Origin of the sequence: Azospirillum sp. (genome assembly GCF_035628975.1) — a bacterium.
GTDB lineage: Bacteria > Pseudomonadota > Alphaproteobacteria > Azospirillales > Azospirillaceae > Azospirillum.
On record NZ_DASPIS010000015.1, the window covers coordinates 1 to 56,309 of the forward strand.

The following is a 56,309-nucleotide window of genomic DNA, read 5'->3' on the forward strand; positions in this document are numbered from 1 at the left end:
ACGGTGAGCCGGTTGATGGAGATGCAGAGCGAGGACTACCTCCAGCGCCAGCATCTCACCTGACCGCCCAAGGCCCCGCTCACACCATCTCCGCAGCCTTCTCCCGCGCCCGCCGCCGCAACTCCTCAAAGTCCCGCCCGGCGTGGTGGGAGGAGCGGGTCAGCGGGGTCGCCGATACCATCAGGAAGCCCTTTGCCCTCGCCATCGTGCCGTAGCGCTCGAATTCCTCCGGCGTGACATGGCGGGCGACCGGGTGGTGGTTGGGGGTGGGGCGGAGATACTGGCCGACGGTGAGGAAATCGACGCCCGCCGCCCGCAGGTCGTCCATCACCTGCAACACCTCCGCCGGCTCCTCCCCAAGCCCGACCATGATGCCGGACTTGGTGAAAATGGACGGGTCGCGCTCCTTCACCCGCTCCAGCAGCCGCAGCGAGCCGTAATAGCGCGCCCCCGGCCGCACATCGGCATAGAGCCGCGGTACGGTTTCCAGATTGTGGTTGTAGACGTCGGGCCGGGCATCGGCCACCGTCTCCACCGCCCCCGGTTTGTTGCGGAAATCGGGGGTCAGAACCTCCACCGTCGTGCTGGGGGAGGTGTCGCGCAGGCGGCGGATGCAGCGGGCGAAATGCGCGGCGCCGCCGTCCGGCAGATCGTCGCGGTCGACCGAGGTGATGACGACATGGGCAAGGCCCAACTCGCCCACCGCCTCGGCCAGCCGGTCGGGCTCGTGGGGATCGAGCGCGTCCGGCCGGCCGGTGGCGACGTTGCAGAAGGCGCAGGCCCGCGTGCACACGCTGCCCAGGATCATAACCGTCGCATGCCGCTTGCTCCAGCACTCGCCGATGTTGGGGCAGGCGGCCTCCTCGCAGACCGTGTTCAGGCCGTGGCGGCGAACCAGGGACTGCGTGTCCTCGAACGCCGCACCGCCAGGCGCGCGGGCGCGGAGCCAAGCCGGCTTCTCGGCCCGGTGCTCCGGGCGGGCGGGTTTCATGTGCATCGCGGGCAGGGCCATCAGTGGACGAGCTCCGGCTGTTCGGCCGCAGCAAGCGACGCCTGGGGCTGCACAATGATCTTCACGTTGCGGTCCTTGTGGGCGACCAGTTCCTCGAAGCCGCCGCTGACGATGTCGTTCAGGGTGATGCGGCCGGTGATCAGCGGCTGCACGTCGATGCGGCCATCGGCGATGAAGCGGATGACGTCGGCGAACTCGCCATTGTAGGCCAGCGAGCCGATGATCTGCTTTTCGGTGGCGACGATCTCGAAGAAATTGAAGGAGCTGGGTTCCTCGAAGATGCCGACCAGCACCGCCTTGCCGGCCTTGCGGATCACGTCGATGGCGAGCTTCGCCGTGTCGCGGTGGCCGATGCATTCGAACGACACGTCGGCGCCATAACCGCCGGTCAGCGCCTTGACCTCCGCCACCGCATCGCACTCCTTGGGATCGAGCACGACGGTCGCGCCGACCTCCAGCGCCTTGGCCTTGCGGGCGGCGGACATCTCAAGGACGATGATCCGCCCGGCCCCCGCCGCCTTCGCGCACATGATGGTGCAGAGCCCGATGGTGCCGGCGCCGACCACCACCACGGTCTCGCCGACGATGCTGCCGGCCTTCTTCACCGCATGCATGCCGACCGCCAGCGGCTCGATCAGGGCGCCGGCCTCGGTCGGGAAGCCGTCGGGCAGCTTGTAGAGCAGTTCGGCCGGGACATTGACCAGGCTGGCGAAGGCGCCGTTGTTCATCAGGCCGGTGAAGGCCAGCTTCTCGCAGATGTTGTACATGCCGTGCTTGCAGTAATAGCACTCACCGCAATGCTGGCAGGCGTCGGCCGCCACCCGGTCGCCGACAGCGAAGCCGGTGACGCCCTCGCCCAGCGTCGCGATCTCCCCGCTGAACTCGTGGCCCAGGATGCACTGTCCCTTCAGGCCGGTCAGCGGGTGCGGGGTGTCGACGGGGATGAAGACCGGACCGGCGACATATTCATGCAGGTCGGACCCGCAGATGCCGCACCAATGCACCTTGATCTGCACCCATCCCGCGGGCGGGGCACCCGGCAGCGGCACGTCTTCGACGCGGATGTCCTTGCGGCCATGCCAGACGGCGGCCTTCATGGTGGCCGCCAAATCTTCTGTTATCGCATTCATGGGATGTGTCCTCCGGTTTTTATATTTGTGGACGAGCGGTCGGGACGGTCAGGCGAACACCATCCCGCCATCGACCAGCAGGGACTGGCCGGTCATGAAGTCGCTGTCGGACGAGGCGAGGAAACGGGCGACGCCGACCAGATCCTCCGCCCGCGACGGCCGGCCCAGCACGGCGCCGGCGGCGAACATGTCGAAGGCCTCGTTCTCGGATTTCGTGATGCCGGTGTCGCGGAAGCCCTGGTCGATGATCTTCCACATCTCGGTCGCCACCACGCCGGGGCAGATGGCGTTGGCGGTGATGCCGTCCTTGCCGAAGCCGCGGGCGGCGGCCTGGGTCAGGGCCACGACGGCGAACTTGCTGGCGGAGTAATGGGCCAGCGGCTCGTAGCCCTGCTTGCCGGCGATGGAGGCGGTGTTGACGATCTTGCCGCCGCCGCCCTGCTTCTTGAACGTCTTGATCGCTTCCTGCATACCGATCAGCACGCCCAGGGCGTTGACGTCATTCACCGTGTGCCAGTCGTCCTCGGTGATGTCGAGGAAGGGCTTGGTCTGGGCGATGCCGGCATTGTTGAAGATCACGTCGAGCCGGCCATGGGCCTTCACCGTCTCGTCGATCATGCGGCGGACGGCGCTGCGGTCGCGGACATCGACGGTGACGGCGATGGCGCTGCCGCCGGCGGCGCGGATGGCCTCGGCCACCTGCTGGGCGTCGGCCTCGGTGCGGTCGGCGATGGTCAGCTTGGCGCCGTCGGCGGCCAGCGCCTTGGCGATCGTGGCGCCGATGCCGCGGCCGGCGCCGGTGACGATGATGCTCTTGTCCTTGAGGTCAGGCATGAGCGGTCTCCTGCCGGCGCGCTGGCGGATAGCCTGCGCGCCGGTTGCGAGGGGTTTGGAAATGAAGAGCGGGGAGGTGCCTCAGCTCGCCTTGGCGATGTGGTCCTTCAGCAGCGCATTCACTTTGCCGGCGGCCTCCATCTGCACCATGTGGCCGGCGCCGGGGATCACGGCGACCTGTGCCGTGTTGGCCAGCGCCTGGGCGTGGTCGGCCGGGATGACGCGGTCCTCTTCGCCCCATACGACGAGGGTGGGCGTCCGGGCATCGGCGATCCCGGCGGCGAGCACGCTGGCCTGCCGGCCGTCGGCGAACAGCGACGCCGACAGGGCGCGCAACGCTTCATCCACGCCGTCCAGCCGCTTGTACTTCAAGAGGTCGTCAACCATCTGGCGGCTGACGAGGCCGCGGTCGGCGAACAGCGTTTCCAGGACCGGTTTCAGGTCGCGGCGGGATGTCGCACCGACGAAACCCTGGATGTAGCCGCCGTCGATCTGCTCGCCCAGGCCCGCCGACGCGATCAGCGACAGCGACGCCACCCGGCTCGGCGCGTCCAGCGCGGTGCGCATCGACACCGCACCGCCCATCGAATGGCCGACGAAATGGGCGCGCTCCACCCCGACCGTGTCGAGGAAGCCCAGCACCGCCTGAGACAGGCCGGACAGGCTGGCGTCGGCGATCTGCTTGGTCGATTGCCCATGGCCGGGCAGGTCGAGCGCGTAGACGGTGGCGGTCTCCGCCAGCGCATCGATGGTGAACAACCAGTTGTCGAGATCGCCGCCGAAGCCGTGTACGAGCAAGACGGTGGGACCGCTCTCGCCACGCCCCTCCCCACGCTTGGCGTAGCGGATGGTGCCGGCCGGCGTTTCGGCGGTGTGGTACTGCGGGCCGGCTTCGGCCTCGCCACCGTCTTCGCTGGCGGGGACGGCATAGGCGCTGATGAAGGCGTCGATGTCGTCGTCGGGCACGTCGGGTTCGGCCAGCACGGCGATCAGCGCCTTGACCGGATAGACGGTGCCGGGTTCGCCCAGCACCCGGCGCAGGACGCCGGTCTCTCCGGCCTCGACCACGTTGGTGATCTTGTCGGTCTCGACCTCCAGCAGCTCATCGCCGATGGAGATGGTGGACCCCGGCCGCTTCAGCCAGCCGGTGACCTTGCCTTCCGACATGGACAGGCCCCATTTCGGCATGACGATGGGCTTGATGCGCTCGTTCAGCATGTTGTTCAGGCTCCTGGGGGAATTTCTTGTTTTGCTAAAGATGCCCCCTCCCTAACCCTCCCCCGCTTACGCGGGAGAGGGAACTCCGCCGCTCCGGCGCTCACTCCCTCTCCCGCGAAGCGGGGGAGGGTCGGGGAGGGGGCAAAATGCCGGCGCCTATCACGCCGCGATGCTGCGCGCTCCCTTGGGCGACAACGTACGCCGCACCGCGCCAGCGATGCTGTCGGCGCTGGGGACGTACAAATCCTCCAGCGACGGCGCGAAGGGCACCGGCGTGTGCGGCGCGGTCACCATCTGCACGCCGGCCTTCAGCGCACCGAAAGCGTTCTGGCCGACGAAAGCCGCGATGTCGGTGGCGAGGTTGCAGCGCGGATGCGCCTCGTCCACCACCACCAGCCGGCCGGTGCGCTCGACGCTCTCGACGATGGTGTCCCAGTCGATCGGCGACAGGGTGCGAAGGTCGATCACCTCCGCCTCGGTGCCGTCCTTGGCGAGCGCCGCCGCCGCCTCCATCGCGCGGTGGACGGTCAGGCCGTAGCTGACGATGGTCACGTCGTCGCCGTCGCGCAGCACGTTGGCCTCGCCGAAGGGGATGGCGTAGCTCTCGGCCGGAACCTCGCATTCCAGGCCGTAGAGGTTCTTGTGCTCGCAGAAGATGACCGGGTCGTTGTCGCGGATCGACTGGATCAGCAGGCCCTTGGCGTCATAGGCGTTGCTGGGGCAGACCACCTTCAGCCCCGGAATGTGGGTGAACAGGGGGGTGAGCATCTGCGAATGCTGGGCCGCGGCGCGGAAGCCGGCGCCGACCATGCCGCGGATCACCACCGGCGTCTCGGCCTTGCCGCCGAACATGTAGCGGAACTTGGCGGCCTGGTTGAAGATCTGGTCGAAGCAGACGCCCATGAAGTCCAGGAACATCAGCTCCGCCACCGGCCGCAGCCCGCAAGCGGCGGCACCGACGGCCGCACCGATATAGGCGGATTCCGACAGCGGCGTGTCCATCAGCCGGTCGCCATGCTTGGCGTACAGACCCTTGGTGACGCCCAGCACGCCGCCCCAGGCGTCGTCCTCGCCCTGGGCGCCGGTGCCGCCGACGATGTCCTCGCCCATGACAATGACGGTGGGGTCGCGGCGCATCTCCAGGTCCAGGGCCTCGTTGATCGCCTGCTTCATGCTGATCTTGCGGGACATGTGTTTCCTCCGCGCGTTTGGCGTTTCTTGAAGGGGGCTTAGTAGGCGACGTAGACGTGGCTCAGTAGGCGACGTAAACGTCGCGCAGCAGGTCTTCCGGCGCGGGCAGCGGGGCGGCCTTGGCGGCGCGCGTGGCGTCCTCGATCAGCGCGTTCACCTCGCGGTCGACCGCTTGCAACTCGTCGCGGCCGATCACCCCGGCCTCGATCACCCGTTCCGACAGTATGGTCAGGCAGTCGCGGGACGCGCGGATCGCCTCCAACTCGCCCTTGGCGCGGTAGGTCTGGGCATCGCCTTCGAAATGGCCGTAGAAGCGGACCATGTTGCATTCCAGCAGGGCCGGGCCGCCGCCGTCGCGGGCGCGGCGGATGATCTCGCCGGCCGCCTCGTACACCGCGAAGAAGTCGGTGCCGTCCACCGTGACGCCCGGCATGCCGAAGCCGGTGGCGCGGTCGACATAGCTGTCGCAGGACACCGCCCATTCCATCGCCGTGGATTCGGCATAGCCGTTGTTCTCCACCACGAAGACCACCGGCAGGTTCCACACCGCGGCGAGGTTCAGGCTTTCCAGGAAGGTGCCCTGGTTCGACGCCCCGTCGCCGACGAAGGTGATGCCGACGCCGCGGTCGCCGCGCACCTTGGCCGCCAGCGCCGCGCCGCAGATCAGCGGCGCCCCGGCGCCGAGGATGCCGTTGGCGCCCATCATGCCCTTGGACAGGTCGGCGATGTGCATCGACCCGCCCTTGCCCCGGCAGGCGCCTGTGCTGCGGCCGTAGATCTCCGCCATCATCGCGTGGACGTCGACGCCCTTGGCGATGCAGTGGCCATGGCCGCGGTGGGTGGAGGCGATGCGGTCGTTGTCGTTCAGGTGCATCATGATGCCGGTGGCGCAGGCCTCCTCGCCGGCATAGAGGTGGACGAAGCCGGGGATGTCGCCCTTGGCGAAATCGACGTGCAGCCGCTCCTCGAACTCGCGGATCGTTCGCATGGTGCGGTAGGCCTTCAGCAGCTCGTCCTTGCCGAGGGGGAAGGGATTCTGGGCCATGAGGTGTTTTCTCCCTGATTGATGTTTGGCGGGTTGATTTGAGGTTTAGAAAGCGGCGGTGACGGGCACCGGGGTGCCGGTCAGCAGCCGGTTCTGGCCGGCGTGCCGCATCACCGCGGCGACGTTGACCGTGCGGAAGGCGTCGTCCCTGAGCGTCAGGGACAGACGGTCGCGTTCGCTGAAGGACAGTTCTCGTTCGCCATCCAGCGCGATGGAGCCGGCGGCGACCTCCGGCACGAAGGCCACGTCGGCCGGCATGCGGCGCCAGTCGGTGATCCCGACCCGGGCCATCATCCCCGGCGCGATGGGGGCGTGGAGCGTGGTCGCCCCCTTGCGGCAGTCGCCATCAGGGGACAGCCGCACCATCAGGCCGCCGCTCTCGTCGCGGCCGACGGGTTCCAGCAGGCCGGCGATGGCCGACATGCCGATCACCTCCGGGTCGGCGAAGGTGACGTAGAGTTCGCGGAAATTCTCGGTCCGCCACAGGGCGCGGGCGCCGATGTAGCGTTCCGTCACCAGCGCCACGTCGACCAGGGCCATGTCGGTGACGGCGCCGCCGTTCGCCCCGCGGTCGAGGGAGACGTCGATGCGCTTGTTGGCGGAGAAGGCGATGTGCGGCGGCACCCGGCCGGTCACCGCCAGCCCGGTGGCGAGCCCGGTGATCGTCGGTTCGCGGTGTTCGGGGAAGGCGTTGTTGGTGCCGGTGGAGATGCCCGCGATGGGCACCGTCCCGCATTCCGCCGCCACCGCCCGATGGGTGCCGTCGCCGCCCAGCACCACCAGGGCCGAGACGCCGGCTCGCTGCATCTCCGCCGTGGCGCGGTGGGTGTCGGCGACGGTGCCGGTGACCGGCATGGCGATGGGGTGGAGGGCAGGGTAGATGTCCTCGCCGCGCGCCTTTGCCCGCATCATGCCGCGTTCGACATGGGCGCGGATGCCGCCATTCTCCGGCATCATCAGAACGTCGCGGACGCCGCAGGCATGCAGCGCCGCCAGCACCCGCAGCAGGATGTTCGCCCGGTCGGCGATCTGCAGGCTGGTGGCGTTGGCGACGACCCGGCGGATATCGCGGGCAGAAACCGGATTGGCGACGATGCCGACGACCGGAGCCAAGATTGCGCCTCCCCCTCGTTGCGGCGCGCCGTTGATCGACGCGCGCTTCAAAGGGGTAAGAGCAACCGCCGTGCCAGATGGTCAGTTCAGCGGATTTTCTTGTTTTTCAACGGTTGACGGTGATGCGACGGGGTGGGGCGTTGCAACAGGTGTTGCACGGACTGTTGCGCGGCCGGTGCAACAGGTGTGGCGTCACTCGGCGGCTGGCGGTACCGCGGCGATGCGGGTGGGGATCATGGCATTGATGGTCTGGCGCTGTTCGTCCAGCCGGGCGCTGACGACCTTCAGTTCGGTGCGCAATTCGATATGCTTCTCGCGCACCTCTTCGCGGAAGGACTGCATCTCGCCCCGAAACTCTGTCATTTCGGTCTGGAAGCTGGACACTTCCGCTTTGAAGCCGTGAAGGTCACGCTCCAAACGGTCCAGCCGTTCGGTGTTGGCATCCAACTTGACGCTGAAGTGCCGGCCCATGTCGGCAATCGCGTTCAACACATCGGCGAGCGTCGGTTCGGCCATCTGCCACTCTCCATTCGATTGAGTGATGATGGATCCCACTCGCGCATGAGTCAATGGCCGCCCACCCTTGTATGTGCCCTTCGCAACCCGGCATTCCACCCCTGCGCATCGCCCGTCTTGCCAAGCGTTCGCCTGCCGCTTTAGCCTCGCTTGGTCATACCAATGAACCATCCCAATGAATCTTGGAGCGGGGAGGACAACACCCATGACCGTCATCGCCACCACCCAGCCGCGCGCGGCCCTGACCGAGGAGGCTCGGGCCGAGCTGACGGCTCTGCTGGGCGACCGGTTCACCACCTCCCTGCCGGTGCGCGAGCATCACGGCAAGGACGAGTCCTATCACACCCCCTTCCCGCCGGACGGCGTCGCCTTCGCCAACTCGACGGAGGAAGTCAGCGCGATCGTCAGGATCTGCGCGAAGCACAAGCTGCCGATCATCCCCTTCGGCACCGGCACCTCGCTGGAGGGCGGCATCGCCGCGCTGGCCGGCGGCATCACCATCGACCTGTCGGGCATGCAGCAGATCCTGCGCGTCAGCCCGGAGGATCTGGACGTCACCGTGCAGGCCGGCGTGACCCGCAAGCAGTTGAACGAGCATCTGCGCGACACCGGCCTGTTCTTCCCCATCGATCCCGGCGCCAACGCCTCTCTCGGCGGCATGTCGGCGACCAGGGCCAGCGGCACCAACGCCGTGCGCTACGGCACGATGCGCGAGAATGTCCTGGGCCTGACCGTGGTGCTGGCCGACGGCCGCGTCATCAAGACCGGCGGGCGGGCGCGCAAGTCGGCCGCCGGCTATGACCTGACCCGGCTGTTCGTCGGCTCCGAAGGCACGCTCGGCATCATCACCGAGGTGACGCTGAAGCTCTACGGCATTCCGGAAGCCATCTCGTCCGCCGTCTGCGCCTTTCCGACCATCAAGGGCGCGGTCGACACGGTGATCCAGACCATCCAGATCGGCGTGCCGGTCGCCCGCATCGAACTGCTGGACGAGGTGCAGATCGACGCCGTCAACAAATACTCCAAGCTCGACTACGCGGTCGCCCCGACCCTGTTCTTCGAGTTCCACGGCACCGAGGCCGGCGTGAAGGAGCAGGCGGAGATGGTGGCCGCCATCGCCGCCGAGCATGGCGGCTTGGAATTCGCCTGGGCCACCCGGCCGGAGGACCGGTCGAAGCTGTGGCAGGCCCGGCACGACGCCTATTACGCCGCGCTCGCCCTGCGTCCGGGGTCGAAGGGCTGGCCGACCGACGTCTGCGTGCCGATCTCGCGCCTTGCCGACTGCATCCTGGAGACCAAGATGGATTTGGCGGAGTCCAACATGCTGGCCCCGATGGTCGGCCATGTCGGCGACGGCAACTTCCACCTCGTCTACGTCCTCGATCCGGAGAACCCGGCGGAGTTGGCGGAGGCCCAGCGCCTTGCCGACAAGATGGTGACCCGCGCGCTGGAGATGGGCGGCACCTGCACCGGCGAGCACGGCATCGGTTATGGCAAGATGGCGTTCCTGGAACAGGAGACCGGCGAAGCGTTCAACGTCATGGGCGACCTGAAGCGGGCTTTCGATCCGGACAATCTGCTGAATCCGGGCAAGGTTGTGCGGGTGTAAGAAAACGAGGGGGCCTCGGAGAGCGAGGCCCCCTCAATGTTACGCAATCTGCTGAGCAATGAACAGGTCGCGAGCGACATTGCCGATCGTGTTTGTGGCAACGCCGTCAACAGTACCGCCTACAATTCCGCCAACAAGCGGTATAGCTTTTCCCAAATTTATTACGCCCGTGGACCCAAACTTGGTAAGAAGGCGAAAGCCAACTGCTTTGTTGATAGAGATGATAACTTCTTTTGATATATTTTGTATCATCTTCTGTGTTACTTTGGTTCCTACTTTAACGCCGATTTCTTTCAAAACCGGAAGGGCGGCATTCCCGCATAGCGCGGTGTAAACGAGAGTTTTGACGCGGTCGTCCTTGATATCGTGTCCGCCCAGATGGGCAATAGCTGCGATCATTCTTACTTGAACATAGAGAACTGACGTAATATTGGCTGGGATTGCTACCGGAAGAGTCATGAGTCCACCAAGGCCGGTCACAAAACCGGATGTCGCGCATTTGGCTATCTGCCAGCGGATCAGTGCATTGGCTTGATCGTGTAGAGTTCCATCTTGCTTAGCGTACTCGGCAGCCAATTCAACAGCGCTATCAAGCCCGGGAACACCATTGACAGCTTTGTCATATGCCCAATCCAGGGCTTGATGGATCGCTGACTCAGTTAACGCTGCCATCCTCTGTTCCTTTGCATGCTGCCTCAGGGTTGCTAGAACAGATTGATCCGATATTATTAACGAGTGGTTTCCCTGGTTGTATCCGGAAAAGGAGAAAATGCCTGATTTATTCAGGTTCGGCAGTGACGGCAGGTCTTCCCCTCACCGGAACTTCGGCCGCCGCCCCGCCTTCAGCGCCTGCACCGCCTGATCCAGTGTTTGCAGGAACTGCGACTTGTCGCGCTGGCTCATCGGGGCATTGCCGCCGCCGACCACGCCCATGTCGCGCAAATCCTGCATCAGTGCGCGGGTCGCCAGTGCCGAGCCGACGCTGTCCGGCGTGAAGGGCCGTCCGGTCGGGCCGATCACCACGGCGTCGCGCTTCACGCAGCGGTCGGCCAACTGGATGTCCGCCGTCACCACGATGTCAGTCGAACCGGCATGCTCGGCGATCCAGTTGTCGGCGGCATCGAAGCCGTCGCTGACCACCACCAGCTCCGTCATGCATTCCGTCGGCAGGCGCAAGGGCGCGTTGGCGACCAGCCACACCTTGCAACCGGTGCGGCCGGCGACCTTGTAGACCTCGGCCTTGACCGGGCAGGCGTCGGCATCGACGTAGATTTCGACTTTGGAACTGACCAATCCTCTTCCTCCTGTTGCCCCCCGATCCTGGCGGGTCGGCTCAACAAGGTTTCATGAAAGCTCCTTATGCGCTAAAACCAGACCCTAGCGACAGGGTGCCGTAGAACCGCAGGGATGGGGCGGCGCCAATTCTCACATCTTTTCGGAAGGTCGGAGCGGCGCATGGCGTCCTACCAGTATGTCTATGTCATGAAGGGCCTGACCAAGGTCTATCCTGGCGGCAAGAAGGTTCTCGACAACGTCTGGCTCTCGTTCCTGCCGGGTGTGAAGATCGGCGTGCTCGGCGTCAACGGCTCCGGCAAGTCGACCCTGATGAAGATCATGGCCGGCCTGGACAAGGACTATTCCGGCGAGGCCTGGTCCGCCGAGGGCGCGCGCGTCGGCTACCTGCCGCAGGAACCGCAGCTCGACCCGACCAAGAATGTCCATGAGAACGTCATGGAGGCGCTGAAGGAAACGAAGGCGCTGCTCGACCGCTTCAATGAAGTGTCGAACCTGATGGCCGACCCGGACGCCGATTTCGACGCGCTGCTGGCCGAACAGGGCGAGTTGCAGGAGAAGATCGACGCGGCCGACGCCTGGGACATCGACCGCACGGTCGAGATCGCCATGGACGCCCTGCGCTGCCCGCCGGGCGACGCCGACGTGACCAAGCTGTCCGGCGGTGAGAAGCGCCGCATCGCGCTGTGCAAGCTGCTGCTCGAGAAGCCCGACCTGCTGCTGCTCGACGAGCCGACCAACCATCTCGACGCCGAATCGGTCGCCTGGTTGCAGAAGCACTTGGAGGACTACAAGGGCACCGTCGTCCTGGTCACCCACGACCGCTACTTCCTCGACAGCGTCACCGGCTGGATCCTCGAACTCGACCGTGGGTCGGGCATTCCGTGGGAAGGCAACTACTCGTCCTGGCTGGAGCAGAAGCAGAAGCGTCTGGAACAGGAAGGCCGCCAGGAAGAGTCGCGCCAGAAGCAGCTGGCCACCGAACTGGAGTGGATCCGGCAGTCGCCGCGCGCCCGTCAGGCTAAGAGCAAGGCGCGCATCACCGCCTACGAGACTTTGCTGGCCGAAAGCGGCAAGGAGCAGTCCGGCGAGACGCGGATCGTCATCCCGGTGCCGCCGCGCCTCGGCAACGTCGTCATCGAGGCGGAGAACATCGCCAAGGGCTTCGGCGACCGCCTGCTGATCGACGGCCTGACCTTCCGCCTGCCGCCGGGCGGCATCGTCGGCGTCATCGGCCCGAACGGCGCCGGCAAGACCACCCTGTTCCGCATGATCACCGGGCAGGATGGGCCGGACGCCGGCACCTTCCGCGTCGGCGACACGGTGAAGCTCGGCTATGTCGACCAGAGCCGCGACAGCTTGGACGCCAAGAAGACGGTGTGGGAAGAAATCTCCGACGGGCTGGATCTGGTGGAGTTGGGCAAGAAGACCATGCCCAGCCGCGCCTATGTCTCCAGCTTCAACTTCCGCGGCCCCGACCAGCAGAAGAAGGTCGGCCAGCTGTCGGGCGGTGAGCGCAACCGCGTCCACCTCGCCAAGATGCTGAAGTCCGGCGCCAACGTCCTGCTGCTCGACGAACCGACCAACGACCTGGACGTTGACACCCTGCGTGCCCTGGAAGACGCGCTGCAGAGCTTCGCCGGCTGCGCCGTGGTCATCAGCCACGATCGTTGGTTCCTCGACCGCATCGCCACCCACATCCTGGCCTTCGAGGGCGAAAGCCACGTCGAATGGTTCGAAGGCAACTTCCAGGATTACGAGGCCGACAAGAAGCGCCGCCTGGGCGCCGACGCCGACCAGCCGCACCGCATCAAGTACAAGCCGCTGGTTCGCAGCTGATCCTGTAGGCTGAACGGGAAAGGCCGCCCCCTCCGGCTGGAAGGGGCGGCCTTTTTCATGACCGCGAACGGTCGAACCGGTCAGCGCGTGACGTCGTCCGAACGGTCGGTGCGGCGGTCGCGGAGGCTTTCGTCCCGAGTGTCCTCGATCTCAACCTCGGTGCGGCGGACGGTGTCGCGGACGCTCTGGGCGCGTTCCTCGACATCCTTGCGGACCACCACCGTTTCGCGGACATGGGCGGTCTTGCTGACCACCGCTTCCTCGTCGGTCTCCGTCACCTCGATGGTGCGCTCGCGGAAGGCGTCGGCCGGCACATCGGTGCTGCCTTCGACCAAGCCGCCGGGGCGGCGTTCGACGGTGACGGTCTCGTCGCGCAGGCGCACCTGTTCCTCGACGGGCGTCTCGACGACATAGCTGCGGATGCGGACGCCGCCGCGTTCGACGGTGCGCTTGCCGATGTTGACCTGCTCCTCGACGATCGGGATCTGCTCTTCCCGTTCAGAAGTGCCGGTGCGGGTGGTGCGGGTGCTGTCGGTGTTGACATCGCGCATGGCGGCGGCGGCACCGGTCAGGCCGGCACCGCTGGTGCTGGTGCCCATCCCCGTGCCCGTGGTGTCGATGGCGGTGCGGCCGGGCGAATAGCGCAGGCGCTCCTCCTCGGCCGAGCTGTCGTCGTAATAGTCGGCGCTCTCGTCGAAGCCGGTCCAGCCGGAGTTGCGATAGGCGGCGCTGCGTTCCTCGACATCCACCACGTTGCCGCGCTCCAGCACCTCCATGGCGCGGTCGACGTCTTCCTCGTCCAGGCGGAGCTTCAGCAGCGAGCCGCCGCGGCGCACGCCCTCGGCATAGACCTGCGCATCATGGTTGGGGATGCCCCAGCCCGACAGGCGGGTCAGGATGCCGCTGCCGGTGGTGCCGGTGCTGCTGCCGGTGGTCGAACCCATTCCGGTGCCGGTTCCCAAACCGGTGCCCATGCCGCTGCCGGGGACGGTGTTGGGCGACGCGACATAGCCGGTGGACAGGTCGGTGCGGGCCATGCCGCCGGCGGCGCCTACCGATGAGTCGCCGGTGGTGGTGCCGAGTCCGGTGGTGTCGCTGCCGCTCCATCCGCCGCTGGCCAGATCGGCATGGGACAGGATCTCGACGGCGCTGGTTTCGAAGCCCGCGGCCTGCAGGTCGCGGGAAGCGGTTTCGGCCTCGGATCGGTGGTCGTAGAGGGCGACGATGGTCTTGGTCATCGGCTTTACTCCTCGGGCGAATTCGGATTGGGGGAATGGACGGGGGAGGACGGTGCTGTCACACGCTCCACCACCGCCTCTTCGGAACGCAGGGTGACGGGCTGCTCGACCTCGACGGTCCGCCGGCTCTTGCGGATGTGCAGCTCTTCGCGAAGCATCAGGCGGCGTTCCACCACCAGCACTTCCTCGACCAGCGGAATCACCGTCACGTCCCCCTCCTGGCGGATGCCGGGATGGGCGTCGATCTCGCGGTCGATCGGGACGCGGGTGACGGTGGCCTCTTCATGCTCCAGCGATTCGCGGACCATTGCCTCGCGTTCGGACACGCGCGTGGTCACGCGGACGCGGCTTCGTTCCACCCGCTGCTTGCCGACGGTCACCGACTCGTCGTGCAGGGGAATGATCGCGTCGCCCTCTTCGCGAGGGAATTCGTTGTCGGCCGTCATGGCGGCGGGTGTCGCGGGTCAGCGGAACAGGAGATAGAGGACGATCGCGACCACGATCAGGCCGATGATGATCCACATCCAGTTCATCCCGGAGCTTCCGGCTCCGGTCACGGAGTCATACACACCAACTTTCCTGGGCTTCTGTTCGTCTGCCATGGGAGCCTCCGTTCGGGGATGGACCGGCGGGTTGTGCCCCCATCCGGCGTGCTCCATTCAAACAGGGCCTCTTGTGGATCGTTCCCCCTGATCGTTCCGAGGAATCAACGATCCTTTCAAATCGAACGATCAAGGGCAGATGCATCGAACCTTCAGCTCAGCCGGCCATCCGCTGATGTTCCAGGAAGGCGGTCTTCAGCAGCGCCTTCAGGTCGTCGCCATACTGGTGGAAGCGGACGGACAGCTGGCCGCGTTCCTCGTCGCGATGCAGCACCACGAGGTTGGCGACGGCCGCCACCTCCTGCCGGTCGGCCAGCACCACGCGGGCCTGGAAGGTCTGGCCGCGCCGATAGGGCTGGTACACCGCCAGCAGGCACAGGCCTCCGACCGACCAGTTTCGGGCGGGGAAGCTGCCATGTTCGGTGTGGACGACCATGCCCGGACGCACGAAGCGCTTCTGGCGCCGCCGCTCTTCCGGCGGCGGCGGCGGGAAGGGGCTGGAGGCGCTGGGCACGTCGATGCCGGACCCGTCCGTCAGCGCATTCTGGAAATTCGCCCCGCGGACCACCGCCGGCCCCATGGTGGACTGGCGCAGGTCGGCGTCGGAGAAGTCGGCGCCCTCGAAATTGGCTGGCCAGTCGCGGCCGCCGGCCAGCGGCACCGGCCGGGCATCCACCCCGTTCATCAGCGTGTGCGCCAGATAGGCGCGGCGCAGGGTGGCCCCGCGCAGCACGGCGTCGCGCAGGTCGGCCTCATCCAGGTCGATGTAGGACAGCTCCGCCATTTCCAGGCTGGCCTTGGTCAGGCGGGCGCCGGGCAGGCGGCAGCGGCGCAGCCGGGCGGCCGCCAGCGTGCGGCCATGCAAATCAGCCCCCGCCACCGACACGAGGTCGACGTCGAGCCGCGCGCCCTCCGCGCCGCCGCTGTCGACCCAGCGTTCGTGCCGCTCCACCAGTTCCAGGAACTCGGCCACCGGCATCGCCGTGTAGCTGGGCTGGACGATGGCGTCGGGCGGCAGGGCGAAGGGGATGAAGGTGCGGGTCAGGGTGGCATGATCCATCACCGTGTTGCCGAACACGGCCCCGTCCAGGTTGGCCCCGCAGAAATCGGTGCCCATCAGCACGGCCGAGGTCAGTTCCGCCCCTGTCAGGTCGGCGTCGTTCAGGTCGGCACCGGTCAGGTCGCAGCCGCTGAAGTTGGCGCCGGCCAGGATCGAGCGTTCCATCTTGGCTTCGGTCAGCCGGGTGGTGCCGGTGCCGCGGGTCGTCTGGCTGCCGTCCGGGCCGCCGCTGTCGACCAGTTCACCGGCCCGGAAATCGGCGCCGCGCAGGTTGGCGTCGGTCAGCAGCGCGCGGTGCAGGTTGGCCCCGCGCAGGTCGGCACCGGTCAGGATGGCGCCCGACAGGTTCACCGCCTCCATGTCGGCGCCGAACAGGTCGGCCTGCGACAGGTCGGCCTTCACCATGCGGGTGCTGCTGAGATTGGCCCCGGCCAGCTTGGCCCCGGCCAGCGACACGCGCTCCAGATTCAGCCGCGAGAGGTCGCGGAAGCTGAGGTCGGCGCGACGGCCGCTGGACGGCCGCTTCAGCCACGCCTGATGCGCCTGGATGATCGTCCGGAGTTCGTCGATCTCTTTGGGATCGCGTTCGGCCATGGCGTGGGTTCCCGGATCCACCGTATGACGAAAGACAGGAGCGTCGGCGCAACGATAGCCCGTTCGGGCAGTCGCGTCACGGATTCTGAGCGGCGGGCCAGCGTCGCCGGGGGCGGAAGCAGCGGCCGGGCATGGAAAAGGCCGCCTCCCCTGGGGAAGGCGGCCTCGACCGGTTGTCTGCTTCGCCGCTGGGCGGATCAGCCCGCGCGGCCGACCTTCTGGCGCAGGGCCTGGATCAGGCCGTCGATGCGGCCGCCGTTCTGCTCGACGACGGAGGCGAATTCCTGCCGCTGGGTCACGCCCATGCTGACATTCTCCACCACCACGTCGATGATCTTGAAGTCGGCACCCGCCTTGCGGACGCGCCAGCTGACATTCACCGGCGGACCGTTGGGGCGGACGATCTGGGTCGTCACCATGGTATCCGCCTCGCCGGCCGGGGAGGTGCCGACGATCTTGAAGGTTTCGCCGGAATATTCGACGAACCGTTCGGCGTAGGTGTTGACGATCAGCTGTTCGAACAGCTTCTGGTACTCGGCCCGCTGAGCCTCGTTGGCGCTGTTCCAGTAGCGGCCCAGCACCCAGCGGCCGATGTACGGCACGTCGAAGCCGGCGTACAGCAGCGTGCGGAAGCGCTGGATCGCCTGATCGCGCGACAGGCTCTTGTCCGAGAAGGTTGCGATGGCGTCGTTCCCCAGCTTCTGGATGAACGCGCTGGCTCCCTGGTCCGCGCCTTGCGCGGCGGCGGGGGAGATGAGGGTGTGCCCGGCCCAACCGCTCACCGCGAGCAGGGCAGCGCACGCGACAAAATTACGGCGTGTCAGCATGGTAGGGCGAAAGGTGGCGGTTGCCGCGGCATTGTCAACGGTCATGTGGCCTTTGGGGGTCCTGTGACCTCGGGGATCCGAAATCCATAGGCGTCCGGCGGTCCCGCCGGCGCGCTTCCCGTTCGGGGAAAGGTGCCGGCAGGCGGAGAAGCCATGCGGTCGGGATCAGGGCTTCGGCGGGGTGGAGTAGTCCGGGAACTCCGGCGCGGCCGACGCCTTGTTGTTGGAGATCGCCGCACGGCGCTGCTGCTGGTACAGGCTGCGCGCGGTGGCGTAGAAGTCCAGCGAGTTGCGGCGCAGGTCGTCGACCTCCTTCAGGATCTCGGACCGGCGGTCGACGGCGCTGACGACGGAACGGGTCACCAGCATGCCCTTGTGGTCGGTGCCGTAGGCCCAGATGCGGACCGGATCGCCGACGGTGTCGACGGCATAGCCGGCGGTGTCGCGCAGGTTCGACGGACCCAGCAGCGGCAGCACGATGTACGGGCCGTCACCCACGCCCCACACCGCCAGAGTCTGGCCGAAATCCTCCGGCGCGTTCGGGATGCCGGCCTGGGTGGCGACGTCGGCGAGGCCGCCCACGCCCAGGATGGTGTTGGTCAGGAAGCGCCCGGTGGCGTGCGACGCCCCGTCCACATTGCCCTGCAGCAGGTTGTTGGCGATGTAGAGCGGCGACATCAGGTTGTCGATGAAGTTGTGGATCGCGTCGCGCACCGGATCGGGCACGACGCCGACGTAAACCTCAGCCGCCGGACGGATCACCAGGATGTCCGCCGCCTCGTTGGCGGCAAAGACGAAGCGGTTGGGGATCTCCAGCGGATCGTTGACCTGATAGGCGGCGTCCGTCGCGCCCGAGTCGCCCGGGTTGGTCGCGCAGGCCGTTGCCGTCAGGGCGAATGCCACGACGGTGGCCGTACGGAGGAGGGAGCGGGAAAGGCTGGCCAGCTTCATGTGCGACGGCTCTTTATCAGTGGGCTCGACTCGGTGCGGGTCGCCGCATGTCCTGTCCACAACCGAAGACTCCGATGGCGGATGTCCTCAACCCTGGCAAGGTGGCTACGCGGTCGGGGGGAAGATTGGGCGAGATATCGCAGAATTTCCACCGTTTCATCACCTAACACAGGCTTTGCGGTTTGACCAGCATGGGCACTCTTAGCCTGCGCGGCAGCGCGGCGATCGTGACGGCTTGGCCGCAGTGGTGCCGGAGAGCTTGCGCGCCACCGCATTCGATCTCGGACCGGGCGGTCGGGCAGGGGCCGGGCCACCGCCGTGACCAATGCGAAGGCGACCGTCCGCGAAAAGCGGTTTACGACGCATAAAGATATCTTTATATCTGTATCCGGGTCGTCGGGGCATGGTGCGCCGGCCGGCCGCACCCCTCCCTGGCCCGAATCGGACGTAAGGCGATGGACGATCTGCTGGCGACGCTGAAGGCGGCGGCCGAGACCACGCGGTTGAGGCTGCTGGCGCTCTGCGCGCACGGCGAGCTGACGGTGACCGAACTGACCCATATCCTGGGACAGAGCCAGCCGCGCGTCTCGCGCCATCTGAAGCTTCTGTGCGACGCCGGGCTGCTCGACCGCTTCCGCGAGGGCACCTTCGCCTTCTACCGCCTTGCCGAGAAGGGGCAATCGGCCGAGTTGGCGCGCGTGCTGGTCGACGCCATCCCCGACGACGATCCGACGCTCACGCTCGATCTGGAGCGGCTGGAGGCGATCAAGCGCTCCCGGTCGGAGATCGCCGCCGCCTATTTCCGTGAGAATGCCGCGCGCTGGCACGAAATCCGCTCCCTTCACGTTGCGGAAGGCGAGGTCGAGGCCGCTCTGCTGCGCCTGTTCCCGAAAGAGGGGGTGGAGGAGCTGCTGGATATCGGCACCGGCACCGGACGGATGCTGGAGGTGCTCGCCCGGCGCGTCCACCGTGCGATCGGGGTAGACCAGTCGCGCGAGATGCTGACCGTCGCCCGCAACCGGCTGGAGGAGGCGGGGCTTCGCCACTGCCATGTCCGGCAGGCGGACATGTACCAGCTGCCCTTTCCCTCCGGTTCCTTCGACGCCGCGGTGATCCATCAGGTGCTGCACTACACCGAATCGCCGGCCGGCGTTCTGGCCGAGGCGGCCCGGGTCCTGCGCCCCGGCGGGCTGCTGCTGGTCGTCGATTTCGCCCCCCATCATCTGGAAGCCCTGCGCGAGGAGCATGCGCACCGCCGCCTGGGCTTCGCGGACGCCGAGGTCGCCGGCTGGTGCCGCCAGTCCGGCCTGGATTGCGGCCCGGTGGTGCATCTGCCCGGCGATCCGCTCACCGTCTCCATCTGGCCGGCCACCCGCCTTGCCGCCGGAACTCAACTTTCTTCCCCGAAGCCCGCCCACTCGCTCAGCGGAGTCCCGTCATGACCGCGCCCACCTCTGCGCTGCCCTCCATCAGCTTCGAGTTCTTTCCGCCCAAGTCGGAGAAGATGGAGCAGAGCCTGTGGCAGTCGATCCGGCGGCTGGCTCCGCTGTCGCCCGGCTTCGTGTCGGTGACCTACGGCGCCGGCGGCTCGACCCGCGAGCGCACCCACGCCACCGTCTGCCGCATCCAGGCGGAGACCGGCATCCCGGCCGCCGCCCACTTCACCTGCGTCGGCGCCACCCGCGACGAGATCGACGCCATCGCCCGAACCTATTGGGATGCCGGCATCCGCCATCTCGTGGCCCTGCGTGGCGACCCGCCGGAGACCGCGGGCGGCGTCGGCGGGCGGTACGAGCCGCATCCCGGCGGCTATGCCTATGCCGCCGATCTGGTAGCGGGCATGAAGCGCATCGCCGACTTCGAGATCTCGGTCGCCGCCTATCCCGAATCTCATCCCGAGGCGCCGAGCGCCCAATTCGACCTCGACAACCTGAAGCGTAAGGTCGATGCCGGCGCCACCCGCGCCATCACGCAGTTCTTCTTCGACAACGACGTCTATTTCCGCTTCCTCGACCGCTGTGCCGCGGCCGGAATCCATGTGCCGATCGTGCCCGGCATCCTGCCGATCACCAACTTCGCCCGCGCGGTGGAGTTCGCCGGCAAATGCGGCGCGTCGATGCCGGCGAAGCTGGCCGAGACCTTCGAGGGGCTGGACGACGACCCGGAGACCCGCCATCTCGTCGCCGCCACCGTGGCGGCCGAGCAGTGCCAGGAACTGCAGGCGCGTGGCGTGCACGACTTCCACTTCTACACCCTGAACCGGTCGGACCTGACCATCGCCATCTGCCGCATGCTGGGCGTGAAGGCGAAAGCCACCGCTGCCGCCGCGCCGGTGGCGGGGTAGGGCGCCGGACGCCGCCCTGTGCTATGCTGGGGCGGCGGAACTGAGCAGCGGAACGGGGCGCGGGAGGGCGATGCCATGGACAGCCGGATCGGATACGACACGGACTTCTACGCCTGGACCCAGGAACAGGCGCGGCTGCTGCGCGAAGCGGCGACCGAGCGCTCGAACTCGCCCATCGACTGGGAGCACATCGCCGAGGAACTCGACATCATGGGCGGGCAGGTCAAGGACGCAATCCGCAGTCATCTCGCCACGGTGATCGAACATCTCCTGAAACTCGAATATTCGCCCGATCCCTATCCGCGGCGGAAATGGCGGATCTCCGTGACCAAGGCCCGCCGTCATCTGGACGACAAGCTGGAGGAGCATCCGAGCCTGCAGCGCTGGCCTGCTGAAATCCTGGCGAAGGCGTGGCTGGACGGCCGCGACGATGCCTGCCAGGACGACAGCATCGCCATCGACGCGCTGCCGAAGGAGTGCCCCTATGCTCTGGAGGACCTGCGCGATCCGGATTGGTGGCCGGTGAACCGCCATGGGCTGGAGGGCTGACGTGATGGACAGCCGGATCGGATACGACACCGACTTCCTCGCCTGGACCGAGGAGCAGGCCCGCTTGCTCCGCGAGGCATCGCGCGAGCGCATCAACACGCCCATTGACTGGGAGAATGTCGCGGAGGAGATCGAGAGCATGGGCCGGTCGGAATTGCGTGCGGTCGAAAGCGCGCTGGTCCGTGTGATCGAACATCTGCTGAAGCTGGAATACTCCCCGGCCGCCGATCCGCGCGACGGATGGAAAGCGTCGGTGATCGAGCATCGCGGCCGGATCAGGCGCGACCTCAAGGCCAGCCCGAGCTTGCGTGGCAAGATCGACCTGCCGGACATCTTCGAAACCGCTCAACCGGTAGCGGCTCACGGATTGGCACGCGATGGCGAGGCCGCGGGGCCGTTGCCGACCGCCTGTCCCTATTCTCTTGACCAGCTTCTCGATTCCGGATGGTGGCCCGCCAGCCGCCACGGACTCACCTGACCCCGCCTTCTCTGCCCCGAACCCGCCAAATAACGGACAAGACGCATTCCCATGCCCCACATCCTCGACACCCTGCGTGACCGCGTTCTGCTTTGCGACGGCGGGTTCGGCAGCCGCATCCAGGCGCTCGACCTCGACGTCGAGAAGGATTACTGGGGGCACGAGAACTGCACCGACATCCTGCCCCTCTCGCGCCCGGACATCGTCCGCGACATCCACCGCGGCTATTTCGAAGCCGGCGCCGACATGGTGGAGACCGACACCTTCGGCGCCTCGCCGGTGACGCTGGGCGAGTTCGGCATCTCCGAGAAGGCCTTCGAGATCAACCAGCGCGCCGTCGAGCTGGCGCGCGAGGCGGCGGAAAGCTTCAAGGACGGGCTGCCGCGCTTCGTCATCGGCTCCATCGGGCCGGGCACCAAGCTGCCCAGCCTGGGCCACATCGCCTATCAGCCGGCGGAAGACAGCTTCTATGTCCAGGCCGCCGGCCTGATTGCCGGCGGGGCGGACGCCATCCTGGTGGAGACCTGCCAGGATCCCCTGCAGATCAAGGCCGCCGTCAACGGCATCAAGCGCGCCCGGCTTGAGGCCAAATCCGACACCCCCGTCTTCGTCCAGGTGACGGTGGAGACCACCGGCACGCTGCTGGTCGGCACCGACATCGCTGCCGCCGCCACCGTCATCCAGGCGCTGGACGTGCCGCTGATGGGCCTGAACTGCGCCACCGGCCCGCTTGAGATGAGCGAGCATGTGCGCTGGCTGTCGCAGAACTGGCCGGGCCTGATCTCGGTCCAGCCCAATGCCGGCCTGCCGGAACTGGTGGACGGCAAGACGCACTACCCGCTCCGTGCCGACGATTTCGCCCATTGGCTGGAGCGTTTCGTGTCGGAGGACGGGGTGAACCTCGTCGGCGGCTGCTGCGGCACCAACGTGCCCCACATTGCGGCGGCGAACCAGATGCTGCGCAAGCTGGCGCCCGCCGGTTCGCACCGTCCGGCGCCGAAGGGCCGCACCGTCCATTGGGTGCCGGCGGTTGCCTCGCTCTACTCCCAGGTCACACTGCGCCAGGAGAATGCCTTCTTCGCCATCGGCGAGCGCTGCAACGCCAACGGCTCCAAGAAGTGGCGCGAGCTGCAGGAGAAGAACGACTGGGACGGCTGCGTCGAGATGGCGCGCGAGCAGGTGAAGGAAGGCTCCCACGCGCTGGACGTCTGCACCGCCTTCGTCGGTCGTGACGAAGTGGCGGAGATGAACGCGGTGATGTCGCGCTTCGTCGGCTCGGTCACGGCGCCGCTGGTGGTCGATTCCACCGAGTACGGCGTGCTGGAGCAGGCGCTGGCGCTGTATGGCGGCAAGGCGATCCTGAACTCGATCAACTTCGAGGACGGCGAGGAGCCGGCGCGCAAGCGTCTGGCGCTGGCCAAGAAGTTCGGCGCCGCCGTAATCGCCCTGACCATCGACGAAGAGGGCATGGCGAAGACGCCCGACCGCAAGCTCGCCATCGCCAAGCGGCTCTACGATCTGGCGGTGAACGAGTACGGCCTCGCCCCGTCCGACCTGCTGTTCGACCCGCTCACCTTCACCATCGCCACCGGCAACGAGGACGACCGCAAGCTCGCCATCTGGACGCTGGAGGGCATCGAGGCGATTGCCCGCGAGATGCCCGGCTGCCAGATCATCCTGGGCCTGTCCAACGTCTCCTTCGGCCTGAACGCCGCGGCGCGCCATGTGCTGAACTCGGTCTTCCTCGACCATGCGGTGAAGAAGGGGATGACGGGCGCCATCGTCCATGTCTCCAAGATCCTGCCGCTGCACCAGATCCCGGAAAACGAGGTCAAGACCGCCGAGGATCTGATCTTCGACCGCCGTGCGGAAGGGTACGATCCGCTGCACGCCTTCATCGCCCTGTTCGAAGGCCGCAAGGCGGCGGACGCCAAGAAGAAGGCGCGGGCGGAGAATGTGGAGGACCGGCTGAAGGAGCGCATCGTCGACGGCGACCGCACCGGGCTGGAGGATGACCTCGCCGACGCGATGAAGACCCACCCGCCGCTGGAAATCATCAACACCTACCTGCTCGACGGCATGAAGGTGGTCGGCGAACTGTTCGGCGCCGGCAAGATGCAGCTTCCCTTCGTCCTGCAGTCGGCGGAGACGATGAAGGCCGCCGTCGCCTGGCTGGAACCGCACATGGAGAAAGTGGAGGGCCAGCAGAAGGGCACGCTGGTTCTCGCCACCGTGAAGGGTGACGTCCACGACATCGGCAAGAACCTCGTCGATATCATCCTGACCAACAACGGCTACAAGGTCGTCAACCTCGGCATCAAGCAGCCGGTCTCCGCCATCATTCAGGCCGCCAAGGAGCACAAGGCGACCGCCATCGGCATGTCCGGCCTGCTGGTGAAGTCCACCGTGGTGATGCGCGAGAACCTGGAGGAGATGACCCGCGAGGGGCTGGAGGTGCCGGTCCTGCTCGGCGGCGCCGCCCTGACCCGCGCCTATGTCGAGGGCGACTGCGTGGCGTCCTACGGCTCCGGCCGCGTGGCTTATGCCGGCGACGCCTTCGACGGCCTGACCCTGATGGACAAGGTGGTGGAGGGCAGCTTCGACCAGCAGCTTGCCATCCAGCAGGCCAAGCGCGCCGGCAAGGCGACCAACCGCCGCCGCGTGCTGGGGCAGGCCACCAGCGCCGCCACCGGCCCGGTGGACAAGGACGCCGTCCGCGCCCGCCGCCATCGTCTGGCCGAAGGCGTGCCGGTGCCGACCCCGCCCTTCTGGGGGCCGAAGCTGATCGACCATGTGCCGCTGAAGACGCTGGTCACATACCTGAACGAGCGCATGCTCTATCAGCTGCAATGGGGCTACCGGAAGGACGGCAAGTCCTTCGAGGAGTTCAAGGAGTGGTCGAAGAAAGAGCTGCGGCCGGTGCTCGACCGCATCCTCCAGATCGCGGCGAAGGAGGAAATCCTGCGCCCGACCGCCGTCTACGGCTATTGGAAGGCGGCGGCCGACGGCAACGACGTCATCCTGTTCGAGGAGGACGGCACCACCGAGGCCGCCCGCTTCACCATGCCCCGCCAGGGTAAGGAGGATGGCGAGTGCATCGCCGACTTCCTGCGCGACGTGACCGATCCCGAGCGTGACGTTCTGGGTCTTCAGGTCGTCACCATGGGCCAGCATTGCGCCGAGGTGGCGCGCGAGTGGTTCGCCGAGAACCGCTATCAAGACTATCTCTACCTGCACGGCCTGTCGGTGGAGATGACCGAGGCGATGGCGGAATATGTCCACGCCCGCATCCGTGCGGAGCTGGGCTACGGCGTCGAGGATAGCCGCGACAAGGAGAAGCTGCTGCAGCAGTCCTATCGCGGCAGCCGGTACAGCTTCGGCTATCCGGCCTGCCCGAACCTGAAGGACCAGGAACAGCTTCTGAAGCTGCTGGACGCCGGCCGCATCGGCATCGAGATGTCGGACGAGGACCAGCTGCATCCGGAGCAGAGCACGTCCGCCATCGTCCTGCACCACCCGCGGGCCAAGTACTTCTCGGTCTGAGGACCTGACTTCGACGTTGATCCTCCGCCGCCCGTTCCGTGTTAGGATGGGCAGCGGAGGATTTCCATGGGCATGGTCGACGCACGGAACGACGAGAAGCTGCAACTCCTGTTGGACCGGATCGTGCCGGCCCTGGAGCCGGAAGCCGTCTACCTGTTCGGCAGCCGGGCGCGCGGCGACTTCCATGAGGACAGCGACTACGACCTGCTGGTGATCGTACCCGACGACGCGCCGAAGGAGCGGCGGTCGGCTGTGTTCGCCCATGCGGCAAAGGCCGGGACCGGCATCCCGGCGGACATCGTGCCATGCCGGCGCTCCTTTTTCGAAGCGAACAAGGATCAGGTCGGTACATTGAGCTACAAGGCCACGCATGAGGGGGTTCAGGTCTATGGACCTTAGGGTCGGACCCGAAGCATGGCTGGCGACAGCATCCCTGGATCTGCGTGCCGGGCGAGCCTGTCTGTCAGTTCCGGCGCCCATCGTCACCGCCGCCGCTTACCATTGCCAGCAAGCCGCTGAAAAGCTGGTCAAAGCGGTGTTGGTCTGGCTGGGACAGGATGTGCCCCGCTCCCACGATATCGATTCCCTCGTTATGCGCGTCCCCCGCGATCTGCCAGTAAGGGACCGCTTGCTGCCCCTTGGCCGCTTCACCGCTTATGCCACCTTGTACCGGTATCCGGGTGAGGCGGGCGATGTCACGGACGAACCGACCGTAGAAGAGGTTTGCGGCTGGCTGGACGAGATCGAGGCCGTGCGGGACAGCATCGCAGCGGCCATCTATCCCGCGAATGGACCTCTTTCATGACCGCCACCCCCCTCGACCTCCACCGCGAGACCGTCCGCCCGGAGTGGATCGACTACAACGGGCACATGAACGTCGCCTATTACCTGCTGGCCTTCGACCATGCCACGGATGCCGTGCTGGACCGGTTCGGGATCGGCAAGGCCTATGTGGCGGCGGAGAACCGATCGGTCTTCGTCGTCGATGCCCACCTGACCTATGCCCGCGAGGTGACGGAAGGGGCGCCGCTCCGCTTCGACTCGCTGGTTCTGGGCGCGGACGCCAAGCGGCTGCATCTGTTCCACGAGATGCGGCATGCGGAAGACGGGTGGCTGGCGGCGACGGCGGAGTTCATGCTGCTGCACGTCGATCTGGGCAACCACAAGACCTGCCCGTTCCCGTCGGCGGTTGCGGCGGCTCTCGCCGAACAGGCGGCAGCCCATGCGGCCGGTCCCTGGCCGCCTCAGGCGGGACGGGCGGTGGCACGGTTGAATCCAGGCCCAATCCGACAGGGGCCGAGCTTGAGTTCACGGGCAATGCCCCCATCTATCGAGGAATGAAGAACGCCCTCGCCAATCGGCTCCGTTCCGCCTCTCTTCTGGCCGCCGCGGTTGTCACCATTCTTTCCGCCGGGCCGGCGCTGGCCGCCTGTACCGAGGCGGCGCAGCCGAAGGTCAACTGGCGGCGCTGTTCCATGGAGGGACAGACACTGACCGGGGTCGACCTCAGCGGCGCGATGCTGCGCGATGCGACCTTTCAGCGGGCCAATCTGGGGCAGGCCAAGCTGACCGACGCCGACGGCTATCGCGCGAGGTTCGTCAGCAGCACGGCGCCGGGGGCGATCTTCGACGGAGCGCGGCTGATCGAGGCCGATTTCACCCGGGCCAACCTCGCCGGCGCCAGTTTCCGCGATGCCGACCTGCGCAATGCCAAGATGGTGGGGGCGTCGCTGGTGCGGTCCGACTTGACCGGGGCCAAGCTGTCCGGCACCGATCTTCGCAACGCCGACCTGTCGGGCGCCCGCTGGACCGACGGCACGCACATCTGTGCGGAAAGCTCGATCGGGCAGTGCAACTAGAGCGGTTGCAACAACTCGCCGCATCGCCAAAAACCTTCTTGCCGTAAGGGCTTGGGCCGCGTACCGTTCGAAACCGAATGATTTTTGACGGACGACGGTCGTGGCGATCACGGAGGATTTCGAGCGTTCCAGCGGCCTTGCCGCGAAGGCCATGGAGCGGATGCTGTCCGACCGGCTGCCGCCCACCCCGGAAAACTTCACGCTCTGGTACGTCTACTTCAGCGGCCGCAACCCGGACCTGACCCGCGCCGTCGACCTGGCGCGCCGCGACGGGCAGAGCGCGTCGCAGACCCTGTGCGACGAGCTGTACAAGCGCTTCTTCACCACGGATGCGGAGGCGCAGGCGATCCGCGAGACCTCCGACAAGGCGCGCTACGCGCTGGGCCGCATCCTGGAGCAGCTGGGCAATGTCGGGTCGGAGACGGAGCGATACGGCAACGCCCTGACCGGCTTCCGGGACGAGCTGGACCAGCCGCTCAGCCTGCCGGAACTGCGGGCCATGGTCGCCGCCATCGCGGCGGAGACCAAGGAGATCGTCGACCGCCAGACCGCCCTGCAAAACCAGCTTCAGGAATCGAGCCAGCAATTGGCGGAGATGCGGGTCAGCCTGGACCATGCCCGGCGCGAGGCGCTGACCGACGGGCTGACCGGCATCGGCAACCGCAAGGCCTTCGACCTGATGCTGCAGGAGGCGATGGACGCATCGGTGCGGGATGAGCAGCCGCTGTCTCTGCTGATGGTCGACATCGACCATTTCAAGGCGTTCAACGACACCCACGGGCATCTGGTCGGCGACCATGTGCTGAAGCTGGTCGCCCGCATGCTGACCGAATGCATCAAGGGCCGCGACACCGCCGTCCGCTATGGCGGGGAGGAGTTCGCGATCATCCTGCCGCGCACCAGCCTTGAGAACGCCACCAAGCTGGCGGAGCAGGTGCGCAGCTTCGTCGGCGCCCGGCAGATCGTGAACAAGGCGCGCAATGCCAATTACGGCACCGTCGCCCTGTCGGTCGGCGTCGCCGAGTTCCGCGTCGGCGAGCAGGCGATGGCGCTGGTCCGACGCGCCGACCAGGCGCTCTATGCAGCCAAGCGTGGCGGCCGCAACCGGGTGATGGCCGAGACCGCCTGAACCGACCGCCTGAGTCCAGCGTCCCCCTTGATCAGCCGCCCAGCCGACGCCGCACCTCCTCGGTCCCGTGCAGAAGCTCCGTGACCAGTTCCCCCGCCGGCCGGCGTTGCGCAAGCCGCAGCCCCTGGCCGGCCCACAGCGACAGGAACTCCGCCCGGCCGGCCTTGCCGGCGGCGGTGCGCAGCGGCCGGGTCAGCGCGTTCTGTAGGGGGAAGGGCAGCACCGCGTCGGGCGCTGCCGGGTCCTCCACTGCCTCCATGAAGCGGTTGACGATGCCGCGGGCCGGCCGGCCGGAAAAGGCGCGGGTCAGCCGGGTCTGATCCTCGCGTGCCGTGAGGATGGCGGCCTTGTGCGCCTCCGGGATGCCGGCCTCGTCGCTGGTCAGGAAAACTGTCCCCATCTGCACCGCGGTGGCGCCCAACGCCAACGCCGCGGCGATGCCGCGCCCGTCCATGATGCCGCCCGACGCGATCACCGGAACACCGACGGCATCGGCCACCTGCGGAACCAGCGCCATGGTGCCGACCAGATTGGCAGCCGGATCGCCGATGAAGCTGCCGCGATGCCCCCCGGCCTCGCTGCCCTGGGCGATCACCGCATCGACGCCGGCCTGTTCCAGCGCCACCGCCTCCGCCACCGTGGTCGCGGTGCCCAGCACCCGCATGCCGTGCGCCTTGGCCGCGGCCACGCTGTCGGCCGGCGGCAGTCCGAAGGTGACGCTGTAATAGACCGCCCCGCTATCCAGCAGCGCCGCGAACTGCCGGTCGAACCCGTCGCCGGCAGCGGAGGGCGCCTCCGGTGCCGGCAGTCCCAGTTCGGCGTAGAAAGGTGCAACCCTGGCCAGGGCGTTGGCCATCATCGGCGCGGGACCGGGTGCCGGCGTCGGTGCGAACAGGTTGATGCCGAAGGGCAGGGCGGTGCGGCTGCGGATATCGAGCGCTCGCTCGGCGATCTGCGCGTCGGTCAGGTAGGCCGCCCCGACGAAGCCCAGGCCGCCGGCCTCGTTGACCGCCGCGACCAGCGCCGCCGTATCGCCACCGCCCGCCATCGGCGCCTGGATCACCGGCGAGCGCAGCCCGAGCCGGTCAAGGGAGTCCATGAAAGAGGGCATGTCCGTCTCCGTCGCTTCGACAACGCAAGCGATGCTACGCCCCGCCGGCTTTCACGGCCAATGACTTGTTCTGAAGGCGGCGTTCACTTCGGGTGAAGGGAGGATGCGGTCGCCGCGGCCGTTATCGGTCCATCTCCCGTGCCAGCGCCAGGAAGCCTGCGATGTACTCGACCGCCTCTTCGCCGCGGCGGGTACCGAGATGGATGCTCTTGCCGATGCCGTCAGGGCCGAGGCGCAAGCAGCGGACCGGCAGGTGGGAGCCCTCCTCGCGCACCAGCCAATCCGGCAGGACGGTGACCCCGCGTCCGGCGGCGACCAGCTGCAGCATCAGGTCGGTCGTCTCCGCCGTCCGGTGGCGGCGCGGACGGCAATGCGCCGGCACGAGGAAGCGCGTGAAGACATCCAGCCGCTCCAGGCCGACCGGAACGGTGATCAGCTCCTCGTCCTGCAGGTCCTGCGGCTGGACCAGCCCGCGCGCGGCCAGTGGATGGGCTTCATGCACCACCAGGACCAGTTCGTAGTCGAAGACGGGCGTGAAGAGGATATCGGGTGAAGTGATCGGATCAGGCGTGATCAGCAGATCGATTTCGTTGTCCTGCAGCGCGGCGATTCCGTCGAAACGGAAGGCTGTGCGTACCTCCAGATCCACATCCGGCCATTGCGTCAGATAGGCCGCAGTCATCCGCATCAGCCATTTCTGGCACGGGTGGCATTCCATCCCCACCCGCAGCGCCCCGCGCTGGCCCGAGGCGAAATCGGCCAGAACCCGCTCGGCATGCTCGATCTGCGGCAGCACGCGCTGTGCAAGCGCCAGAAGATGCTTGCCGGCCTGGGTGAAGCGGAGGCTGCGTCCTTTCTTCGTCCAGATCTCGATGCCGTAGCGTTCCTCGACCTTGCGGATCGTGTGGCTCAGCGCCGACTGGCTGACGTTCAACCGCCCGGCGGCGGCGGTGACGCTGCCCAGGCGGTCAACCTCCCGCAGGATCGCCAGAAGCTGGCGGTCGATCATTCATGACTCCCGCTCATCCATCCATGAGAACAAACCATTTCCGTTCATAATGGGCGACGGTTACTCATGGATCAACCGTTCCCGCCGGCACTGGCCGACGCACCGCCCGAGGATCGCCATGCCGCAAGCCGAAGCCACGCACGCCGCCGATACCGAACTCGCCTCCACCTCCGTGAGCCGGCACGAGTTCGGAAACGTCACGCGGCTGGTCGTCGCGCAGGCGCTTGCCGGGGCCAATGCGGTGGTCGTCTATGCCACCGGCGCCATCGTCGGCAACACGCTGGCGCCCAGCGCGGCGCTGGCGACGCTGCCGATCTCCATCTTCGTGGTCGGAATGGCGGTGTGCACCTTGCCGGCCGGGACCATCGCCCGCCTGTATGGCCGGCGCGCCGCATTCCTTGCCGGTACAGGATGCGGCGTCCTCGTCGGCCTGCTGTCCTGGCTTGCGATCCTGCTGGGGTCCTTCTGGCTGTTCTGCGCGGCGATGATCCCCGGCGGCGCCTATGCCGCGGTGGTGCTCTCCTTCCGCTTCGCCGCCGCCGACTGCACCTCGCCCGAGCGGCGCCCGCGGGCGATGTCCGCCGTCATGGCGGGGGGCGTGGTCGCCGGAATCGTCGGGCCGCAGCTGGTCACCCATACGATGAACCTGTGGCCGCCCTACCTGTTCGCGGCGACCTATGTGGCGCAGGCCGCGGTCGCCGCCCTGTCCGCGCTCGTCCTGCTCGGTGTCCGTCTGCCGAAGCCGACGGCGGCGGAGGTGGCCGGAGGGCGGTCGGCCGGCCAGATCCTGCGCCAGCCCCGCTTCATCACCGCCGTGATCTGCGGGGTGGTGTCCTACCTGCTGATGAACTTCATCATGACGGCGGCCCCGCTGGCGATGCGGCTGTGCGGGTTGTCGCAGGAATCGGCCAATCTCGGCCTGCAATGGCATGTCATCGCGATGTACGCCCCCAGCTTCTTCACCGGCCGTCTCATCACCCGCTTCGGCGCTCCCCGCCTGGTCGCCGCCGGATTGGCGCTGATCGCCGCGTCCGCCGCCGTGGGACTGATGGGGCTGGATGTGGCCCATTTCTGGGTGAGCCTGATCCTGCTGGGGGTGGGCTGGAACTTCGGCTTCCTCGGCGCCTCGGCCCTGGTGTTGGAGTGCCACCGGCCGGAGGAGAAGACGCGGGTGCAATCGCTGAACGACTTCATCGTCTTCGGCACGATGGCCTTCGGCTCTTTTGCCTCCGGCGGATTGCTGACCAGCTACGGGTGGGAGTCCGTCCTGTGGATCTCGTTCCTGCCGCTGGCGGTGGCGTGCGCGGCGCTGGTCGTCACCGCATTTTACCGCAGTGACAGCAAGGCCGCTTGAAAACACGTCGGGCGCGGTCTTTCCCCCGCGCCCGAAGCTTCACCACAGTGACACCGACCCTCAGATCACGCCCATCAAATGACGTAGGTCAGCTCTTTCTCCGACTTCAGGCTGTTCTTGCCCAAGGTCTCGTCGACATAGTCGAGCAGCTGGGCCAGCGCCTCGCTGCGGCTCAGCGTGTCGGTGTCGATCACCAGTTCGGGCTGGTCCGGCGCCTCGTAGGGGGCGGAGATGCCGGTGAACTCGGCGATCTCGCCGGCCCGCGCCTTCTTGTAGAGGCCCTTGGGATCGCGCTCTTCGCAGGTGGCGAGGTTGGCGGCGACGTACACCTCGTGGAAGCGCTCGCCGCCGATTACCCGCGCCTTGGCCCGGTCGGACTTCAGCGGCGAAATCAGCGAGGCGATCACCACCATGCCGGCGTCGGCGAACAGCTTCGCCGTCTCGGCCACCCGGCGGATGTTCTCCGCCCGGTCGTCGGCGGAGAAGCCCAAGCCCGCGTTCAGCCCGTTGCGGACGTTGTCGCCGTCCAGCACGAAGGTCTGCCAGCCGCGGTCGAACAGCGCGCGTTCCAGCGCCATCGCCAGCGTCGACTTGCCGGCACCGGACAGGCCGGTCAGCCAGACGATGCCGCCTTTGTGGCCGTTGGACTGGGCGCGCTCCTCCAGCGAGACGGTGTGCGACACCTCGGTGATGTTGGCCGCCGCGGCGTCCTCGATCTCCACCACGAGGCAGCCGCCGACCACGTCGTTGCCGTCGATCAGGGCACCGCGGCCGGTGCGCGGCAGGGCCGATGCCAGATCGAGCGCAATCGGCGAGCGGGAGCGCAGGACGACCTCGGCCACCTCGTTGCGGCGGACCGCCTTGCCGGGGGTGCTGGACAGATCCTCCACGTCGATGACCGCCGTCACCTGCTCCACCGTCACGCGGTGTTCTGCGGTGGCGATCTTCAGCGTGTAGGTCTTCCCCACCACCAGCGGGTCCGACACCAGCCAGAACAGCCGCACGCTCAGCCGGTGGGCCAGCGTCGGGGCGTCGGCCTGATGGTGGGCGATGTGGCCGCGCTCGGCGAAGATGCGCTTGTCCAGCGTGATGCCGATGCTCTGCCCAGCCTGGGCCGACGGCACCGTCTCCGGATGGTTCCACGCCTCGATGCTGACCACCTTGGCGCTGGCACCGGTGGGCGAGAAGTGCAGGGTGTCGCCGACGCGCAGCCGCCCGCTTTCGATGCGGCCGGCCAGGATGCGGCGGTCGTCCGGCTTGTAGACGTCCTGCAGGGGCAGGCGCAGCGGCTGGTCGGGCGAGGTCTGCTGCGGACGGAAGGCGTCCAGCTGCTCGATCACCGTGGGGCCGAGATACCAGTCCGACTGCTCGCTGCGGCTGACGATGTTGTCGCCGTTGCGGGCGGACACCGGGATCACCGCCTTCGGCTGCAACCCAAGCTCGGCCAGATAGTCCTTGATCTCCTGCGCCACGACTTCGTAGCGGCGGCTGGAGAACTCGACCTTGTCCATCTTGTTGACGACGACCGCGACCTGACGCACGCCCAGCAGATGCAGCAGGAAGGCGTGGCGGCGCGACTGTTCCAGCGCGCCTTCGTCGGCGTCGATCACCAGCAGCGCGGCGTCGGCCTGGGAGGCGCCGGTCACCATGTTCTTCAGGAACTCGGTGTGGCCCGGCGCGTCGATGATGACGTAGGGGCGCTGCGCCGTCTTGAAGTGGATCTGCGTGGTGTCGATGGTGATGCCCTGGTCACGCTCGGCCTGGAGCGCGTCCATCACGAAGGCCCATTCGAACGGCATGCCGCGCTTGCGGCTCATCTCGCGGACCTGCTCCACCTTGCCGTCGGGCAGGCTGCCGGTGTCGTTCAGCAGGCGGCCGATCAGCGTGGACTTGCCATGGTCGACATGGCCGACGATGACGATGCGAAGTTGAGAATGCGGCATCTTACATGTACCCCACGCTGCGCAGGCGTTCGAAGCTGTCTTCGGATTCGTTGTCCATCGCGCGGCCGGCGCGCTCCGGAATGCGGGTCACCTGAAGCTCGGCGATGATCTCGTCGATGGTGGATGCGGTGCTGTCGACCGGGAAGGTGATGTTCTTCTCGCCCAGCGAGCGGTAGCGCTTGCCGTCCTTGGCAAAGTACAGCGGAACGATGGGAATGCCCTCGCGCTGCGAATAGCGCCAGATGTCCAGCTCGGTCCAAGCCAGCAGCGGGTGGATGCGGACATGCACGCCTTCGGGGAAGCGGGTCTTGTAATGGTCCCAGAACTCCGCCGGCTGGTCCTTGACGTCCCAGTCGCCTTCCAGCGAGCGGGGCGAGAACACGCGCTCCTTGGCGCGGGTCGCCTGTTCGTCGCGGCGGATGCCCACCATCACGCCCTGATAGGCGTGGTCGCGCAGCAGGTTCTTCAGACCTTCCGTCTTGCGTGCGGCGGCACGCGTCAGGGGGGGAAGGGTCTGGTCCATCTCCTCTTCCGGCGGGCATTGCTCCACCTTCAGGTCAAGGCCCCATTCCTTGGTGATGCGGTCGCGGAACTCGTAGACTTCCGGCAGCTCCATGGCGGTGTCGAGCTGCACGACGGGGAAGGGAATGCGGCCGAAGAACGCCTTGCGGCAGAGCCAGAGCAGCGCGTTGCTGTCCTTGCCGATCGACCAGAGCATCGCCAGCTTGTCGATGCGGTTGTAGGCTTCGCGCAGAATATAGATGCTCTGGTTTTCGAGCTGGTCGAGATCGGCGCTCATCGGGCGATTCCAATCATGGTGGTGTGTATGCCGCATTCGGTCTTGGCGCTGCCGGCCCAACGGCCGGAGCGCGGGTCGGCACCGGGCGCTACTCGCTCGGTGCAGGTGTAACAGCCGATCGACAGGAACCCGTCGGCCTCCAGCGGGTGGCGCGGCAGGTCGCGCCGGGTGAACTCCTCCTCCAGCCGGTCCTTGTCCCAGTTGGCCAGCGGGTTGACCTTCACGCGGCCCCCCTCCGTCTCGAACAGGGGCAGGGCGGCGCGGGTCGCGGACTGGAACCGCTTGCGCCCCGTCACCCAGGCCTCCAGCCCGGCGGCGGCCAGCGCGCGGTCCAGCGGCACCGTCTTGCGCAGGTGGCAGCAGGCGTCGTAATCGCGGTTGAACAGCATGCCGTCCTTGTCGCCGGCGGCGAGGTCGTCGGCGGTCGGACCGATCTCCCGCACATCCCGGAGGCCGAGCCGCTTCACCAACTGGTCGCGGTAGCGCAGGGTCTCGCCGAACAGCTTGCCGGTATTCACAAACAGAACCGGGAAATCCGGCGTCGCCTCGGCGGCCAGCGCCAGCAGCACCGCGGATTCGGCGCCGAAAGAGGACAGCAGTGCGATGCGCCCGCCGAACACGTCATGCATGGCGGCCAGCAAAGGCGCGCCTTCCAGCGTGCCGTAGCTGTCGGTCAGATGTTTCACCCGTATCGCGGCGTCCATCGTCAGCTGCCTTTCGCGGTGGCCACATTATCTACTTAAATAGTAGATTTAGCGTTCGTGTTTGCACATTAACACCGGCGGAAAACCCGTGCAACGTAAATACATTCTCTACTTGTTTAATAGGCTTGTGCTGCGCTGCAGAGCTTTGTGTGAAATATGTTGATTGTGTCGGCGGGCCTGGGCTAAATACCGCCATGCACATGATCTCCATCATAGGGACTGGCCTCCGCCGCTCCGCGTCGTCCGCTCCGGCGGTACGGCCATGATTCCGCTGGCGCTCGACCCGTCGCGTGTGGCGATCGCGTTGGCCGGCAACGGTCCGCTCGCGGTTCGGCGCCTGACGCAATTGCGCGAGGGCGGGGCCGACCCGGCGGTGTATTCACCGGTTCCGGATGGGGAATTGGCCGAACTCGCCGGTGACCGTCTGGTGCGGGCCTTGCCGGATGCCAAGGATTTGGACACGGTCGGCGTGTTGTACGTCATGGGGCTGGGGCCGGAGACCGAGACGGCACTGGCGGAGCTGGCGCGGTCGCGCCGCGTGCTGGTGAATGTCGAGGATGTCATCCCCTTGTGTGATTTCCACTCGCCCTCCGTGGTGCGGCGTGGCGATCTGGTGATGACGGTCTCCACCGGCGGCCGCAGCCCGACCCTCGCCAGCCTCCTGCGCCAGCGGCTGGAGGCCCTGTTCCCGGAAGAGTGGGCGGAGCGGCTGCGCACCATCGCCGACTTCCGCAACCGCCGCCGGGCGGAGGGGGCGTCGATGGCCGAGGTCGCCAAGGAGACCCGCGCGATGATCGACAGGGAAAAATGGCTGCCGTGAGGACCTCCCGCGCCGCCTCCCACGCCGCCGCGCCGAATTCACTGCCGGACCCTCACCGGTTCGGGTAAGACACCAAACGCGTTCGAGAACGACCAGCCAGGAGAGCCAGATGTCGGCCAAGGATCGATCGAAGGAAGGATCGATGAAAGCCATCACCGCCAACCGCCTGCGCGACGGGGAAGTCGTGTTCCTGGGCGAAGGCGGCGTGTGGGTCGAGTCCTTCGCCGAGGCCGCGCTGTTCCCGCGCGCCGAGGCCGACGGGGTGCTGGCCGCCGCCAAGGAAAAGGCGGAGCGCGAGCAGTTCGGCGTCGACATCTACGCCTTCGAGGTGGTGGAGCAGGACGGCATCCCGGTCCCGGCGACGATGCGCGAGCGCATCCGCACCGCCGGCCCGACCGTGCGCCTGGATCTGGGCAAGCAGGCCGCCTGACTTCCTGCCTCATTTAATGAACGCTGGCCGTTCCGGCGGCCCTGAGGGTTTATCGACATGAACCACATCGCGCCCGGCGCCCGTGCCGGCATCTATCATTACGACGAGATCGACCGGCAGTTCGTCGCCGAGCGCGTCGAGCAGTTCCGCAAACAGGTCGACCGCCGCCTGTCTGGCGAGCTGACGGAGGAGGAGTTCAAGCCGATCCGGCTGATGAACGGCCTCTATCTGCAGCTTCACGCCTACATGCTGCGCATCGCCGTGCCCTATGGCGTGATGTCCGCCACCCAGCTGCGCAAGCTGTCGGCCATCGGGCGCCGGTACGACCGCGGCTACGGCCATTTCACCACCCGCCAGAACCTGCAGTACAACTGGATTAAGCTGGAGGACACCCCGGCGATCCTGCATGAGCTGGCCGAGGTGGACATGCACGCGCTGCAGACCAGCGGCAACTGCGTGCGCAACGTGACGACCGACCCCTTCGTCGGCGCCGCCAAGGACGAGGTGGTGGACGGCCGCGTCTATGCCGAGATCCTGCGGCAGTGGACAACGATGCATCCCGAGTTCACCTATCTGCCGCGCAAGTTCAAGATCGCCATCTCCGGCGCGGAGAGCGACCGTGCCGCGGTGCGCATCCACGACGTCGGCCTGCTGGCGCGCCGCAACGACAAGGGCGAGGCCGGCTTCTCCTTCTATGTCGGCGGCGGTCTCGGCCGCTCGCCCTTCGTCGGCAAGCTGGTGCGCGAGTGGGTGGCGCAGGAGGATTTCGTCGCCTACCTGGAAGCCATCCTGCGCGTCTACAACCAGTATGGCCGCCGCGACAACATCTATAAGGCGCGCATCAAGATCCTGGTGCACGAGTTGGGGCTGGAGAAGTTCACCCAGGAGGTGGAGGAAGAGTTCGCGCGGCTGCGCGGCCCCAAATACCGCCTGGACCCGGAGGTCGTCGACGCCATCCGCCAGCATTTCGCCCCGCCGCCCTTCGAGGAGCTGCCCGACCATTCCGACGCGCTGGAGCGCGCCAAGGCCGCGGACCCGGCCTTCGCCAACTGGCTGGCGGTGAATGTCGCGGAGCACAAGGCGCCGGGCTATGCCATCGCCACCATCTCGCTGAAGCCGGCCGGCGGCATCCCCGGCGACGCCACCTGCGAGCAGATGGACCTCGTCGCCGATCTGGCCGAGCGCTATAGCTTCGGCGAGCTGCGCGTCACCCATGTTCAGAACCTCGTCCTCGCCCACGTGAAGAAGGACGACCTCTACGACCTGTGGAAGCAGCTGGACGCGGCGGAGCTGGGCAGCGCCAATGCCGGGCTGATCGGCGACATCATTGCCTGCCCGGGGCTGGACTACTGCGCGCTGGCCAATGCCCGCTCGATCCCGCTGGCTCAGGCGATCTCGGCCCGCTTCGCCGATCCGGTCCGCCAGCGCACCATCGGTGAACTCGGCATCAAGATCAGCGGCTGCATCAACGCCTGCGGCCATCACCATGTCGGCGCCATCGGCATCCTCGGCGTCGACAAGAAGGGCACCGAGTACTACCAGATCACGGTGGGCGGCGACCCGACGCTGACCACGGCCATCGGCGACATCCTGGGCCCGGCGGTGACCGAGACCGAGGCGGTGGACGCCATCGAGGCCATCGTCGACGTCTATCTCGCCAACCGCTCGGGCGAGGGCGAGCGTTTCATCGACACCCTCAAGCGCGTCGGCCATGCCCCGTTCAAGGAGAGAATCTATGCCGCTGATTGAGAATGGGCGCATCGGCGAGGACGCCTGGAGCTTCATCCCCGACGGCGAGCCGGTGCCCAACGACCGCCCGGTCATCATCAGCTTCGAGCGTTGGCAGGCGGAGCGCGACAGCTTCGACGGACGCAACGCCAAGCTGGGCGTGCGGCTGAAGAGCGGCACGCTGGCAGGGGCTATCGCCGCCGATCTCGACCGCTTTGCCCTGGTGGCGGTGGAATTCGCCAAGTTCCGCGACGGCCGCGGCTTCTCCACCGCGCGCGAGCTGCGCGAGCGCTACGGCTACACCGGCGAGATCCGCGCGGTCGGCCATGTCATCCCCGACCAGTATCTCTATCTCGTCCGCACCGGCTTCACCTCCGTCGAGGCGCCGGAGGGCACCAACCCGGACAGCTGGGCCAACGCGCTGACCGAGGTCACCATCGCCTTCCAGCCGAGCCTGGACGACACGGCACCGCTGTCGCTGCTGCGCCGCAAGCTGAAGGTGGGGTAGGGCGTTTTCCGCCGGTTCTTCCGGCGGTTCGTCACAGGGAAGCGAAGGGCGCCCGATCCGACCGGATTCGGCGCCCTTTTTCCGTTTTCCGAATGACAGGGCAGGGGAAGGCCGCGCCGGTCGTGTCGGAGAGGGTGCAATTTCAGAGATTAAATATGATGATTCATCTCGTCATATAACCTCCGTTGCGTTCAACCGCTATCGGAAGGAGAGTTTCCTCCCGACGTGACGCGCGCGACGGCGTGCCGTCCGTCGTATTCGATGACGGGGAACGAAGCTGATGGCTGCCGAAACACAGACTCCAGACAAAACCATTTATCTCGGCCTCGCGATGTCCGGCGCGATTTCCGCCGGTGCCTATTCCGCTGGCGTGCTCGATTTCCTGGTGGAAGCGCTGGAGGAGTGGGAGGCGGCGAAACGGCAGGACATCGCCAACGGCACCCGGACGGTGCCTCATCACAAGGTCGTCATCGCGACGATGACCGGCGCGTCGGCCGGCGCCATCACCAGTTCCATCGGTTCTCTCTGCGCCGGCATGGGCGCGCGGCCTTCGAAGGCCCGCCGGCCGAACGACCCGAACTACGCCGCGCGTGACGAGGCGGGAACGGCCGGCAAGGTCCCCTGGCACGTCCTGCCGGAACTCTATCAGGCATGGGTGGACGGCCCGGCCTTCGTGAAGAGCGATGCCGACAAGGCCGCGGCAAAGCAGGCGGAGGGCGGGACGCCGACGATCCCCGGGCTGCTGGACAATGCGGATTTGCCTGCCGGCACCAAGCTGGGCGATGTGTACTCGCTTCTCAACGCCCAGCCGCTGATGAACATCGGCCGCAAGGCGCTGGCCGACCTGGAGGTGGCGGCGAGCGCCCCCGATCGTCTGCCGCCGCGCCCCTACATCGCCGAAAACCTGCATGTGCTCCTGACCCAGACCAACACCCGCGGCATCCCCTACAAGATTGAGGTGCGGGGCGGCATGGGCGGGTCGGCCTACGGCATGATGAACCATCTCGACCACGCCCATTTCGTCCTGAAGGGACTGGGATGCGCAGCCTTCGTCAGCCCATGGGCGCAGTCGGACGCGGCCTACAGCTACACCGTCGATTCGAACGCCGGCGGCGCCGCGGCGCGGAACGAGGGCTCGCTGTGGTTCGAGAGCAAGGACGGGGAGAAGCCGAAGGATTACACCCAGTCCAACAGCAAGCGGCTGGTGAAGAACACGCTCGCGTCCGGGGCGTTTCCGATCGGGCTCTCGGCCCTGGACCTGGTGACTCCGCTGTCACACTACAACCAGCGCGCCTGGCCGATGAGCATCCCTCCCGATCGGTTCAAGGAGATCAAGCCCCAGTGGCCGTGGGGGAACGGCTCCTCCGGGAAGGGAACGGTCCTGCAGCCGCCGGAGAATTACCGGTTTGCGGCGGTGGACGGCGGCGCCATCAACAACGATCCCTTCGACCTCGCCCGTTACGCGCTGATGGAAAATCCCCCCGAACGGGCGCCGAGCGATGTGGCGGAAGTCAACCGCATCGTCGTGATGATCAGTCCCTTCCCCGAGGCCCCGACCATCGACGGCCTCAATCCGGATGGGAGCGCGAACACCCGGCTGACCAAGATCGTCTCGAAGATGATCGGCATGTTCGTCGAACAGAGCCGCTTCCGCCCCGACGTGCTGATGCGCGCCCTGGACAACACCGGGGCCGACCTGTGGCGCATCTCCCCGTCGCGCTTCGTCGGCACCAAGTCGCAGTCCGCGGCCATCGCCTGCGGTCTGTGGGGCGGCTTCGGCGGCTTCCTCGACATCGAGTTCCGGCGCCATGATTACGAGCTGGGCCGCCGCAACTGTCAGCGATTCCTGCAGTCCTGGTTCGGCCTGCCCGACAACAATCCGCACATCGATGCGGTGGGCGAGCCGATCAGCCGCGTGATGAAGACCGACGAAGCCGGCGAGGAGGTTCGTTACCCGATCATCCCGCTCTGCGGCAGCGCGCGCATGGAGGTGACGCCGCGCGACTGGCCGACGATCACGCCGCAGACCTATCAGGGCTTCGTGGACGCGGCCATGGCGCGCTACGACCGGCTGGTCGATCTCGGATGGAAGCAGCTTCTGGAGTCCCTCAGCACGGGCGAAGCCGTCGTCACCCGGTTCAATGTCCTCACCTGGGCCGTGTTCAAAAAGGCGAGATCGAGCACACTGAAGGCCATCCGCAAGTTCACCTTTCCCGATCTGGTCCACCGCGACCAGATCCTGCAGGAAGACCTGCGCCGGGTGCTGGAGTGCTGCATGGACGACAAGCCGTCGCCCTATATCCTGACCATGCGCCTGCTGAAGAGCTTTCCCGACTTGCAAAGCAGCAAGAAGGTCATCTTCGACGTCATGCGCGGTACGGCCTCGCTGCCTACCGATGTCATCGCCGAGAACATCTGCCTTCTGCTGGCCCGGTCGATCGACAAATGCCCGGTCGAGGTGGATCACATTACCGCGCTGTTCGCCAAGGACGCTCCGGTCTACCGTTCGGCGGACAGCGTTCTGGACGAGCTGAGGCTGGCCTATGCCGATGTCTCGCCGGACGCCAGGGCCGACGACGTGGCGAAACTCATGGAGAAGTTGCAGGGGTACGGCTACATCGCCATCGAACAGTGGACCGGCGTCGGCACCGGCAATCCCAAGAAGGCGGGTTGGATCGGGTGGAGCAAGACCACTCCCGCCTACCGCTACGCCTACCGCGACGACGGCGACACGATCGACATCTGATATCGGTGTCGGAAAGTTCCGGCTCTCCGACCCCGGCATCGCCCGCGACCGCAATCCGACGGAGGCCCGCTCACCAATGGCGCAGCGGGCCGACGTCGACGTGGACGAAGTTGCTGTCGGGGTAATAGCCGACGCCGCCGCCGCGCAGGCTCAGCGCCGCGCGCTGCAGCTGGCGGGTGGACATCTTCGGCACCCGCAGGTCGATGGCCATGCCGCGCATGTGGAAGCTGTTCTGGGCGACGCCGCTGTGATCGGCTTCGCGCAGCATCGCGTTGGATTCCGGCGAACGGTAGCCGGAAACGATCTCGATCGGACCCTTGCGGCCGATCTTGCGGCTCAGGTTGTGGACCAGATCCAGCAGCTTCGGGTCGATGGGATGGACCGAGTTGTTGCGGTGGTCGCGCAGCAGGTGGTTGATCGCCCGCACCGCATCGCGCACATAGCGGCCCTTCGCCCAGTACTCGGCACTGACCTTCTCGCCGGTGTGCAGGTTCACCAGGGACAGCATCCGCGGTGGGGCGCGGAGCGCCGCGGCCTCGGCCTCCTCGCTCGCGAACAGGGTTCCCCCGGCGGAGGCGACCGCCGCCAGGCCAAGCCCGGCGCGCAGAAGAGAGCGGCGATCGAGATGACGGCGTTCGGTGGCGTGGCTCTCGCCAGCGCTCGGGCGTGCGGTCGTGGTCGACCGGGCGTCCGCATCCTTCATCATTCTTCCTTCATATCCCGTTTTTCCGCTCCGGGGCGCCGTCTCCGTCCTTCGGAGCCCGTCATCCCGGTTACGGCCAAAGCCACACCCCGGCCAAGGTCAGGGCGTGCTGCGGTGCGTTAGTCCGAAAGGTGGGACACTTTTAGGATGTCTGTGGCCTTTGCTGTCAAGAAACCATTGCTTAACCGTTGCCGGTTTTCGGCCGAGTCCAGGGTTTCCGCCGAACAGCGGGCGGGGCGACCCGGATGCTGAGGCGAAGCTGTTCGCGACTCGTTCGCAGCCGGTTCGATTACAGAACCGTAACGTGCGCGACTCGGGAGCTTCACCGTAGAATGACCCTGCCGGACCGGAAGGAAGGGCTCGGACATCCGTATGGCAAAGCTTCTGTTTTTCACGACGGACCTCGTCCGGCGCCGCTCTGCCCGGCCGGACGCCATAGCGGCGCACTCCCGAACCGCATCCTCCGAAAGAGTGAGCGCAAAAGGAGATTCATTCAGCCTTCGGTAAGGAATGAATCGCATGATTGTCGCGATGTAACCAATTTCACGGCGTCAACCTGCCCGTGCCCACCGCCTCCGCCCCCACCGCCTCCACCGTGTCCTTCTTTCGGCCCGATCAACTGGCCGAGGTGCTGGACCGGCACGCCCGCTGGATCAAGGGCCAGCCGGGCGGTGCCCGCGCCAACCTCGCCATGGCCGACCTGGAGGGTGTGGACCTGTCGCAGCGCGACCTGCGCGGCGCCCGTCTGGTCGGCGCGCGGCTGGCCCGCGGCCGGCTGAACGGCACCAATCTGGCCGGCGCCGACCTGTTCGGCGTCGATCTGCGCGACGCCGACATCAGCCGCGCCAACCTGATGCAGACCGATCTGCGCGGCGCCCGCCTGCGCGCGGCCGATTTCTCCAACGCCAACCTGAAGGGGGCGGACCTGCGCGCCGGGACGCTGGAGCCGGGCGGCAGCGCAAGGCGCGGCACCGGCCCCGATGCACCCAGCGGCCAGGACGCCGAAAGCGCCCGCCAGCTCCACAAGGCGGCGCTCGCCCGCCTGCAGAACGGCACGACGGCGGAGGGTGGGATCCCCACCGACCTGACCGGCGCGGTGCTGCGCGGCGCCAACCTGTCCGATGCCGAGCTGACCGGTGCCGTGCTGCAGAACGCCGACCTGTCGGGGGCGGTCCTGAACGGCGCGGATTTGACCGGTGCGCGGCTGAACGGCGCCAACCTGTCGGGGGCGTCGCTCGACGGCACCCGCTTCGACAAGGCCGACATGGTCGGCACCCGCATGGCCGACTGCGACCTGTCCTCCACCCGGATCGCCACCGCGCAGATGACCCGGCCGATCGATAGCATGGGGTCGGAGATTCAGCGCGCCATCTTCGACCATGAACGCTGGATCGACAGCGTCGGCCAGCGCGGCCAGCGCGCCGACCTGGACGGCGCCGACCTCAGCCGCGCCGACCTGCGCAACGTCAATCTCAGCGCCGCATCCTTGCGCGGGGCGAACCTGTCGGCGGCGGCGCTGACCGGCGCCCGGCTGATGATGACCGACCTGTCCGGCGCCAATCTGGAGGGCGCCAACCTGATGGGCGCCGACCTGTCCGGCGCCAATCTCAGCTATGCCGTGCTGACCAACGCCGACCTGACGCGGGTGCGGTTGGGGCCGGCGGCGATCAAGGACCCGTCGGGGCGCCCGACCGGCCGCTCCTGGGCCGCCAACCTGATGGGGGCCGACATGCGCGGCGCCCTGCTGGTCGGGACCTGCCTGGTCCAGGCCAACCTGTCCGACGCCAATCTCGACAGCGCCGATCTGGACGGCGCCGACCTTGCCGGTGCCAAGCTGCAGCGCGCGATGCTGCCGGGCCGTCCGCCCCGGCGGGGGTAGGAACCTTGGGGGCCGAACGCCCGCCCTCCCTCACGGCAGCCGGGCCCTCACGATAGCCGTCCCTCCTCACGGCAACCGGATCGTCACCGTGGTTCCGACGCCGGGGGTGCTGTCCAGGGTCAGCAAGCCGCCATGGGCCTCGATGAAGCGGCGGGCCAACGGCAGTCCCAGCCCGGTGCCCGCCTCGGCCTTCGTCAGATAATTGTGGACCTGCCGGAACGGCTCCATTGCGATCTGCAACTCGTCGGCCGTCATCCCGACTCCGGTGTCGGCAATGACGATGACCGCGCCCTTGCCGTCCGGCCCGGCGGCTGCCTCCACCCGCACGGCACCGCCGGCGGGGGTGAACTTGATGGCGTTCGACAGCACGTTCAGCACCGCCTGCCGCATGCGGACCCCGTCCGCCGTGACCTGCAGGGTCCGGTCGATCCCGTCGCCGGTCAGCGTCACGCCCTTGCGCAGGGCGAGTGCCTCCACCAGCCCCATGCAGTCGTCCAGCAGTTCGCCGACCGGCACGCAGGCCGGGAACAGCTCCAGCCTCCCGGCCTCGATCTTCGCCATGTCCAGCAGCTCGTTGACGAGGTCCAGCAGGTGCCGGCCGGACTGGTGGATCGCCGTCATGTACTCGACATGCTTCGGCGGGGCCGGGCCGAAGATGCCGGACATCAGCGCCTCGGCGAAGCCGATGATGGCGTTCAGCGGGGTGCGCAGCTCGTGGCTCATGTTGGCCAGGAACTCGCTCTTGGCCCGGTTGGCGGCCTCGGCATGCTCCTTCTCGGATTCCAGCCGGCGGCGCTGTTCGATCAGAATGGCTTCGCGGGCGCGGCGCACCTCCTCCTCGGCGCTGCGGCGGCGGCGGTAGGCGCGGGACACCAGCAGGGCCAGCCCCAGCGTCGCGGCACAGGCCGCGGCAGCACCGCCGATCACCGTCATGCGGAGGGCGTTCAGCCTCTGCTGCACGATTGCCGACGGCACGCCCAGCACCACCGACCATCCGGTCTCGGCGGAACGGTGGATGACGGCATGGACTTCCTGGCCGTCCTTCGTTTTGCCGTTGAACATGCTGTTGCTGCCGATCCGGATGCGTCCTTCCAGGGCCGTATAGACGCGCTGGCCCAGATGGGTTGCGGCATCGCGCGACCGGGCGGCGATCAGCATGGACGGATCGATGACCGTGACCGTCCATTCGGGCGGGGTGTTGCGGGTCTGCAGCGCGCCGCCGAGCCCTTCCAGCCCCAGGGCGAGCGACAGGACATAGCGCACCCGGTCGCCCTCGGCGGCCGGATCGTATTGCAGGACCGGCGCGCGCAGGATCAGCGACGGTCGCCCCGGCGGCCCGCCCGGCGGCAGCACGCCGCCGATCGCCGCGCGGCGGCTTTCGATCACGTGGCGGGTGATCTCGTCCTGCCGCGGCGGCGGCAGCGGCTGGACGCCCAGCGGGTAATGGGTGTGGAAGGCGAAACGTCCGGTGTCGGTGTCGATCAGCCCCATCGCCAGCCAACCGTTCTGGCTGTGGGCGGCAGCGGTGGTTTCGTCATACAGCGCGCGCAGATCGCCGACGCTGGGCTGGACCAGGGCCGACAGCAGTTCCAGCGGCCGCAGCTGGCTTGCCAGTTCACGGTCGACCGCCAGCGACAGCGACTGCGCCACAGACTGCAGTTCGCCCTCCATCTTCCCGCGCTCGCGGGCGTCGAGCTGCCAGACCAGCACGGCGCCGAACAGCAGCAGGGGCGTGGTCACAGCCACGCCGATGGCGAGCAGGGAACCGGGCAACCGCAGGCGCAACCGTCGACGCTCCACTGCTAAGGCACCACCGGAGTGGCAAGGAATGGTCGGGGGCTTGCTTGGCGGGGCAGGCCGGGGGCACCCCCGGTCAAATCCCGGGTCACCCACCAGATCACGCGGCACCGGTCAGCAGCCGGGTCAGTTCCACCGCGGTCTTGACGCGCATCTTCTCGAACACATGGCTGCGATGGACCTCCACCGTGCGCATGCTGATGCCCAGCTCGTCGGCGATGACCTTGTTCAGGCGGCCGGCGACGACCAGCTCCATCACCTGCCGTTCGCGCTGGGTCAGGGTCGCCAGCCGCGCCGCCAGCCCGGCCTGTCCCGCCTCGCGCTCGCGCTGTTCGGCGTCGAAGGCCAGGGCGTCGATCACCCGGTCGACCAGTTCGTTGTCGTTGAACGGTTTTTCCACGAAGTCGCGGGCTCCCTTCTTCAGGGCGCTGACGGCGATGGGAACGTCGCCATGGCCGGTCAGGAAGATCACCGGCATCCGGCATCCCTTGGACAGCAGCCGGTCGAACAGCTCCAGTCCGCTCATCCCCTCCATGCGGATGTCCAGCAGAAGGCAGCCGGCCATATCCGGCCTCCACCCCTCCAGGAAGGCTTCCGCGGAGGGCCAGCCGGCCACCGGCACGTTGCGCGACTGGAACAGCCAGCCGAGCGCGTCGCGGATCGCCTCGTCATCGTCGACGATGTGGAGCGTGGTCATTCTGCGGCCTCTGCGCTTTGGTCTGAAACTCGGCCCGAGGGTTGGGCATGCACCGGCAGGGTGAACAGGAAGCGTGTCCCGGCGGAGTTGCCGTCCGGGGCATCCTCCGCCGCCACCGCTTCGAACCACAGCCGGCCGCGGTGGTGCTCGACGATGGAGCGGCAGATGTTCAGGCCCATCCCCATACCTTCGCGCTTAGTGGTGAAGAAAGGGGAAAACAGGCGCTCCGCCACATCGGGCGCCACACCGCAGCCGCGGTCGCGGATCTCCGTCAGCAGCACGCCGTCCCCGGCTTCGTCCCCCCCTCCCTCCCGGCGGACGGTCACGGTCAGGCGGCGGTCGTCGCGCGGGGTGCGGGCCATCGCCTCGATCCCGTTGCGCATCAGGTTCAGCACCACCTGCTGCAGCAGGATGCGGTCGCCGGTGACCGGCGGCAGGTCGGCCGGGGCGTCCAGTTCCACCCGCACGCCCAGCCGTGCGGCGTCGGCGCCGGTCAGCCCGACGCAATCCTCCAGCACGCGGGCGAGCGAGCAGGGGGCGACGTTGGGGTCGCGCTTGCGCACGAAGTCGTGGATTCGCCGCACCACCTGCCCGGCGCGCTTGGCCTGCGCCGCCAGCTTTTCCAGCGCCGCGGCGACCTCGTCGGTGTCGAACCGGCCGGAGCGCAGGCGATTCAGGCAGCCGGTGCAATAGCTGGCGATGGCCGACAGCGGCTGGTTCAGCTCATGCGCCAGGGTGGAGGCCATCTCGCCCATCGTGATCAGGCGGGAGGTCTGCTGCAGCCGCTCCTGCTGCTGGCGGGCCAGTTCCTCGGCATGCTTGCGTTCGGTGATGTCGAGGACGGAGCCCATCCAGCCGGTCTGGCGCCCGTTGGCGTCGATCAGCGGCGCCTCGTAGATCAGCGCGTCGAACCGCTCGCCGTTGGCGCGCCGGAACCGCATCTCCAGCCCGGTTTCCGGCGCGCGGCCGGCCAGCACGTCCTGCAGGGCGGCCTCCGCCCGGTCGATCTCCTCCGGCAGCCAATAGGGCATCGGCGGGCCGCGCCCGACCAGATCCTCGGCCGCCAGACCGACCATCCGGCAGAAGGCCGGGTTGACGTAGGTGATGCGCCCTTCCAGGTCGCGGGCGCGCATGCCCACGGTCAGGCTGTCCTCCATCGCCTTGCGGAAGGCATGCTCCTCTCGCAGGGCCTCCTCGGCGCGCAAGCGGCCGGCGATGTGGCGGCGCAACGACCACAGGCTCCACAGCGCCGATCCGGTCAGCGCGAAGATCGCCGCCACCAGGACGGTGCGGGTGACGTTGGACTCGCTGGGGTAGGCGGTGGCGACCAGAGCCAGCCCGTGGCCGGGCGGATCGAAGGGGATGACATGGCTCCTGGCCGGATCGGGTGCCGGACCCGTCATGGACCCGGGCACCACCATGCGCGATTTCGCCCCCAGCACGGTGCCTGTGACGTCGATCACCTCCAGCTGGTAGCGCTGGGCGAACCACCAGGGGACATGGTGGGTCAGCATCGCCTCGAACGAGAAGACGCCGACCAGCGCACCGACGAAGACGCCGTCGCGGAACAGCGGAAAGGCGACGTCGAACCCGCGGTCGGTGGCGTCGATCCGGTAGGGCGCGCCATAGGCCCTGAGGCCGGTGGACCGGGCGATGCGCATCGCGTCATGGCGGGTCAGGCTGTCGCCGGGCGGGCCGTCCGCACCCGGCGTACCGTCCTGGGGCAGCGGCGGCTCCGCCAGCATGGTGCGGCCCTGGGGGTCGAGCCAGAGCACCCGTTCGATCGCCGGGTTGGTGTTCACCACCAGCCGGGCCATTGCGGCGAACTGCCGCAGGTCCACCTCCGTCCGGCCCAGCGTCTCCGCCAGCCTCTCCAGCTTGTCCTCGTCGGATGCCAGCTGGAAATGCAGGTTCTGCTCCACCCACAGCGCGTCCTTGATCAGGGCCAGCGCCTCCTCGTCCCGCTCGTTGCGCTGCAGCAGCCACAGGAAGGCGCCCAGCAGGACGACGACCAGCGCCATCGCCACCAGTGGCATGGCGTGCGGCACCGCCCACCCGGATCGGGAGGCGGGCAGGGCGGCGGAGCCGGGGGTGCGGTTGGACTGCGGCATGACGATTGACACGAAAGTGTGGAGGCTGACGACGATGGGACCGGACGAAAGTGGGATAGGCCGACTCTGCGGATATCCACAATAGCCGCAATTCGTCGGATCATGAACAATGCGCAACAAGTTCAGGACGGAACATTCCGTCCAACCGATAATCGACACCAGAGGGGAACGCACCTATGAAACTCGTGAAGCTTCTGTGCGCGGCGGCGGTCGGCTGCATGATGTCGGCGCCGATGGCCTTGTCCACGGCCTGGGCCCAGGACCAGATCGTGATCAAGTTCAGCCACGTCGTCGCTCCGGAGACGCCGAAGGGCAAGGGTGCCGAGAAGTTCAAGGAACTTGCCGAGAAGGCGACCAACGGCAAGGTCAAGGTCGAGGTCTATCCGAACAGCCAGCTCTACAAGGACAAGGAAGAGCTTGAGGCCCTGCAGCTGGGCGCGGTGCAGATGCTGGCGCCGTCGCTGGCCAAGTTCGGCCCGCTGGGCGCCAAGGAATTCGAGGTCTTCGACCTGCCCTACATCTTCCCGAACAAGGACGTCCTGCGCCGCGTGACCGAGGGTCCGATCGGCAAGCAGCTGTTCCAGAAGCTGGAAACCAAGGGCATCATCGGCCTGGCCTATTGGGACAACGGCTTCAAGATCATGAGCGCCAACAAGCCGGTCACCAAGCCGGAGGACGTGAAGGGTCTGAAGATGCGCATCCAGTCGTCCAAGGTGCTGGACGCCCAGATGCGCGCGCTGGGCGCCCTGCCGCAGGTGATGGCCTTCTCCGAAGTGTACCAGGCGCTGCAGACCGGCGTCGTCGACGGCACCGAAAACCCGCCGTCGAACATGTACACCCAGAAGATGCACGAGGTGCAGAAGAACGCCACGCTGACCGACCACGGCTATCTCGGCTATGCGGTCATCGTGAACAAGAAGTTCTGGGAAGGCCTGCCGGCCGATGTCCGCACCGGGCTTGAGGGTGCGATGAAGGAGGCGACCGCCTACGCCAACGACATCGCCCAGAACGAGAACGACGTCTCGCTGGCCCAGATGAAGGCGTCGGGCAAGACCGCCTTCCACACCCAGACCAAGGAAGAGCGCGAAGCCTGGATCAAGGCCCTGAAGCCGGTCCACAAGGATGCCGAGTCCCGCGTCGGCAAGGACCTGATCGAATCGATCTACAAGGAAGCCGCCGCCGCCGGCTTCAAGATGTAAGGGCTTGCGGGCGGGCTGCGTCTTCCCGCCGGAAGGCGCGCCCGCACCGAACCGGCATCCGCTTCAGTCGGCTGTCTTTCCGCAAAGGCGGGAACCCAGACGTCCCGATGCGTGCGCTCCGGCAGCCGCCTGGATCCCCGCCTTCGCGGGGATGACGGCCGAATGGCGCGCCGCGGGTTTTGCCGCGGCTCTCCAGCGTACCCGACACCATCTCCGCCGACCGGGAGATCCCCCCGACATGCTTATGAAAATACTCGACCGCCTTGAGGAGACGTTGATCGCCTCCCTCATGGCGGCGGCGACGCTCGTCATCTTCGTGGCGGTCATGCACCGCTATCTGTCCGGCGTGGCCGTCATCCAGGATTACGTCATCCACTGGAACCTCGCCTGGGCCCAGGAGGTCTGCATCTACATGTTCGTGTGGATGGCCAAGTTCGGCGCCGCCTATGGCGTGCGCACCGGCATCCATGTGGGCGTGGACGTGGTGATCAACCGGCTGCGGCCGGACATCCGCGGCCGCTTCGTCGTCTTCGGACTGCTGGCCGGCGCCCTGTTCACCGGCGTCGTCGGCGCTCTCGGCGCCAATTTCGTCTACCACATCGCCGAGACCGAACAGGTGTCGGCCGACATGGAGTTGCCGATGTGGCTGGTCTATCTGGCCATCCCGCTCGGCTCCTTCCTGATGTGCTTCCGCTTCCTCCAGGTCGCCTGGACCTTCATCCGGACCGGCGAGCTGCCCCACCACGATCATGCCCAGGTCGACGGCATCGACCCGGTCGAAGCCGCCAACGAGGGAGGCCCGGCGTGAACGCGCTCATCATTTTCGGGCTGCTGATTGCCCTCATGCTCACCGGCATGCCGATCTCCATCTCGCTCGGCCTGACCGTTCTGTCCTTCCTGTTCCTGATGACCGACGTGCCGGTCGCCGCGGTGGCGCTGAAGCTGTTCACGGGCATCGAGAAGTTCGAGATCATGGCGATCCCGTTCTTCATCCTGGCCGGCAACTTCCTGACCCATGGCGGCGTCGCCCGGCGCATGATCAACTTCGCCACCTCCATGGTCGGGCACTGGCACGGCGGGCTCGGCATGGCCGGCGTGCTGGCCTGCGCCCTGTTCGCGGCGGTGTCGGGCTCCAGCCCGGCGACGGTGGTCGCCATCGGCTCCATCATCCTGCCGGCCATGGTGGCGCAGGGCTTCCCGAAGAATTTCGGCGCCGGCGTCGTCACCACCTCGGGCGCGCTCGGCATCCTGATCCCGCCGTCGATCGTGATGGTGATGTACTGCGTCGCCACCACCGGCCATCCGCAGGCGCCCTCCATCGGCCAGATGTTCCTGGCCGGCGTGGTGCCAGGCCTGATGCTGGCGGCCTTCCTCGGCTTCACCACCTGGTACCGCGCCCGCAAGTTCGGCTATCCCCGCCTGCCCAAGGCGAGCGCCCGGCAGCGCTGGCTGGCCTTCCGGGAAAGCTTCTGGGGCCTGCTGCTGATCGTCGTCGTGATGGGCGGCATCTACACCGGCATCTTCACCCCGACCGAGGCGGCGGCGATGGCCGCGGTCTATGCCTTCATCGTGGCGGTGTTCATCTACCGCGACATGCCGCTCACCCGCGTGCCGAAGGTGCTGCTGGACAGTGCCAGCATGTCGGCGATGCTGCTCTACATCATCACCAACGCGGTCCTCTTCTCCTTCGTCATGACGTCGGAGCAGATCCCGCAGAGCATGGCCGCCTGGATCCAGGGCCAGAACCTGAGCGTCTGGGTCTTCCTGCTGGTCGTGAACATCGTGCTGCTGATGGCCGGCAACTTCATGGAGCCGTCGTCCATCGTCCTGATCATGGCGCCGATCCTGTTCCCGGTGGCAATGTCGCTGGGCATCGACCCGGTGCATTTCGGCATCCTGATCATCGTGAACATGGAGGTCGGCATGTGCCACCCGCCGGTGGGCCTGAACCTCTACGTCGCGTCGGGCATCACCAAGATGGGCATCACGGAACTGACGGTCGCGGTGTGGCCGTGGCTGCTGACGATGCTGATCTTCCTCGGCCTCGTCACCTATGTGCCGGCGATCTCGCTGTGGTTCCCGCGCCTGATCGGCGTGATGTAAAGCCGCAAGTCGTCTGGGGATTTTCGCCCGAGCGGTTGGGGCCGCGAAGTCCGGAAGGGGACTTCGCGGCCCTTCTTTATTGTACCCATACATTGTTGCGCATTGAAGCGGTCGCGCCGCCGGGCCTAAACTTGCCGTTCTCCCGCCGCCAGCCAGACCAGAGGTTAGCCTTGTCGGCCCAGTTCCTGCCCACGGCCTGTCCGCACGATTGCCCCAGCACCTGCGCGCTGGAGGTGGAACGCCTCGCCCCCGACCGCATTGGGAAAGTGCGTGGCGCGGCGGAGAACAGCTACACCGCCGGCGTCATCTGCGCGAAGGTCAGCTGCTATGCCGAGCGCGTCCATTCGCCGGACCGGCTGAAGACCCCGCTTCTGCGCACCGGCCCGAAGGGCTCCGGCCAGTGGAAGCCGATCGGCTGGGACGAGGCGCTGGACCGCATCGCCGATGCCTTCCTGACCGCCGAGCGCGCTCACGGCCCCGAAGCCGTCTGGCCCTATTTCTACGCCGGCACCATGGGTCTGGTGCAGCGCGGCGCCATCCAGCGGCTGCGCCATGCCAAGGGCTATTCGCGCCAGACCAGCACCGTGTGCGACACCCCGGCCAACATGGGCTGGCTCGCCGGCTATGGCGACATCCGCGGCGCCGACCCGCGCGAGATGGCGGAGAGCGACCTGATCGTCAACTGGGGCGGCAACCCGGTGGCGACCCAGGTCAACGTCATGACCCATGTCAGCCGCGCCCGGAAGGGCCGCGGCGCCAAGCTGGTCACCATCGATCCCTACCGCACCGGCACGGCCGAAGTTTCCGACCTGCACCTGATGCTGCGGCCGGGCACCGACGGGGCGCTGGCCTGCGCGGTGATGCATGTGCTGTTCCGCGACGGCTACGCCGACCGCGCCTATCTGGACCGCCTCGCCGCCGGCACCGACCGGCTGGAGGCGCATCTCGCCACCCGCACCCCCGAATGGGCGGCCGGGATCACCGGCCTGACCGTGGGGGAGATCGAGGAGTTCGCCCGCCTCTACGGCACCACCAAGCGCAGCTACCTGCGCGTCGGCTACGGCCTGTCGCGCGCCCACAACGGCGCGGCGCAGGTTCATGCCGTCTCCTGCCTGCCGGTGGTCACCGGGGCGTGGCAGCACAAGGGCGGCGGCGCGCTCTATTGCTCGTCCGGCATCTACAAGCTGGACAAGACCCTGTCGGAGGGGCTGGACCGTCTCGACACGTCGGTGCGCAGCTTCGACCAGTCGCGCATCGGCGCGGTGCTGACCGGCGACCCGCGCGACCTGACCAGCGGCCCGCCGGTGACGGCGATGCTGATCCAGAACACCAACCCGGTGACGATCTGCCCGGATTCGACCCGCGTCCGCCAGGGTTTCCTGCGCGAGGATCTGTTCGTCGCGGTGCATGAGCAGTTCATGACCGACACGGCCAAGCTGGCCGATCTGGTGATCCCCGCCACCACCTTCCTGGAGCATGACGACATCTACCGCGGCGGCGGCCAGATGCACATCCTGATCGGCCGCAAGGTGATCGAGCCGCAGTTCGACGCGCGCGAGAACCACTGGGTGATCTCCGAACTCGCCCGCCGCGTCGGCGCCGAGCATCCGGGATTCGGCATGACTGCGCTGGAGATCATCGACGCCATGCTGAAGGCGTCCGACCTGGGCGACGCGGCGACGCTGACCGAGCAGCGCTGGATCGACGCCCAGCCCGATTTCGAGACCTCGCACTTCCTCAACGGCTTCGCGCATCCCGACGACAAGTTCCGCTTCGCCCCCGACTGGGCGGCGCTCGGCCCCTATGGCGGCATGCCGGAGCTTCCCGACCACATGCCTCCCGGCCGCGATGCCGACGCCGAGCATCCGTTCCGTCTCGTCACCGCCCCGGCGCGCCAGTTCCTCAACACCTCCTTCACCGAGACGCTGACCGCCCAGCGCCGCGAAGGCCGGCCCACCGCGCTGATCCACCCGGACGACGCGGCCGGGCTCGGTCTGGCCGACGGCGACGCGGTGCGGCTGGGCAACCCGCAGGGCAGCGTCGTGGTCCATGCCAAGCCCTTCGCCGGCGTGCCGCGCGGCGTGGTGATCGTCGAAGGCATCTGGCCCAACAGCGCCTTCGTCGAAGGCATGGGCATCAACAGCCTGACCTCACCGGAGCCGGTCCCGCCCGCGGGCGGCGCGGCGTTCCACGACACGGCGGTTTGGATGCGGGCGGCGTAGGTTCTGTAGCGGGTGCCCCCTCCCTAACCCTCCCCCGCGTTCCGCGGGAGAGGGAACTCCGCCACACTCCCGCAAAGCTCCTCCCCCCTCTCCCGCGAAGCGGGGGAGGGATGGGGAGGGGGCACCCAACTCGACAACTCCCCACCCCCACATCCCACCTCTGCCCACACCCACCGTGCGCCGCGCGCCCATCTCTGCTATGGCTGTGCCCCCATCCCAGAGAGACCGTGCAGCACCGCCATGACCGAAGCCGCCGCCTTCCTCAACGTCGCCAACTCCCTGTCCGGCAAGCGCTGGCAGGCGCGGCCCTGCGACGAGCGGCAGGCGCAGGCGCTGACCCAGGGGCGCGGGCTGCCGGAGATCGTCGGCCGGGTGCTGGCCGCCCGTGGCGTCACCGACGAGACCTGTGAAACCTTCCTCAACCCGACGCTGAAGGCTCTGCTGCCCGACCCTTCGCGCTTCCGCGACATGGACCCGGCGGCCGAGCGCATCGCACGGGCCATCCGCGACGGCGAGCCGGTGGCGGTCTTCGGCGACTACGACGTCGACGGCGCCACCTCCGCCGCTCTGCTGCGCCGCTTCTTCCGCGCGCTCGGCGCCGACATCCGCGTCTATGTCCCCGACCGGATCACCGAAGGCTATGGCCCGAACGCCGCGGCGCTGCTGCGGCTGAAAGGGGAGGGGGTGCGGCTGGTGGTGACCGTCGATTGCGGCATCTCCGCCTTTGCGGCGCTGGAGGCTGCCGCCGACGCCGGGCTGGAGGTCGTCGTTCTCGACCACCACGCCGCCGAACCGCGCCTGCCTCCCGCCGTCGCCCTGGTCAACCCCAACCGGCTTGACGAGGACGGCACCTATCGCACGCTCTGCGCCGCCGGTGTCACCTTCATCACCATCGTCGCCGTCAACCGCGCCCTGCGCCAGTCCGGCTTCTACAGCGGCCGGACAGAACCCAACCTAATGGAATGGCTGGACCTCGTGGCGCTCGGCACGGTGTGCGACGTGGTCCCGCTGACCGGCCTCAACCGCGCGCTGGTGGCACAGGGGCTGAAGGTGATGGCGCGGCGCGCGAACCCGGGCCTCGCCGCCCTCTCCGATGTGGCCGGGGTAAAGGACAAGCCCGACGCCTACCATGCCGGCTACGTCCTCGGCCCCCGCGTCAATGCCGGCGGCCGGGTGGGGGCGTCCGACCTCGGCGCCCGCCTGCTCTCCACCGACGATCCCATCGAGGCGATGGAACTCGCCCAGCGGCTGGAAGGCCACAACGCCGAACGCCGCACAATCGAACAGGCGGTTCTCGACGAAGCGCTGGAGCGCGTCGCCGCCGAGGCCGGGCGCGAGACCGATCTGGTCTTCGTCACCGGCGTCGGCTGGCACCCCGGCGTCATCGGCATCGTCGCCGCCCGGCTGAAGGAGCGCTACAGCCGCCCGGCCTGCGTCGTCGCCCTGGAGGAAACCGCCGACGGCACCGTCATCGGCAAGGCGTCGGGCCGCTCCGTGCGCGGTGTCGATCTGGGATCCGCGGTGATCGCCGCCCGGCAGGAAGGGCTGCTGCTGGCCGGCGGCGGCCACCGCATGGCGGCCGGCTTCACCGTGGCCGGCGACAAGATCGACGCGTTGCGCGATTTCCTGCACGGCCGCATCTCCGAACAGGTGGCATCCGCGCCGCTGGTGCCGACGCTGGAACTGGACGGCGCCCTGTCGGTCGGCGGCGCCAGCGTCGGTCTGGTGACCACCCTCGACAAGCTCGGCCCCTACGGCACCGGCAATTCGGAGCCCCGCTTCGCCATCGCCGACGCCCGCGTGGTGCGCGCCGACGTGGTGGGTGCCAACCATGTCCGCTGCATCCTGCAAGGCAACGATGGCGCCCGGCTGAAGTCCATCGCCTTCCGCGCGCTCGACAGCGACATGGGCCAAGCTCTGCTGACCGGCCGCGGCACCCCCTTCCACCTTGCCGGGGTGCTGCGGATCGACCGCTGGAACGGGTCCGAAGGCGTGCAGTTGCTGATCGACGACGCGGCGCCGGCGCGATCGGCGTAGGGTTGGTGGGGTAGTGGGGAGGTTTTGGGGGGCAGCGGGTGCCCCCTCCCCATCCCTCCCCCGCTTTCAGCGAACCTACGGTCCGCCTGTCGCGTCAGCACAAAGCGTAGCTTTGTGCGAGAGCTTCGCGGGAGAGGGGGCAAGATGCTTGTCGGCATGACGCATCTGCCGAAGCGGCGGCAGTCCCCTCTCCCGCGATCGGACCGGCCTTCGGCCGGCCGAGAGCGGGGGAGGGTTAGGGAGGGGGCACCCACCGCCACCCCCGCCCACAAAAAAGTATCGCCCCACACAAAAAAGCGCTTGCGCTCACCGCCGCCGATCTTTAGAAAGCGCGTCACCGCGAACGACGTCCCCGTCGTCTAGAGGCCTAGGACACCGCCCTTTCACGGCGGCGACACGGGTTCGACTCCCGTCGGGGACGCCACTCTCTCGGTT

General features: G+C 67.5%; 49 protein-coding genes and 1 tRNA gene. 25 read left to right on the forward strand and 25 right to left on the reverse strand.

Annotation, left to right across the window (positions count from 1 at the left end):
* Positions 1-79: 79 nt before the first annotated feature.
* The 8 genes from lipA to VD964_RS03145 all read right to left on the reverse strand — a co-directional run bounded on the left by lipA (position 80) and on the right by VD964_RS03145 (position 8,059).
* Positions 80-1,012: a lipoyl synthase gene (gene lipA / locus VD964_RS03110; protein ID WP_324865461.1), complete on the reverse strand. Its 933-nt coding sequence runs from the start codon at positions 1,010-1,012 to the stop codon at positions 80-82.
* A complete protein-coding gene (locus tag VD964_RS03115) occupies positions 1,012-2,142 on the reverse strand; it encodes a 2,3-butanediol dehydrogenase (protein WP_324865463.1) in 1,131 nt (376 codons plus the stop codon). The genes lipA and VD964_RS03115 overlap by 1 nt, the downstream gene beginning before the upstream one ends.
* Before the next feature lie 48 nt (positions 2,143-2,190).
* Positions 2,191-2,976 (reverse strand): glucose 1-dehydrogenase, encoded by a 786-nt coding sequence (locus VD964_RS03120; RefSeq protein WP_324865465.1) that lies wholly within the window; start codon positions 2,974-2,976, stop codon positions 2,191-2,193.
* Between the two features lie 81 nt (positions 2,977-3,057).
* Positions 3,058-4,194, reverse strand: a complete 1,137-nt coding sequence (locus tag VD964_RS03125) for an acetoin dehydrogenase dihydrolipoyllysine-residue acetyltransferase subunit (RefSeq protein WP_324865467.1) — start codon at positions 4,192-4,194, stop codon at positions 3,058-3,060.
* A gap of 159 nt (positions 4,195-4,353) precedes the next feature.
* Positions 4,354-5,385 carry an alpha-ketoacid dehydrogenase subunit beta gene (locus tag VD964_RS03130; protein WP_324865469.1) on the reverse strand — a complete coding sequence of 344 codons (1,032 nt, stop codon included), beginning with the start codon at positions 5,383-5,385 and terminating at the stop codon, positions 4,354-4,356.
* 61 nt (positions 5,386-5,446) lie between these two features.
* Positions 5,447-6,430: a thiamine pyrophosphate-dependent dehydrogenase E1 component subunit alpha gene (locus tag VD964_RS03135; protein WP_324865471.1), complete on the reverse strand. Its 984-nt coding sequence runs from the start codon at positions 6,428-6,430 to the stop codon at positions 5,447-5,449.
* Between the two features lie 45 nt (positions 6,431-6,475).
* Complete coding sequence (locus VD964_RS03140; protein WP_324865473.1) at positions 6,476-7,543, reverse strand: ATP-NAD kinase family protein; 1,068 nt, start codon at positions 7,541-7,543, stop codon at positions 6,476-6,478.
* A 192-nt stretch (positions 7,544-7,735) separates the two neighbouring features.
* A complete protein-coding gene (locus VD964_RS03145; RefSeq protein ID WP_324865475.1) occupies positions 7,736-8,059 on the reverse strand; it encodes a hypothetical protein in 324 nt (107 codons plus the stop codon).
* 205 nt (positions 8,060-8,264) lie between these two features.
* Between VD964_RS03145 and VD964_RS03150 the strand changes: the two genes are divergently transcribed.
* Positions 8,265-9,668 carry an FAD-linked oxidase C-terminal domain-containing protein gene (locus tag VD964_RS03150; protein WP_324865477.1) on the forward strand — a complete coding sequence of 468 codons (1,404 nt, stop codon included), beginning with the start codon at positions 8,265-8,267 and terminating at the stop codon, positions 9,666-9,668.
* A 39-nt stretch (positions 9,669-9,707) separates the two neighbouring features.
* Here the strand turns inward: VD964_RS03150 and VD964_RS03155 are convergent, their stop codons facing one another.
* Positions 9,708-10,340: an EcsC family protein gene (locus tag VD964_RS03155; protein WP_324865479.1), complete on the reverse strand. Its 633-nt coding sequence runs from the start codon at positions 10,338-10,340 to the stop codon at positions 9,708-9,710.
* Positions 10,341-10,481: 141 nt separating this feature from the next.
* Entirely contained in the window at positions 10,482-10,961 is a 480-nt protein-coding gene (locus VD964_RS03160) for a YaiI/YqxD family protein (RefSeq protein ID WP_324865481.1), read from the reverse strand.
* A 162-nt stretch (positions 10,962-11,123) separates the two neighbouring features.
* Here VD964_RS03160 and ettA point away from each other — a divergent pair, with 162 nt between their 5' ends.
* A complete protein-coding gene (gene ettA / locus VD964_RS03165; protein ID WP_324865483.1) occupies positions 11,124-12,800 on the forward strand; it encodes an energy-dependent translational throttle protein EttA in 1,677 nt (558 codons plus the stop codon).
* 80 nt (positions 12,801-12,880) lie between these two features.
* Here the strand turns inward: ettA and VD964_RS03170 are convergent, their stop codons facing one another.
* From VD964_RS03170 to VD964_RS03195, 6 genes are all read right to left on the reverse strand, one after another.
* Complete coding sequence (locus VD964_RS03170; RefSeq protein WP_324865485.1) at positions 12,881-14,038, reverse strand: YsnF/AvaK domain-containing protein; 1,158 nt, start codon at positions 14,036-14,038, stop codon at positions 12,881-12,883.
* Positions 14,039-14,043: 5 nt separating this feature from the next.
* Positions 14,044-14,484 (reverse strand): YsnF/AvaK domain-containing protein, encoded by a 441-nt coding sequence (locus VD964_RS03175; RefSeq protein WP_324865487.1) that lies wholly within the window; start codon positions 14,482-14,484, stop codon positions 14,044-14,046.
* Between the two features lie 18 nt (positions 14,485-14,502).
* Positions 14,503-14,640 (reverse strand): hypothetical protein, encoded by a 138-nt coding sequence (locus VD964_RS03180; protein WP_174757320.1) that lies wholly within the window; start codon positions 14,638-14,640, stop codon positions 14,503-14,505.
* Between the two features lie 157 nt (positions 14,641-14,797).
* The gene (locus tag VD964_RS03185) at positions 14,798-16,294 is read right to left on the reverse strand and encodes a pentapeptide repeat-containing protein (RefSeq protein WP_324865491.1); all 1,497 of its coding nucleotides are present in this window, start codon (positions 16,292-16,294) and stop codon (positions 14,798-14,800) included.
* A gap of 197 nt (positions 16,295-16,491) precedes the next feature.
* The gene (locus tag VD964_RS03190; protein WP_324865493.1) at positions 16,492-17,076 is read right to left on the reverse strand and encodes an ABC transporter substrate-binding protein; all 585 of its coding nucleotides are present in this window, start codon (positions 17,074-17,076) and stop codon (positions 16,492-16,494) included.
* Between the two features lie 210 nt (positions 17,077-17,286).
* Positions 17,287-18,072, reverse strand: a complete 786-nt coding sequence (locus tag VD964_RS03195) for a VacJ family lipoprotein (RefSeq protein WP_324865495.1) — start codon at positions 18,070-18,072, stop codon at positions 17,287-17,289.
* 455 nt (positions 18,073-18,527) lie between these two features.
* On the opposite strand from VD964_RS03195, the gene VD964_RS03200 reads away from it, so the two are divergent.
* From VD964_RS03200 to VD964_RS03245, 10 genes are all read left to right on the forward strand, one after another.
* The gene (locus tag VD964_RS03200; RefSeq protein ID WP_324865497.1) at positions 18,528-19,514 is read left to right on the forward strand and encodes a metalloregulator ArsR/SmtB family transcription factor; all 987 of its coding nucleotides are present in this window, start codon (positions 18,528-18,530) and stop codon (positions 19,512-19,514) included.
* The gene (gene metF, locus VD964_RS03205) at positions 19,511-20,416 is read left to right on the forward strand and encodes a methylenetetrahydrofolate reductase [NAD(P)H] (protein ID WP_324865499.1); all 906 of its coding nucleotides are present in this window, start codon (positions 19,511-19,513) and stop codon (positions 20,414-20,416) included. Before VD964_RS03200 ends, metF begins: the two co-directional genes overlap by 4 nt.
* A gap of 75 nt (positions 20,417-20,491) precedes the next feature.
* Complete coding sequence (locus VD964_RS03210; RefSeq protein WP_324865501.1) at positions 20,492-20,965, forward strand: DUF29 domain-containing protein; 474 nt, start codon at positions 20,492-20,494, stop codon at positions 20,963-20,965.
* Between the two features lie 4 nt (positions 20,966-20,969).
* On the forward strand, positions 20,970-21,443 hold the full coding sequence (locus tag VD964_RS03215; protein ID WP_324865502.1) for a DUF29 domain-containing protein: 474 nt from the start codon (positions 20,970-20,972) through the stop codon (positions 21,441-21,443).
* A 51-nt stretch (positions 21,444-21,494) separates the two neighbouring features.
* Positions 21,495-24,986, forward strand: coding sequence for a methionine synthase (metH, locus tag VD964_RS03220; RefSeq protein ID WP_324865504.1), 3,492 nt, complete (start codon positions 21,495-21,497; stop codon positions 24,984-24,986).
* Between the two features lie 72 nt (positions 24,987-25,058).
* Complete coding sequence (locus tag VD964_RS03225; protein ID WP_324865506.1) at positions 25,059-25,385, forward strand: nucleotidyltransferase domain-containing protein; 327 nt, start codon at positions 25,059-25,061, stop codon at positions 25,383-25,385.
* Positions 25,375-25,791, forward strand: coding sequence for a HEPN domain-containing protein (locus VD964_RS03230; protein WP_324865508.1), 417 nt, complete (start codon positions 25,375-25,377; stop codon positions 25,789-25,791). The genes VD964_RS03225 and VD964_RS03230 overlap by 11 nt, the downstream gene beginning before the upstream one ends.
* Positions 25,788-26,327 carry a thioesterase family protein gene (locus tag VD964_RS03235; protein WP_324865510.1) on the forward strand — a complete coding sequence of 180 codons (540 nt, stop codon included), beginning with the start codon at positions 25,788-25,790 and terminating at the stop codon, positions 26,325-26,327. Before VD964_RS03230 ends, VD964_RS03235 begins: the two co-directional genes overlap by 4 nt.
* Positions 26,324-26,845 carry a pentapeptide repeat-containing protein gene (locus VD964_RS03240; protein ID WP_324865512.1) on the forward strand — a complete coding sequence of 174 codons (522 nt, stop codon included), beginning with the start codon at positions 26,324-26,326 and terminating at the stop codon, positions 26,843-26,845. The genes VD964_RS03235 and VD964_RS03240 overlap by 4 nt, the downstream gene beginning before the upstream one ends.
* 100 nt (positions 26,846-26,945) lie before the next feature.
* Positions 26,946-27,974, forward strand: coding sequence for a GGDEF domain-containing protein (locus VD964_RS03245; protein WP_324865514.1), 1,029 nt, complete (start codon positions 26,946-26,948; stop codon positions 27,972-27,974).
* 31 nt (positions 27,975-28,005) lie between these two features.
* Here VD964_RS03245 and VD964_RS03250 read toward each other — a convergent pair whose 3' ends face one another.
* A complete protein-coding gene (locus VD964_RS03250) occupies positions 28,006-29,073 on the reverse strand; it encodes an NAD(P)H-dependent flavin oxidoreductase (RefSeq protein WP_324865516.1) in 1,068 nt (355 codons plus the stop codon).
* A 133-nt stretch (positions 29,074-29,206) separates the two neighbouring features.
* Positions 29,207-30,094, reverse strand: a complete 888-nt coding sequence (locus VD964_RS03255; protein ID WP_324865518.1) for a LysR family transcriptional regulator — start codon at positions 30,092-30,094, stop codon at positions 29,207-29,209.
* A 118-nt stretch (positions 30,095-30,212) separates the two neighbouring features.
* Here VD964_RS03255 and VD964_RS03260 point away from each other — a divergent pair, with 118 nt between their 5' ends.
* Entirely contained in the window at positions 30,213-31,448 is a 1,236-nt protein-coding gene (locus VD964_RS03260; RefSeq protein WP_324865520.1) for an MFS transporter, read from the forward strand.
* A gap of 74 nt (positions 31,449-31,522) precedes the next feature.
* Here the strand turns inward: VD964_RS03260 and cysC are convergent, their stop codons facing one another.
* Genes cysC through VD964_RS03275 form a run of 3 tightly spaced genes read right to left on the reverse strand, consistent with a single transcriptional unit; the run spans position 31,523 to position 34,894 of the window.
* Positions 31,523-33,391 carry an adenylyl-sulfate kinase gene (gene cysC, locus VD964_RS03265; RefSeq protein ID WP_324865522.1) on the reverse strand — a complete coding sequence of 623 codons (1,869 nt, stop codon included), beginning with the start codon at positions 33,389-33,391 and terminating at the stop codon, positions 31,523-31,525.
* Position 33,392: 1 nt separating this feature from the next.
* Positions 33,393-34,190: a sulfate adenylyltransferase subunit CysD gene (gene cysD, locus VD964_RS03270; RefSeq protein WP_324865525.1), complete on the reverse strand. Its 798-nt coding sequence runs from the start codon at positions 34,188-34,190 to the stop codon at positions 33,393-33,395.
* Positions 34,187-34,894: a phosphoadenylyl-sulfate reductase gene (locus VD964_RS03275; RefSeq protein WP_324865527.1), complete on the reverse strand. Its 708-nt coding sequence runs from the start codon at positions 34,892-34,894 to the stop codon at positions 34,187-34,189. Before VD964_RS03275 ends, cysD begins: the two co-directional genes overlap by 4 nt.
* 262 nt (positions 34,895-35,156) lie before the next feature.
* Between VD964_RS03275 and VD964_RS03280 the strand changes: the two genes are divergently transcribed.
* From VD964_RS03280 to VD964_RS03300, 5 genes are all read left to right on the forward strand, one after another.
* Positions 35,157-35,714: a precorrin-2 dehydrogenase/sirohydrochlorin ferrochelatase family protein gene (locus VD964_RS03280; RefSeq protein ID WP_324865529.1), complete on the forward strand. Its 558-nt coding sequence runs from the start codon at positions 35,157-35,159 to the stop codon at positions 35,712-35,714.
* Between the two features lie 142 nt (positions 35,715-35,856).
* Positions 35,857-36,144 (forward strand): DUF2849 domain-containing protein, encoded by a 288-nt coding sequence (locus VD964_RS03285; protein ID WP_324865531.1) that lies wholly within the window; start codon positions 35,857-35,859, stop codon positions 36,142-36,144.
* A 57-nt stretch (positions 36,145-36,201) separates the two neighbouring features.
* Complete coding sequence (locus tag VD964_RS03290; RefSeq protein WP_324865533.1) at positions 36,202-37,893, forward strand: nitrite/sulfite reductase; 1,692 nt, start codon at positions 36,202-36,204, stop codon at positions 37,891-37,893.
* A complete protein-coding gene (locus VD964_RS03295) occupies positions 37,880-38,380 on the forward strand; it encodes a DUF934 domain-containing protein (protein WP_324865535.1) in 501 nt (166 codons plus the stop codon). Before VD964_RS03290 ends, VD964_RS03295 begins: the two co-directional genes overlap by 14 nt.
* Before the next feature lie 280 nt (positions 38,381-38,660).
* Positions 38,661-41,126 (forward strand): hypothetical protein, encoded by a 2,466-nt coding sequence (locus VD964_RS03300; protein ID WP_324865538.1) that lies wholly within the window; start codon positions 38,661-38,663, stop codon positions 41,124-41,126.
* A gap of 70 nt (positions 41,127-41,196) precedes the next feature.
* Here the strand turns inward: VD964_RS03300 and VD964_RS03305 are convergent, their stop codons facing one another.
* On the reverse strand, positions 41,197-41,832 hold the full coding sequence (locus VD964_RS03305; protein WP_324865540.1) for a DUF882 domain-containing protein: 636 nt from the start codon (positions 41,830-41,832) through the stop codon (positions 41,197-41,199).
* 559 nt (positions 41,833-42,391) lie between these two features.
* On the opposite strand from VD964_RS03305, the gene VD964_RS03310 reads away from it, so the two are divergent.
* Positions 42,392-43,708, forward strand: a complete 1,317-nt coding sequence (locus VD964_RS03310; protein WP_324865542.1) for a pentapeptide repeat-containing protein — start codon at positions 42,392-42,394, stop codon at positions 43,706-43,708.
* Positions 43,709-43,774: 66 nt separating this feature from the next.
* Here VD964_RS03310 and VD964_RS03315 read toward each other — a convergent pair whose 3' ends face one another.
* From VD964_RS03315 to VD964_RS03325, 3 genes are all read right to left on the reverse strand, one after another.
* Positions 43,775-45,493 carry a sensor histidine kinase gene (locus VD964_RS03315; RefSeq protein ID WP_324865544.1) on the reverse strand — a complete coding sequence of 573 codons (1,719 nt, stop codon included), beginning with the start codon at positions 45,491-45,493 and terminating at the stop codon, positions 43,775-43,777.
* Between the two features lie 112 nt (positions 45,494-45,605).
* Positions 45,606-46,202 (reverse strand): response regulator transcription factor, encoded by a 597-nt coding sequence (locus VD964_RS03320; protein WP_324865546.1) that lies wholly within the window; start codon positions 46,200-46,202, stop codon positions 45,606-45,608.
* The gene (locus VD964_RS03325; protein WP_324865548.1) at positions 46,199-48,313 is read right to left on the reverse strand and encodes a PAS domain S-box protein; all 2,115 of its coding nucleotides are present in this window, start codon (positions 48,311-48,313) and stop codon (positions 46,199-46,201) included. Before VD964_RS03325 ends, VD964_RS03320 begins: the two co-directional genes overlap by 4 nt.
* Positions 48,314-48,489: 176 nt before the next feature.
* Between VD964_RS03325 and VD964_RS03330 the strand changes: the two genes are divergently transcribed.
* The 6 genes from VD964_RS03330 to VD964_RS03355 all read left to right on the forward strand — a co-directional run bounded on the left by VD964_RS03330 (position 48,490) and on the right by VD964_RS03355 (position 56,298).
* Complete coding sequence (locus VD964_RS03330) at positions 48,490-49,512, forward strand: TRAP transporter substrate-binding protein (protein ID WP_324865550.1); 1,023 nt, start codon at positions 48,490-48,492, stop codon at positions 49,510-49,512.
* Positions 49,513-49,750: 238 nt separating this feature from the next.
* Positions 49,751-50,320 (forward strand): TRAP transporter small permease, encoded by a 570-nt coding sequence (locus VD964_RS03335; RefSeq protein ID WP_310114446.1) that lies wholly within the window; start codon positions 49,751-49,753, stop codon positions 50,318-50,320.
* On the forward strand, positions 50,317-51,615 hold the full coding sequence (locus tag VD964_RS03340; protein ID WP_324865555.1) for a TRAP transporter large permease subunit: 1,299 nt from the start codon (positions 50,317-50,319) through the stop codon (positions 51,613-51,615). Before VD964_RS03335 ends, VD964_RS03340 begins: the two co-directional genes overlap by 4 nt.
* Before the next feature lie 170 nt (positions 51,616-51,785).
* Positions 51,786-53,837 (forward strand): molybdopterin oxidoreductase family protein, encoded by a 2,052-nt coding sequence (locus VD964_RS03345; RefSeq protein ID WP_324865557.1) that lies wholly within the window; start codon positions 51,786-51,788, stop codon positions 53,835-53,837.
* A gap of 240 nt (positions 53,838-54,077) precedes the next feature.
* Entirely contained in the window at positions 54,078-55,874 is a 1,797-nt protein-coding gene (gene recJ, locus VD964_RS03350) for a single-stranded-DNA-specific exonuclease RecJ (RefSeq protein WP_324865560.1), read from the forward strand.
* 348 nt (positions 55,875-56,222) lie between these two features.
* Positions 56,223-56,298 (forward strand) — tRNA-Glu (locus VD964_RS03355).
* Positions 56,299-56,309 lie beyond the last annotated feature (11 nt).

What these genes read in the sequence shown, in the direction of transcription:
- lipA (WP_324865461.1), bottom strand. Translation starts at nt 1,012, where the DNA reads ATGGCCCTGCCCGCGATGCACATGAAACCCGCCCGCCCGGAGCACCGG.
- VD964_RS03115 (WP_324865463.1), bottom strand. Translation starts at nt 2,142, where the DNA reads ATGAATGCGATAACAGAAGATTTGGCGGCCACCATGAAGGCCGCCGTC.
- VD964_RS03120 (WP_324865465.1), bottom strand. Translation starts at nt 2,976, where the DNA reads ATGCCTGACCTCAAGGACAAGAGCATCATCGTCACCGGCGCCGGCCGC.
- VD964_RS03125 (WP_324865467.1), bottom strand. Translation starts at nt 4,194, where the DNA reads ATGCTGAACGAGCGCATCAAGCCCATCGTCATGCCGAAATGGGGCCTG.
- VD964_RS03130 (WP_324865469.1), bottom strand. Translation starts at nt 5,385, where the DNA reads ATGTCCCGCAAGATCAGCATGAAGCAGGCGATCAACGAGGCCCTGGAC.
- VD964_RS03135 (WP_324865471.1), bottom strand. Translation starts at nt 6,430, where the DNA reads ATGGCCCAGAATCCCTTCCCCCTCGGCAAGGACGAGCTGCTGAAGGCC.
- VD964_RS03145 (WP_324865475.1), bottom strand. Translation starts at nt 8,059, where the DNA reads ATGGCCGAACCGACGCTCGCCGATGTGTTGAACGCGATTGCCGACATG.
- VD964_RS03150 (WP_324865477.1), top strand. Translation starts at nt 8,265, where the DNA reads ATGACCGTCATCGCCACCACCCAGCCGCGCGCGGCCCTGACCGAGGAG.
- VD964_RS03155 (WP_324865479.1), bottom strand. Translation starts at nt 10,340, where the DNA reads ATGGCAGCGTTAACTGAGTCAGCGATCCATCAAGCCCTGGATTGGGCA.
- ettA (WP_324865483.1), top strand. Translation starts at nt 11,124, where the DNA reads ATGGCGTCCTACCAGTATGTCTATGTCATGAAGGGCCTGACCAAGGTC.
- VD964_RS03170 (WP_324865485.1), bottom strand. Translation starts at nt 14,038, where the DNA reads ATGACCAAGACCATCGTCGCCCTCTACGACCACCGATCCGAGGCCGAA.
- VD964_RS03175 (WP_324865487.1), bottom strand. Translation starts at nt 14,484, where the DNA reads ATGACGGCCGACAACGAATTCCCTCGCGAAGAGGGCGACGCGATCATT.
- VD964_RS03180 (WP_174757320.1), bottom strand. Translation starts at nt 14,640, where the DNA reads ATGGCAGACGAACAGAAGCCCAGGAAAGTTGGTGTGTATGACTCCGTG.
- VD964_RS03185 (WP_324865491.1), bottom strand. Translation starts at nt 16,294, where the DNA reads ATGGCCGAACGCGATCCCAAAGAGATCGACGAACTCCGGACGATCATC.
- VD964_RS03195 (WP_324865495.1), bottom strand. Translation starts at nt 18,072, where the DNA reads ATGAAGCTGGCCAGCCTTTCCCGCTCCCTCCTCCGTACGGCCACCGTC.
- VD964_RS03200 (WP_324865497.1), top strand. Translation starts at nt 18,528, where the DNA reads ATGGACGATCTGCTGGCGACGCTGAAGGCGGCGGCCGAGACCACGCGG.
- metF (WP_324865499.1), top strand. Translation starts at nt 19,511, where the DNA reads ATGACCGCGCCCACCTCTGCGCTGCCCTCCATCAGCTTCGAGTTCTTT.
- VD964_RS03210 (WP_324865501.1), top strand. Translation starts at nt 20,492, where the DNA reads ATGGACAGCCGGATCGGATACGACACGGACTTCTACGCCTGGACCCAG.
- VD964_RS03215 (WP_324865502.1), top strand. Translation starts at nt 20,970, where the DNA reads ATGGACAGCCGGATCGGATACGACACCGACTTCCTCGCCTGGACCGAG.
- metH (WP_324865504.1), top strand. Translation starts at nt 21,495, where the DNA reads ATGCCCCACATCCTCGACACCCTGCGTGACCGCGTTCTGCTTTGCGAC.
- VD964_RS03225 (WP_324865506.1), top strand. Translation starts at nt 25,059, where the DNA reads ATGGTCGACGCACGGAACGACGAGAAGCTGCAACTCCTGTTGGACCGG.
- VD964_RS03230 (WP_324865508.1), top strand. Translation starts at nt 25,375, where the DNA reads ATGGACCTTAGGGTCGGACCCGAAGCATGGCTGGCGACAGCATCCCTG.
- VD964_RS03235 (WP_324865510.1), top strand. Translation starts at nt 25,788, where the DNA reads ATGACCGCCACCCCCCTCGACCTCCACCGCGAGACCGTCCGCCCGGAG.
- VD964_RS03240 (WP_324865512.1), top strand. Translation starts at nt 26,324, where the DNA reads ATGAAGAACGCCCTCGCCAATCGGCTCCGTTCCGCCTCTCTTCTGGCC.
- VD964_RS03250 (WP_324865516.1), bottom strand. Translation starts at nt 29,073, where the DNA reads ATGGACTCCCTTGACCGGCTCGGGCTGCGCTCGCCGGTGATCCAGGCG.
- VD964_RS03255 (WP_324865518.1), bottom strand. Translation starts at nt 30,094, where the DNA reads ATGATCGACCGCCAGCTTCTGGCGATCCTGCGGGAGGTTGACCGCCTG.
- VD964_RS03260 (WP_324865520.1), top strand. Translation starts at nt 30,213, where the DNA reads ATGCCGCAAGCCGAAGCCACGCACGCCGCCGATACCGAACTCGCCTCC.
- cysC (WP_324865522.1), bottom strand. Translation starts at nt 33,391, where the DNA reads ATGCCGCATTCTCAACTTCGCATCGTCATCGTCGGCCATGTCGACCAT.
- cysD (WP_324865525.1), bottom strand. Translation starts at nt 34,190, where the DNA reads ATGAGCGCCGATCTCGACCAGCTCGAAAACCAGAGCATCTATATTCTG.
- VD964_RS03275 (WP_324865527.1), bottom strand. Translation starts at nt 34,894, where the DNA reads ATGGACGCCGCGATACGGGTGAAACATCTGACCGACAGCTACGGCACG.
- VD964_RS03280 (WP_324865529.1), top strand. Translation starts at nt 35,157, where the DNA reads ATGATTCCGCTGGCGCTCGACCCGTCGCGTGTGGCGATCGCGTTGGCC.
- VD964_RS03285 (WP_324865531.1), top strand. Translation starts at nt 35,857, where the DNA reads ATGAAAGCCATCACCGCCAACCGCCTGCGCGACGGGGAAGTCGTGTTC.
- VD964_RS03290 (WP_324865533.1), top strand. Translation starts at nt 36,202, where the DNA reads ATGAACCACATCGCGCCCGGCGCCCGTGCCGGCATCTATCATTACGAC.
- VD964_RS03295 (WP_324865535.1), top strand. Translation starts at nt 37,880, where the DNA reads ATGCCGCTGATTGAGAATGGGCGCATCGGCGAGGACGCCTGGAGCTTC.
- VD964_RS03300 (WP_324865538.1), top strand. Translation starts at nt 38,661, where the DNA reads ATGGCTGCCGAAACACAGACTCCAGACAAAACCATTTATCTCGGCCTC.
- VD964_RS03305 (WP_324865540.1), bottom strand. Translation starts at nt 41,832, where the DNA reads ATGATGAAGGATGCGGACGCCCGGTCGACCACGACCGCACGCCCGAGC.
- VD964_RS03320 (WP_324865546.1), bottom strand. Translation starts at nt 46,202, where the DNA reads ATGACCACGCTCCACATCGTCGACGATGACGAGGCGATCCGCGACGCG.
- VD964_RS03325 (WP_324865548.1), bottom strand. Translation starts at nt 48,313, where the DNA reads ATGCCGCAGTCCAACCGCACCCCCGGCTCCGCCGCCCTGCCCGCCTCC.
- VD964_RS03330 (WP_324865550.1), top strand. Translation starts at nt 48,490, where the DNA reads ATGAAACTCGTGAAGCTTCTGTGCGCGGCGGCGGTCGGCTGCATGATG.
- VD964_RS03335 (WP_310114446.1), top strand. Translation starts at nt 49,751, where the DNA reads ATGCTTATGAAAATACTCGACCGCCTTGAGGAGACGTTGATCGCCTCC.
- recJ (WP_324865560.1), top strand. Translation starts at nt 54,078, where the DNA reads ATGACCGAAGCCGCCGCCTTCCTCAACGTCGCCAACTCCCTGTCCGGC.